Annotated in this window: 45 protein-coding genes and 3 pseudogenes (2 of these 48 running past the window's edge); 27 read left to right on the top strand and 21 right to left on the bottom strand. The window is 71.8% G+C overall.

The annotated features are described in order from the left end of the window. A protein-coding gene (locus AF335_RS01220) for a helix-turn-helix transcriptional regulator (RefSeq protein WP_102916379.1) crosses the window boundary here: on the top strand, window positions 1–112 show its 3' portion. The gene continues 854 nt to the left of window position 1, outside the view; 112 of the gene's 966 nt are visible here — the last part of the coding sequence; its start codon lies off the left edge, out of view; the stop codon is at window positions 110–112. 219 nt (window positions 113–331) lie between these two features. On the opposite strand, the gene AF335_RS01225 is transcribed toward AF335_RS01220, so the two are convergent. Continuing rightward, window positions 332–1,264: an SDR family oxidoreductase gene (locus AF335_RS01225; protein ID WP_244926877.1), complete on the bottom strand. Its 933-nt coding sequence runs from the start codon at window positions 1,262–1,264 to the stop codon at window positions 332–334. A gap of 184 nt (window positions 1,265–1,448) precedes the next feature. Here AF335_RS01225 and AF335_RS01230 point away from each other — a divergent pair, with 184 nt between their 5' ends. From AF335_RS01230 to AF335_RS01240, 3 genes are all read left to right on the top strand, one after another. Continuing rightward, window positions 1,449–1,967 carry a DUF4240 domain-containing protein gene (locus AF335_RS01230; protein ID WP_102916381.1) on the top strand — a complete coding sequence of 173 codons (519 nt, stop codon included), beginning with the start codon at window positions 1,449–1,451 and terminating at the stop codon, window positions 1,965–1,967. A 276-nt stretch (window positions 1,968–2,243) separates the two neighbouring features. Beyond that, window positions 2,244–3,143: a TIGR01777 family oxidoreductase gene (locus tag AF335_RS01235; RefSeq protein ID WP_102916382.1), complete on the top strand. Its 900-nt coding sequence runs from the start codon at window positions 2,244–2,246 to the stop codon at window positions 3,141–3,143. A gap of 172 nt (window positions 3,144–3,315) precedes the next feature. After that, on the top strand, window positions 3,316–4,647 hold the full coding sequence (locus tag AF335_RS01240; protein ID WP_102916383.1) for an NAD(P)/FAD-dependent oxidoreductase: 1,332 nt from the start codon (window positions 3,316–3,318) through the stop codon (window positions 4,645–4,647). 268 nt (window positions 4,648–4,915) lie between these two features. Here AF335_RS01240 and AF335_RS01245 read toward each other — a convergent pair whose 3' ends face one another. Next, a complete protein-coding gene (locus AF335_RS01245; protein ID WP_102916974.1) occupies window positions 4,916–6,367 on the bottom strand; it encodes an NsdA family TPR-like regulatory protein in 1,452 nt (483 codons plus the stop codon). 233 nt (window positions 6,368–6,600) lie between these two features. Between AF335_RS01245 and lipB the strand changes: the two genes are divergently transcribed. The 4 genes from lipB (at window position 6,601) to AF335_RS01265 (ending at window position 9,752) form a co-directional block, all read left to right on the top strand. Further along, complete coding sequence (gene lipB, locus AF335_RS01250) at window positions 6,601–7,383, top strand: lipoyl(octanoyl) transferase LipB (RefSeq protein WP_102916384.1); 783 nt, start codon at window positions 6,601–6,603, stop codon at window positions 7,381–7,383. 215 nt (window positions 7,384–7,598) lie between these two features. Next, window positions 7,599–8,564 (top strand): lipoyl synthase, encoded by a 966-nt coding sequence (lipA, locus tag AF335_RS01255; RefSeq protein WP_102916385.1) that lies wholly within the window; start codon window positions 7,599–7,601, stop codon window positions 8,562–8,564. Window positions 8,565–8,812: 248 nt separating this feature from the next. After that, on the top strand, window positions 8,813–9,061 hold the full coding sequence (locus tag AF335_RS01260) for an SCO2195 family GlnR-regulated protein (RefSeq protein WP_102916386.1): 249 nt from the start codon (window positions 8,813–8,815) through the stop codon (window positions 9,059–9,061). Between the two features lie 10 nt (window positions 9,062–9,071). After that, a complete protein-coding gene (locus tag AF335_RS01265; RefSeq protein ID WP_087928406.1) occupies window positions 9,072–9,752 on the top strand; it encodes a DUF4191 domain-containing protein in 681 nt (226 codons plus the stop codon). Between the two features lie 144 nt (window positions 9,753–9,896). Here the strand turns inward: AF335_RS01265 and AF335_RS01270 are convergent, their stop codons facing one another. Beyond that, window positions 9,897–10,367, bottom strand: coding sequence for an RDD family protein (locus tag AF335_RS01270; RefSeq protein ID WP_102916975.1), 471 nt, complete (start codon window positions 10,365–10,367; stop codon window positions 9,897–9,899). 245 nt (window positions 10,368–10,612) lie between these two features. On the opposite strand from AF335_RS01270, the gene glnA (AF335_RS01275) reads away from it, so the two are divergent. Further along, window positions 10,613–12,022 (top strand): type I glutamate--ammonia ligase, encoded by a 1,410-nt coding sequence (glnA, locus tag AF335_RS01275; protein ID WP_102916387.1) that lies wholly within the window; start codon window positions 10,613–10,615, stop codon window positions 12,020–12,022. 401 nt (window positions 12,023–12,423) lie between these two features. Here glnA (AF335_RS01275) and AF335_RS34325 read toward each other — a convergent pair whose 3' ends face one another. Then, window positions 12,424–12,591 carry a hypothetical protein gene (locus AF335_RS34325; protein WP_170127555.1) on the bottom strand — a complete coding sequence of 56 codons (168 nt, stop codon included), beginning with the start codon at window positions 12,589–12,591 and terminating at the stop codon, window positions 12,424–12,426. Window positions 12,592–13,103: 512 nt separating this feature from the next. On the opposite strand from AF335_RS34325, the gene AF335_RS01285 reads away from it, so the two are divergent. Continuing rightward, window positions 13,104–15,497, top strand: coding sequence for a tetratricopeptide repeat protein (locus AF335_RS01285; protein ID WP_483409765.1), 2,394 nt, complete (start codon window positions 13,104–13,106; stop codon window positions 15,495–15,497). Between the two features lie 81 nt (window positions 15,498–15,578). Here AF335_RS01285 and AF335_RS01290 read toward each other — a convergent pair whose 3' ends face one another. Continuing rightward, entirely contained in the window at window positions 15,579–16,109 is a 531-nt protein-coding gene (locus AF335_RS01290) for an NUDIX domain-containing protein (protein WP_102916390.1), read from the bottom strand. 1 nt (window position 16,110) lies between these two features. Next, the gene (locus AF335_RS01295; RefSeq protein WP_102916391.1) at window positions 16,111–17,466 is read right to left on the bottom strand and encodes an NsdA family TPR-like regulatory protein; all 1,356 of its coding nucleotides are present in this window, start codon (window positions 17,464–17,466) and stop codon (window positions 16,111–16,113) included. A 256-nt stretch (window positions 17,467–17,722) separates the two neighbouring features. Between AF335_RS01295 and AF335_RS01300 the strand changes: the two genes are divergently transcribed. From AF335_RS01300 to AF335_RS36360, 3 genes are read left to right on the top strand one after another with little or no spacing between them, the layout of a single operon-like run. Next, window positions 17,723–17,908, top strand: a complete 186-nt coding sequence (locus AF335_RS01300; RefSeq protein ID WP_102916392.1) for a hypothetical protein — start codon at window positions 17,723–17,725, stop codon at window positions 17,906–17,908. 1 nt (window position 17,909) lies between these two features. Beyond that, window positions 17,910–19,076: a hypothetical protein gene (locus AF335_RS35295; RefSeq protein ID WP_228773053.1), complete on the top strand. Its 1,167-nt coding sequence runs from the start codon at window positions 17,910–17,912 to the stop codon at window positions 19,074–19,076. Beyond that, the gene (locus AF335_RS36360) at window positions 19,073–21,112 is read left to right on the top strand and encodes a lactate/malate family dehydrogenase (RefSeq protein ID WP_311775571.1); all 2,040 of its coding nucleotides are present in this window, start codon (window positions 19,073–19,075) and stop codon (window positions 21,110–21,112) included. The genes AF335_RS35295 and AF335_RS36360 overlap by 4 nt, the downstream gene beginning before the upstream one ends. Window positions 21,113–21,167: 55 nt before the next feature. On the opposite strand, the pseudogene AF335_RS35305 reads toward AF335_RS36360, so the two are convergent. The 4 genes and pseudogenes from AF335_RS35305 to AF335_RS01330 all read right to left on the bottom strand — a co-directional run. Further along, window positions 21,168–21,645, bottom strand: a pseudogene (locus AF335_RS35305) (relaxase/mobilization nuclease domain-containing protein); the annotation flags it as partial. Between the two features lie 31 nt (window positions 21,646–21,676). Next, window positions 21,677–22,369, bottom strand: a complete 693-nt coding sequence (locus AF335_RS01320; RefSeq protein WP_102916393.1) for an ABC transporter ATP-binding protein — start codon at window positions 22,367–22,369, stop codon at window positions 21,677–21,679. Beyond that, a complete protein-coding gene (locus tag AF335_RS01325) occupies window positions 22,366–22,890 on the bottom strand; it encodes a PadR family transcriptional regulator (RefSeq protein WP_102916394.1) in 525 nt (174 codons plus the stop codon). Before AF335_RS01325 ends, AF335_RS01320 begins: the two co-directional genes overlap by 4 nt. Before the next feature lie 154 nt (window positions 22,891–23,044). Beyond that, window positions 23,045–23,671 carry an HAD family hydrolase gene (locus AF335_RS01330; protein WP_102916395.1) on the bottom strand — a complete coding sequence of 209 codons (627 nt, stop codon included), beginning with the start codon at window positions 23,669–23,671 and terminating at the stop codon, window positions 23,045–23,047. A gap of 291 nt (window positions 23,672–23,962) precedes the next feature. Here AF335_RS01330 and sph point away from each other — a divergent pair, with 291 nt between their 5' ends. The 9 genes and pseudogenes from sph to AF335_RS01375 all read left to right on the top strand — a co-directional run bounded on the left by sph (window position 23,963) and on the right by AF335_RS01375 (window position 36,200). Further along, on the top strand, window positions 23,963–24,958 hold the full coding sequence (gene sph, locus AF335_RS01335; RefSeq protein ID WP_102916396.1) for a sphingomyelin phosphodiesterase: 996 nt from the start codon (window positions 23,963–23,965) through the stop codon (window positions 24,956–24,958). A 371-nt stretch (window positions 24,959–25,329) separates the two neighbouring features. After that, window positions 25,330–25,899 (top strand): winged helix-turn-helix domain-containing protein, encoded by a 570-nt coding sequence (locus AF335_RS01340; RefSeq protein WP_102916397.1) that lies wholly within the window; start codon window positions 25,330–25,332, stop codon window positions 25,897–25,899. Between the two features lie 170 nt (window positions 25,900–26,069). Continuing rightward, window positions 26,070–27,346, top strand: a pseudogene (locus tag AF335_RS01345) (sensor histidine kinase). A 252-nt stretch (window positions 27,347–27,598) separates the two neighbouring features. Then, on the top strand, window positions 27,599–28,255 hold the full coding sequence (locus tag AF335_RS01350; RefSeq protein ID WP_102916398.1) for a LuxR C-terminal-related transcriptional regulator: 657 nt from the start codon (window positions 27,599–27,601) through the stop codon (window positions 28,253–28,255). A 141-nt stretch (window positions 28,256–28,396) separates the two neighbouring features. Continuing rightward, the gene (locus AF335_RS01355) at window positions 28,397–31,582 is read left to right on the top strand and encodes an alpha-N-acetylglucosaminidase (protein WP_102916399.1); all 3,186 of its coding nucleotides are present in this window, start codon (window positions 28,397–28,399) and stop codon (window positions 31,580–31,582) included. Between the two features lie 280 nt (window positions 31,583–31,862). Next, window positions 31,863–32,468, top strand: coding sequence for a rhomboid-like protein (locus AF335_RS01360; RefSeq protein ID WP_102916977.1), 606 nt, complete (start codon window positions 31,863–31,865; stop codon window positions 32,466–32,468). Window positions 32,469–32,550: 82 nt separating this feature from the next. Then, entirely contained in the window at window positions 32,551–33,348 is a 798-nt protein-coding gene (locus AF335_RS01365; protein ID WP_102916400.1) for a tyrosine-protein phosphatase, read from the top strand. Between the two features lie 75 nt (window positions 33,349–33,423). After that, window positions 33,424–35,364 carry a hypothetical protein gene (locus tag AF335_RS01370; RefSeq protein WP_102916401.1) on the top strand — a complete coding sequence of 647 codons (1,941 nt, stop codon included), beginning with the start codon at window positions 33,424–33,426 and terminating at the stop codon, window positions 35,362–35,364. A 137-nt stretch (window positions 35,365–35,501) separates the two neighbouring features. Beyond that, window positions 35,502–36,200, top strand: coding sequence for a TetR/AcrR family transcriptional regulator (locus tag AF335_RS01375; RefSeq protein ID WP_102916978.1), 699 nt, complete (start codon window positions 35,502–35,504; stop codon window positions 36,198–36,200). Between the two features lie 123 nt (window positions 36,201–36,323). Here AF335_RS01375 and pulA read toward each other — a convergent pair whose 3' ends face one another. Beyond that, entirely contained in the window at window positions 36,324–38,963 is a 2,640-nt protein-coding gene (pulA, locus tag AF335_RS01380; protein ID WP_376697801.1) for a pullulanase-type alpha-1,6-glucosidase, read from the bottom strand. A gap of 276 nt (window positions 38,964–39,239) precedes the next feature. Continuing rightward, on the bottom strand, window positions 39,240–39,692 hold the full coding sequence (locus tag AF335_RS01385; RefSeq protein WP_102916403.1) for a hypothetical protein: 453 nt from the start codon (window positions 39,690–39,692) through the stop codon (window positions 39,240–39,242). 243 nt (window positions 39,693–39,935) lie between these two features. Between AF335_RS01385 and AF335_RS01390 the strand changes: the two genes are divergently transcribed. Together AF335_RS01390 and AF335_RS01395 are read left to right on the top strand one after the other, a co-directional pair. Then, on the top strand, window positions 39,936–40,145 hold the full coding sequence (locus AF335_RS01390) for a DUF397 domain-containing protein (RefSeq protein WP_102916404.1): 210 nt from the start codon (window positions 39,936–39,938) through the stop codon (window positions 40,143–40,145). Window positions 40,146–40,519: 374 nt separating this feature from the next. Next, window positions 40,520–43,615, top strand: coding sequence for a bifunctional [glutamine synthetase] adenylyltransferase/[glutamine synthetase]-adenylyl-L-tyrosine phosphorylase (locus AF335_RS01395; RefSeq protein ID WP_102916405.1), 3,096 nt, complete (start codon window positions 40,520–40,522; stop codon window positions 43,613–43,615). Window positions 43,616–43,668: 53 nt separating this feature from the next. Here the strand turns inward: AF335_RS01395 and AF335_RS01400 are convergent, their stop codons facing one another. From AF335_RS01400 to AF335_RS01425, 6 genes are all read right to left on the bottom strand, one after another. Continuing rightward, a complete protein-coding gene (locus AF335_RS01400) occupies window positions 43,669–44,532 on the bottom strand; it encodes a phosphatase PAP2 family protein (protein ID WP_102916406.1) in 864 nt (287 codons plus the stop codon). A 36-nt stretch (window positions 44,533–44,568) separates the two neighbouring features. Beyond that, entirely contained in the window at window positions 44,569–45,603 is a 1,035-nt protein-coding gene (locus tag AF335_RS01405; protein WP_184743217.1) for a LacI family DNA-binding transcriptional regulator, read from the bottom strand. 25 nt (window positions 45,604–45,628) lie between these two features. Further along, the gene (locus tag AF335_RS01410; RefSeq protein WP_102916408.1) at window positions 45,629–47,266 is read right to left on the bottom strand and encodes a glycoside hydrolase family 13 protein; all 1,638 of its coding nucleotides are present in this window, start codon (window positions 47,264–47,266) and stop codon (window positions 45,629–45,631) included. Window positions 47,267–47,365: 99 nt separating this feature from the next. Then, window positions 47,366–48,235, bottom strand: a complete 870-nt coding sequence (locus AF335_RS01415; protein ID WP_102916409.1) for a sugar ABC transporter permease — start codon at window positions 48,233–48,235, stop codon at window positions 47,366–47,368. Next, window positions 48,232–49,206, bottom strand: coding sequence for a carbohydrate ABC transporter permease (locus AF335_RS01420; RefSeq protein ID WP_102916410.1), 975 nt, complete (start codon window positions 49,204–49,206; stop codon window positions 48,232–48,234). Before AF335_RS01420 ends, AF335_RS01415 begins: the two co-directional genes overlap by 4 nt. Before the next feature lie 129 nt (window positions 49,207–49,335). Further along, complete coding sequence (locus AF335_RS01425; protein WP_102916411.1) at window positions 49,336–50,634, bottom strand: extracellular solute-binding protein; 1,299 nt, start codon at window positions 50,632–50,634, stop codon at window positions 49,336–49,338. Window positions 50,635–50,941: 307 nt separating this feature from the next. Here AF335_RS01425 and AF335_RS01430 point away from each other — a divergent pair. Then, a pseudogene (locus AF335_RS01430) lies at window positions 50,942–52,321 on the top strand (alpha-amylase); the annotation flags it as partial. Between the two features lie 69 nt (window positions 52,322–52,390). Here the strand turns inward: AF335_RS01430 and glnA (AF335_RS01435) are convergent. The 3 genes from glnA (AF335_RS01435) to gadC all read right to left on the bottom strand — a co-directional run bounded on the left by glnA (AF335_RS01435) (window position 52,391) and on the right by gadC (window position 56,394). Further along, window positions 52,391–53,752: a type I glutamate--ammonia ligase gene (gene glnA / locus AF335_RS01435; RefSeq protein WP_087928381.1), complete on the bottom strand. Its 1,362-nt coding sequence runs from the start codon at window positions 53,750–53,752 to the stop codon at window positions 52,391–52,393. 125 nt (window positions 53,753–53,877) lie between these two features. Further along, window positions 53,878–54,750, bottom strand: coding sequence for an alpha/beta fold hydrolase (locus AF335_RS01440; RefSeq protein ID WP_102916980.1), 873 nt, complete (start codon window positions 54,748–54,750; stop codon window positions 53,878–53,880). A 159-nt stretch (window positions 54,751–54,909) separates the two neighbouring features. After that, entirely contained in the window at window positions 54,910–56,394 is a 1,485-nt protein-coding gene (gene gadC, locus AF335_RS01445; protein ID WP_102916412.1) for a glutamate/gamma-aminobutyrate antiporter GadC, read from the bottom strand. A gap of 154 nt (window positions 56,395–56,548) precedes the next feature. Here gadC and AF335_RS01450 point away from each other — a divergent pair, with 154 nt between their 5' ends. Then, window positions 56,549–57,367 carry a hypothetical protein gene (locus tag AF335_RS01450; protein ID WP_102916413.1) on the top strand — a complete coding sequence of 273 codons (819 nt, stop codon included), beginning with the start codon at window positions 56,549–56,551 and terminating at the stop codon, window positions 57,365–57,367. 112 nt (window positions 57,368–57,479) lie between these two features. Next, a protein-coding gene (locus AF335_RS01455) for a multicopper oxidase family protein (RefSeq protein WP_102916414.1) crosses the window boundary here: on the top strand, window positions 57,480–57,671 show its 5' portion. Its footprint extends 1,404 nt past the window's final position; 192 of the gene's 1,596 nt are visible here — the first part of the coding sequence; the start codon lies at window positions 57,480–57,482; its stop codon lies off the right edge, out of view.

Here is a 57,671-nt window from a genome sequence, read left to right on the forward strand (position 1 = left end):
GGCCTACGCCCAGCTGCTCGGCCTGGGCCCGGAGGGGGAGGTACTGGAGCCTCCGGAGCTGCGGGCGCGGTTCGCGTCGGCGGCGGCGCGGGGGGTGGAGCTGTACGGGTGAGGGTGCCGACGGGTGGGGGCCGCTGCGCGGGCTTTTCCCCAGCCCCGCCCCTTCCCGTAACCGGGGGCTTCGCCCCCGGGCCCCCTTTCCGCGCTCCGCGCGGTGTCCTCAAACGCCGGACGGGCTGATTTTCAGCCCGTCCGGCGCTTGAGGACAATTCGGGAAGGGGCGGGGTGGGGAAAAGCCCGCGCAGCGGCCCCGCCCGCCGCAGGGCCACCCCTAGCGATACGACTCCGCCGACGCCTTCCTCCCCCCGAACACCACGTCCGCGAAATACGCAAAACAATCCGGCCGCGACCCATCCACATCATCAAAGTCGTACACCTTCGCCAACTCCCCGCTCGACAGCGACCGCCCGCTCCACCGCCCCCGCTCCGGATCCGCGGCCAGATGCGCGACGCCCCGCCCGATGAGCCGCGGCGACTCGGCGATCGCGAAGTGCGGGCTCTTCTCGATCGCGTCCCGCCAGGTGTCCTCCGTGACGCCGAAGTGGTCGAGCATCTCCTCCGAGCGCAGGAAGCCGGGGGTGACCGACACGGCCGTGCCGCCGTACTCCGCCAGTTCCTCGGCGAGGCCGAAGGCCATCCGGATGGGGGCGTTCTTGGCCAGGTCGAAGAAGAGGTTGCCGCGGTAGGTCTTGTTGAACTCGGCGGTCCCGTCGGTCACCTCCACCACCAGTCCCCCGGGCCGCCGGATCAGCAGCGGGAGCGCGTAGTGGCTGGTGATCGCGTGTGTCTCGACGGAGAGCCGCAGCATCCTCAGCCCCTTGTCGAGGTCGACGTCCCACACCTTGGTGTCGAACTCGATCAGGTGATCACCGCCCCAGACGTCGTTGACGAGCACGTCGAGCCGCCCCTGCTCCCGGTCGATCCGCGCCACGAGCGCCTCGACCTGCTCGCGCTCCAGATGGTCGGTGGGCACCGCGATGCCGGTGCCGCCCGCCGCCGTGACCAGTTCGGCGGTCTCCTCGATGGTCTCGGGGCGGCCGACCTCGCTGCGCCGGGCGCGCGTGGTGCGACCGGTCACGTAGACCGTCGCCCCGGCGGCGCCGAGCTCCACGGCCATGGCCCGGCCCGCGCCCCGGGTCGCCCCGGCGACCAGCGCCACCTTTCCTGCCAGCTTCCCCGCGTACGCGCTTGCGGTGGTGTCCACGCCGGTGCCCTCGTTCCCTCGGTCGTCCGTCCTTCGGTGCACGGCCGACACTGCCACCGATACCCGACATCCGCTGTCCGGATTTACGGCGGATCCCTTTCCGGCGACGCGCCGGTAACAAGACGGCGGCATCCGGTCCGCTCCGCGTGCGGGGGCAGGTGGGAGGCACGATGCTGGTGGCGTGATGGACGAGACGGAGTTCTGGGACCTCGTCGACGGTGCGCGCGAGGCCGCCGAAGGCGACGCCGAGGACCAGGCCGACCTGCTGGTCGAGGCGCTGATGCAGCTCGACCCGGAGCGCGTGGTGGACTTCGCCCGGCATTTCGAGGCGCGCTACAACCGCGCGTACCTCTGGGACCTGTGGGGTGCCGCCGCCGTGCTGCTCAACGGCGCGAGCGACGACGCCTTCGACTTCTTCCGCTGCTGGCTGATCGGCCAGGGCCGTGAGGTCTTCGAGGGCGCGGTCCACGACCCCGACCAGCTGGCCGAGCTCCTGGAGGACTTCGACGACGAGGTCGACGGGGACGGCGAGGACCTGGGCTTCGCGGCGGACGAGGCGTACGAGCAGCTGACGGGCGCGGAGACACCGGACCTGGGCCTGCCGAACCCACCGCCGGAGCCGCTGGGCACACTGCTGGACCTGGAGGATGAGGCGGTGCTCGCGGAGCGGTTTCCACGGCTGTGGGAGCGGTTCGGTGGGTAGGGGGTAATTTCCCCGCCCCGCCCCTTCCCGAATGTCCTCAAGCGCCGGACGGGCTTGATTTCGCCCGGTTCCGGGCAACCAATCAGCCCGTCTGGGGGCACCTCCCAGCGGTAGCTGGGGGAGTTTGAGGACCGGGGTCCGGGGCGGAGCCCCCCCCCGCGCGGCGGAGCCGCACATCGGATGCTGCGGGAAGGGGCGGGGTGGGGAAAAGGCCCCGCGCAGCGGCACCCGCACCCGCACCCACCCCGCCCCAAACCCACCCACGACAGGACCCCCATGCGAATCGCCCTCACCGGCTCCACCGGCCTCATCGGCACCGCCCTCACCCGCGACCTCGAAAAGGACGGCCACGACATCGTCCGCCTCGTCCGCCGGCCACCCCGCGCCCCCGGCGAGGTCGCCTGGGATCCCAGGAGGCAGTGGGTCGACACCGCCGGTCTCGCCGGCTGCGAGGCGGTGGTCCACCTCGCCGGCGCGGGCGTGGGCGACCACCGCTGGACCACCACGTACAAGAAGGAGATCCGCGACAGCCGCGTCCTCGGCACCGCCGCCCTCGCCGAGGCGCTGGCCTCGCTCGACACCCCGCCCAGGGTCCTGGTGAGCGGCAGCGCGGTCGGGATCTACGGCGAGACCGGGGACCGGGTGACCGACGAGGGCGCCCCGCCGGGCACGGGGTTCCTCGCGGACGTCTGCCAGGAGTGGGAGGAGGCCGCCGCGCCCGCCGCCGAGGCGGGCGTACGGACCGTCTTCGCGCGCACCGGGCTGGTCGTCGCCCGGAGCGGCGGCGCCTGGGGCAAACTCTTCCCGCTCTTCCGGGCCGGCCTCGGCGGGCGCATCGGGGGCGGACGGCAGTACTGGAGCTTCATCGCGCTGCACGACCACGTCGCGGCGCTGCGCCATCTGCTGGCGACCGAGGACCTGACGGGCCCCGTCAATCTGACGGCCCCGCATCCGGTCACCAACCGTGAGGTCACCCGGACCATGGGGCGCGTGCTGCACCGGCCGACGCTCTTCACCGTGCCCGCGCCGGCGCTCACCCTGGCGCTCGGCGAGATGGCCTCGGACCTGCTGCGCAGTCAGCGCGTGGTGCCCCGGCGGCTGCTGGACTCCGGATTCTCGTTCGCGTACCCGCGCGTCGAGAGCGCCGTACGGGCGGCGCTGACGGACACGCGGTGAACACGGACCGGCCATGGCACCGGGTGACGTGCTACCGCCGTGCGACCGCGCTCTGTCCGTGCGCGACTGTTGTTGACCGAATTTCTCTCTACGGTCGAGGCAATTCGCGCATTGCCGCTGCCCGTTGAGGGCATCAGGCCCCAGAGCGAGCGGACCGACCCCGGGAGGGCACGTGCTCAGCAGCGCACGCGAGACCGCACACGACGCCGACGTCGTCATCGTGGGGGCCGGTCTCGCCGGCCTCTCCGCGGCTCACCGGCTCACCACCGCGGGGGTGACGGTCACCGTCCTGGAGGCCGCCCCGTACGTGGGGGGCCGGATGACCACCGACCGGGTCGACGGCTTCCGGCTGGATCGCACGGCCCAGCTGCTCAACACCGCCTTCCCCGAGCTCCTGCGCACCCCGGGGCTCAACGGACTCACCCTGCGCCCCTTCAGCCCCGGCGTCCTGGTCCACTCCGACGGGCGCAACCAGCGCACGGGGGAGCCGCGCGGCGGCAAGCGGGCCTTCACCACCGCCAGGGCCTTCGCCACGGCCGCCCGCGCCTCCCGGAACGGCGGCCTCGACCAGGCGCGCCTGGGGGCCGCCCTGGCCCGGCTGGCGGCCCTGCCCGCGCACCGGGTGCTCGCCCGGCCCGACCGGGCCACCGCCGACACCCTGGCCGGGCGCGGCCTGCCGGCCCGTACGGTCGAGGGCTTCCTGCGCCCCCTGCTGGCCTCGCTGCTGTGCGACCCTGACCTCACCACGTCCAGCCGCTGCGCCGACATGGTGCTGCGCGGCTACGCCCGGGGCCGGCTGTGCCTGCCCGAGGGCGGTGCCGACACGGTGCCGGAGCTGCTGGCGGCGCTGCTGCCGCCCGGCACGGTACGGACCGGGGTGCACGCCAAGACCGCCTGCACCACCTCCGTGGGCACCGCCGGGCACGGCGAGATCCGCTGCCGCTCGGTCGTCGTGGCCACGGGCGCGCGGGCCGCCGCCGAGCTGATCCCCGGCCTCCGGCTGCCGGGCTTCCACCCGGTGACGGTGCTGCACCACACGGCGGACGAGCCGCCGCTGCGGGACGCCTCGCTGATCATCGCCGCGGGCCGGCACGGGCCGGTGGCGCACACCATGGTCGCCAGTGAGGTGGACCCCTCACGGGCGCCCGACGGGCGGCCGCTGATCACCTCCACGGTGCTCGGCGCGGCGGCCGGCCTCCCGACGTCCCAGCTGGACCGTGCCGCGCGCGCCCAGCTGGCCCGGGTCTACGGCACGTCGACCACCGGCTGGCGGCTGCTCTCCGCCCACCACGACCCGGACGCGGTCCCGGCCATGCCGGCCCCGCACGACGTACGGCGCCCGGTGCGCCTGCTGTCCGGCCTCTACGTGTGCGGTGACCACCGCGACACCAGCACGGTGCAGGGCGCGCTCTTCTCGGGCCGCCGGGCGGCCCTGGCGGTCCTGCGCGACCTGGGCGTCCGCAGCCCCCACCCGACGGAGTCGGAGGAACTCCAGGCGGCGTAGGACACCGGCCCGGCCGGGGCCGGGCGCACTGCGCGCACGCGCCGGGCGGGCCGGAGGACCGGCCTGCCCGGCGCCTGGGAGCCGGGGACGGCGCCCACCCGCCCGTACGCGCCGCCGTCCGGGGTGTGGGCCGCCGCCGAGCCGGCCCGGCGAAGCCCGATGCGGTTCGGCGGCGCCCCGAAGGGGCGCGGGGAACCGCGCGACCGGCCACGGCGCACCCGCGGATGACTCACCGGAGTTCCGGCGGAGCGCTTAGAGCGCGGAGCGCTCAGAGCAGCGCCACCTTCTCCCGGTAGGCCCGGACCGCCGCCGCGTCCCGGTACGGTTCCAGCCGCCGCTCGAAGTCCCGGATGTACTCCAGGGCCCGGACCGACCGCATCTCCGCCGCCTGCGCCGCCGCCTCCGCGCCGAGCGCGCACGCCTGCTCCAGCTCGCCGAGCCCCAGCCGGGCCGTGGCCAGGACCACCCGGCAGAAGAGCCGGCTGCGGGCGTACGCCTGGCTGCGCAGCTGGAGGGAGCGCTCCGCGTGCTGCGCCGCGGCCCGGTACTGCTGGAGGTCGCGGTGGCAGTGCCCGAACTCGTCCGCCAGCTGGGCCTCGTCGAAGAACCTGGCCCAGTACGGCACGTCGTCGCCCGGCCGGGAGACCTCCAGGGCCCGCTCCGCCCGCGCGAGCGACGCCGAGCAGGCCCGTACCTCGCCCAGCACGCCGTGGCCGCGCGCCTCCACCGCGTGGAGCAGCGACTGCACCACGGACGGGGCGCTCGCCCCGACGCCCTGCTGGGCGACCCGGGCCAGCTGCACCGCCTCCCGGCCGTGGCCGAGGTAGACCGCCTGCCGGCTCATGGTGACCAGCACATAGCTGCCGTAGGCGCGGTCGCCCGCCGCCTGGGCCAGCCGCAGCGCCTGGACGAAATAGCGCTGCGCCAGACCGTGGGCGGCGATGTCGTACGAGGTCCACCCGGCGAGCCGGGTGAGGTCGGCCACGGCGGCGAACAGCCGCCGTCCCGTGGACTCGCCGTAGGTGCCGCGCAGCATCGGCTCGGCCTCGTGCTCCAGATAGCGCACGAGGGCCTGCCGGGCGTGGCCGCCGCCGTAGGCGTGGTCGAGGGTGCGGAACAGCTCCCCCACCGAGCGCAGGGCCGCGATGTCGCCCATCGAGACCCGGCCGCCGGGCCCGCGCTCGGTGTGCCGCTGACGCGGCGGGTGACCCCGGCCCTGGGCGGGCACCCGGACGCCGCCCTCCGCGAGGGCCTGCGGCGGCGCGCCGCGGGCCACCCGCTCGTCGGCCCGGCCGATCAGCCAGTCCCGGCTGGGCACCACCAGCCCGGCCGGGGTGAAGGCGATCTTCCGGAGCTCGGTGTGGCTGCCGGAGTCCTTGCGCCACAGGCCGCTGACGATGTCAATGGCCTCCTCGGGGGACGCGGCGAATTCCAGCCCGGCGTACACCGGCGCGCACGCGTCGAGCCCGAGGTCCTGCGCGGACAGCCGTCTGCCGAGCCGCCGGGTGAAGACCTCGGCGATGAGCGCCGGGGTCGTGCCGCGCGGTTGCTGGCCGCGCAGCCAGCGGGTGACGGACGTCTTGTCGTAACGCAGGTCGAGGCCGTGCTCAAGCCCTAACTGATCGACTCGCCGAGCCAGCCCTGCGTTGGAGAAGCCCGCCTCCGCGATGAGCGCGGCTAGCTGACGGTTGGGGATGCGCTGCGGGGGTCGTTCCGTCATCAGCCTGCCGGTCTCCCTGATCGCGTTCTGGAACGGCGTGAACTTAGCGGCCGCCATACGCCCTGATCGCTACCTTCGCCCCGCATTCATCCGATCGTGTGAGGACAGATCAAATAGGCATGGCCGGCGGTCCGGCGGGACCGGCCGCCTTCGGGGGTGCCGGCGGCCCGCCGTACAGTGGCAGGGCAAGGCCGCGAGGCCGCGAGTGTGAATAGGTTCGAAGAGGGGCTGCCGTGAGTGAGCTGCGCTTTGTCCACCTGGGCTTCGGGACGGACGCCGTCGAGTATCAGGAGGCATGGCAGGAGCAGCGCCGGGTCCACGCGGCCCGTTTCGCGGACGAGGTCCAGGACACCTGTCTGCTGCTGGAGCACCCGGCGGTCTACACAGCCGGACGGCGCACGGAGGCCAGCGAGCGCCCCCTGGACGGCACCCCCGTCATCGACGTGGACCGGGGCGGGAAGATCACCTGGCACGGCCCCGGTCAGCTGGTCGGCTATCCGATCCTGAAGCTGCCGCGCCCGGTCGATGTGATCGCGCACGTCCGGCGGCTGGAGGAGGCCCTGATCCTCGCCTGCGCGGACTTCGGCCTGGAGACCACCCGGGTCGAGGGGCGCAGCGGGGTGTGGGTGCTGGGCGACCCCGTCGAGGAGCGCCCCGCGGTCGGCGGTCTGTCACTGGACTTCGACCCCCGGCTGGCGGACGAGGAGTTCGACCCCCGGCTCAACGGTCCGGAGTACGCGCCGTCCAACGCCGGGCAGCGCGGCGAGGACCGCAAGCTGGCGGCGATCGGCATCCGGATCGCCAAGGGCGTCACGATGCACGGCTTCTCGCTGAACTGCGACCCGGACAACACCTGGTTCGACCGGATCGTCCCGTGCGGGATCCGCGACGCGGGCGTGACCTCGCTCTCGAACGAGCTGGGGCGGCGGGTGAGCGTGGCCGAGGTGCTGCCGGTGGTGGAGAAGCGGCTGCGGGAGATCCTGGAGTCGGCGGAGCCGCTGCCGAGAGCCGTGTAGGCCGCTGCCGAGGCCCGTGCGGCGGGCGGCCGGGCGCGGGTTCGCGGCCGGGGCCCGCGGCCTTCACGGCCCGGCAGCACGGTGGGGTCTCGCCCGGGGGAATGACCTTCCCCCGCCGCGGGTTGCCCCATCCGTAACCTTCGCACGTAAACGCGTACGAATTAACGGGCGTACCCTGGTGTTCGCCGAGGAATCGAAGTCATAGGGAGCCGGACGTGTCCGCTGTCGCACCCGACGGACGCAAGATGCTGCGTTTGGAGGTCCGCAACGCCCAGACCCCCATCGAGCGCAAGCCCGAGTGGATCAAGACCCGGGCGAAGATGGGTCCCGAGTACACCGAGCTCCAGGGCCTGGTGAAGCGGGAGGGCCTGCACACCGTCTGTCAGGAGGCGGGCTGCCCCAACATCTACGAGTGCTGGGAGGACCGGGAGGCGACGTTCCTCATCGGTGGCGACCAGTGCACCCGGCGCTGTGACTTCTGCCAGATCGACACCGGCAAGCCGCAGGCGCTGGACCGCGACGAGCCGCGCCGCGTGGGCGAGTCCGTCGTCACGATGGACCTGAACTACGCCACGATCACCGGCGTCGCGCGCGACGACCTGGAGGACGGCGGCGCCTGGCTGTACGCGGAGACCGTGCGCCAGATCCACCAGCAGACCGCCGGCCGGGAGAGCGGCCGCACCAAGGTCGAGCTGCTGGCCCCCGACTTCAACGCGGTCCCGGAGCTGCTGCAGGAAGTCTTCGACTCCCGCCCCGAGGTCTTCGCGCACAACGTGGAGACCGTGCCCCGGATCTTCCGGCGCATCCGCCCCGGCTTCCGCTACGAGCGCTCGCTGGAGGTGATCACCAAGGCCCGCGAGGCCGGGCTGATCACCAAGTCCAACCTGATCCTCGGCATGGGCGAGGAGCGCGCGGAGGTCAGCGAGGCCCTGCGCGACCTGCACGAGGCCGGCTGCGAGCTGATCACGATCACGCAGTACCTGCGCCCGTCGCCGCGGCACCACCCGGTCGAGCGCTGGGTGAAGCCGCAGGAGTTCGTGGAGCTCAAGCAGGAGGCGGACGAGATCGGCTACGCCGGCGTCATGTCCGGCCCGCTGGTCCGCTCCTCGTACCGCGCGGGACGGCTGTACCAGCAGGCCATGGAGCGTCGCGGCGCGGCGGCGGCGAACCAGGCGGTCTGACCCCCCGGTCCCACCCGCCCCGGCCGGCACTGTCCGGTTCTCGCGGAGGAATTCGACGCGGCCGGTACCCCCACGACATCGTGGTGGGTACCGGCCGCGTCAACGTTTCATAGGTGTTTGACCAACAGGTCATCCATTGGTAACACCCTTCGGTGACGATGGGTGTACGCACCGCATCAGCGCACCACCGCACCACCAGCCCCCCGCTGCCCTGTCACCACTTCCTTCCGCTCCGAGGAGACCACGACATGCAGCCCGCGCCGGTACGAGCCTCGTCCGCTCCGCCCACCGCCTTGCCCGCCACGCTCTCCGTACGCCCCCCGTCCGTCGGGGGTGCCCTGCGCGCGCTGGAGGGGCTGCTGATGCGTGGTGGCCAGCGCACCGCCCGCCGGAACGCCTGGACCGCGGTACTGGAGGACCGCCGCCGGGCCAAGGACCGCCGCGAGGCGCAGCACCTCCTGGAGGCCGTGGCGGCCCCTGGTCCGCAAGCGACGTAAACTTCGCCGTATGGCGAGGAAGGAAACATCCGAGAACCCCGGGCGACTGAAGCAGATCGCCCTGACCTACAAGATGACCAAGAAGGTCGACTCGAAGGTCGGTCTTGTCGTCGCGGCTGTGGGAATCGTCACCTTCGGTGTCCTCCTCGCGATCGGCTTCTGGATCGATCACCCGATCTACCTGGGCATCCTTGGCTTCCTGCTGGCCTTCCTCGCGATGGCGATCGTCTTCGGACGCCGCGCCGAGCACGCCGCCTTCGGGCAGCTGGAGGGCCAGCCGGGCGCCGCCGCCGCGGTCCTGGAGAACGTGGGCCGTGGCTGGACGACGACCCCGGCGGTGGCGATGAACCGCAGCCAGGACGTGGTGCACCGGGCCGTCGGCAAGGCCGGCATCGTGCTCGTCGCGGAGGGCAACCCCAACCGGGTCAAGAGCCTGCTCGCGGCCGAGAAGAAGCGCATGGCGCGGATCGTCGCGGACGTGCCGGTGCACGACATCGTCGTGGGCGAGGCCGAGGGCCAGGTCCCGATCAAGAAGCTGCGTACGACGCTGCTCAAGCTGCCCCGGGTCCTGCCGGGCGCGCAGGTGACGATCGTCAACGACCGGCTGCGCGCACTGGGCGACCTGATGAGCAACATGCCGATCCCGAAGGGCCCGATGCCGAAGGGCATGCGGATGCCGAAGGGCCGCTGAGGCTCGCGGAACGGGCGAGGCACGAGATCGAGGCACGAATGAGGCGGGGCGGAACCGGATCGGTTCCGCCCCGCCTCGTTGCGTGTGCGCCTTTCGGAGGCCCGGCTGTCGGGCCCGGCCATCGGACCCCGGTATCGGCCCCGGTTATCGGATCCGCACCTGCACGGCGCGGGTGAGGCGGTCGTGGAGGCCGCGGCTGTCGCGGTCCCAGATGACCGCCGGGATGACGGCGACCAGGAGCACGCTGCGCAGCAGGACACGGGGGAAGGTGAGCCGGCCGCCCGCCTCGCCGACGACCCGCAGCCCGAGCAGCCGCTTTCCGGGAGTGCAGCCGACCGTACCCACGGTGATCACACTGAGTACGAAAAAGATCAGCAGCGCCCAGTTTCCGGTCTGCTGGGGTTTCCCGTCCGACAGAAGGGCGTAGGCGATGAGCATGCACAGTGCCCAGTCGATGAAGATCGCGCCGAATCGCCGGCCGAGGGGCGCGACCGAGCCCGGCCCGCTCTCCGGCAGCCCGAGGCGCTCGCCCCGGTAACCGAAGTCGACGCCCATCTCCTCGGCGGCCGCGCGCGGCCCGGAGAGCCATGAGCCGATTGCTTGCCTGTTGTCCACCCGTCCACGGTACTGCGACCGCATACGTTCCCTTCCGGCCGGGTCCGCACATTCGGCGTTTCGGATCGGTCCCGACCCGGATCCGGGCATCGGTCCGGTTAACCTCGGCGAAACGAATGGGTCATGCTTGAGAAATCCCGTCTCTCTAGGGTCGGCGTCAGCGCGCCACACTGCATATGAACCCGCATATGGACTGCGCCACCGAAACAACCCCGACCGCGCACGGCCGGGCTAGGAGGAGTTGGATGTTCCAGAACGGCGACGACGCCAAGAAGTTCATCAAGGACGAGGACGTCAAGTTCGTCGATGTCCGCTTCTGCGACCTGCCTGGCGTGATGCAGCACTTCACGATCCCGGCGGCGGCGTTCGACCCGGCCGAGGAGCTCGCGTTCGACGGTTCGTCGATCCGCGGCTTCCAGGCCATCCACGAGTCCGACATGGCCCTGCGCGCCGATGTGAGCACCGCCCGGGTGGACCCTTTCCGCCGGGACAAGACGCTCAACATCAATTTCTTCATCCACGACCCGATCACGGGCGAGCAGTACAGCCGTGACCCGCGCAACATCGCGAAGAAGGCCGAGGCGTACCTCGCCTCCACCGGCATCGCGGACACCGCGTACTTCGGCCCCGAGGCCGAGTTCTACGTCTTCGACAACGTCCGCTTCAACACCGCGGCGAACGAGTCCTTCTACCACATCGACTCCGAGGCCGGCGCCTGGAACACCGGTGCGGTGGAGAACAACCGCGGTTACAAGGTCCGCTACAAGGGCGGTTACTTCCCGGCCCCGCCGGTCGACCACTTCGCCGACCTGCGCGCGGAGATCTCCCTGGAGCTGGACGCGGCCGGCCTCCAGGTCGAGCGCCAGCACCACGAGGTCGGCACGGCCGGCCAGGCGGAGATCAACTACAAGTTCAACACGCTGCTCGCCGCGGCCGACGACCTGATGCTGTTCAAGTACATCGTCAAGAACGTCGCCTGGCGCAACGGCAAGACCGCGACCTTCATGCCGAAGCCGATCTTCGGCGACAACGGCTCGGGCATGCACGTCCACCAGTCGCTGTGGAGCAACGGCGAGCCCCTCTTCTACGACGAGCAGGGCTACGCGGGCCTCTCGGACACCGCCCGCTACTACATCGGCGGCATCCTCAAGCACGCCCCGTCGCTGCTGGCCTTCACCAACCCGACGGTGAACTCCTACCACCGCCTGGTCCCCGGCTTCGAGGCCCCGGTCAACCTGGTCTACTCCCAGCGCAACCGCTCCGCCGCGATGCGCATCCCGATCACGGGCTCCAACCCGAAGGCGAAGCGCGTCGAGTTCCGCGCCCCGGACCCGTCCTCGAACCCGTACCTCGCCTTCTCGGCCCTCCTCCTGGCCGGCCTCGACGGCGTGAAGAACAAGATCGAGCCCGCCGAGCCGATCGACAAGGACCTCTACGAGCTCGCCCCCGACGAGCACGCGAGCGTCCCCCAGGTCCCGACCTCCCTCCCGGCCGTCCTCGAGGCCCTCGAGGCCGACAACGAGTACCTCCAGGCCGGCGGCGTCTTCACGTCCGACCTGATCGAGACCTGGATCGACTACAAGCGCACGCAGGAGATCGCCCCGATCCAGCTGCGCCCGCACCCGCACGAGTTCGAGATGTACTTCGACATCTAAGAGCTGGCGCCTGGCGACCTGGGCGTACGTCTGAAAACCAGCTGTGACCTGCGGAAACTCTTCTCGTGAGTTCTCGTGGGTCACAGCTGTTTTCCGCCCCCTTGTACACCGCGTGTGCACCGGCCGGCTGCCTGACCGAACGTCCCGCTCAGTGTCATGGGCCGACACCGGATCAACCGGCCGGGCTGCCGTGAGCGGGCGAGGCACGGCCACTCGGCACGCAAGTTGCATGCCAGCGTTCAAGGGATGTGCCCCCCATCAGGACGGCTCCTCTGGGAGGATGGGCGTCGTTTACAAGTAGCGGATCACATGGGGGCTACGTGGAACCGATATCAACCAGCGTTCTGTTGGCTCTCGCTGGCGGCGCCGGCGGCGAGGTCGGCCGAGAGATGTTCACCCGACTAGTCGCCCTCGTACGACGCCCGTTCCGGTCCTCTGAGGAAGCCGACGTCGTCATCACAGGTGAGGCCGAGCTCGAAGCCCTCCGTCAGTCCCCTGCCGACCCGCAGCTCGCTCAGGCGCTGGTTGCTGCCCTCGCCGAGCGTGCCGCACGCGATGCTGATTTCCATAGCCGGCTACATGCCTGGGAGAAGCAGGCCCGACAAGCGTGCACCGATCCGAGCGATGTCAGCAACAGCATCAGCGGTGGCACGCAACATGGCCCGGTCGTCCAAGGTCGGGACATGTACAGCTTCTCCTTCTCCTCATCAGCTGCGCAGACGGATCAACGCGAGGGATGAGTAGTTTGGAGCGCAAGCCACACACGCCCGACAATACTGTGACCAATGTAGTTTCTGACGGGCTGTTCCTCAATGCGGTTATTCAGGGACGCGATATTACCGTCCACCTACCACGCGAGATCAGTCCGGCTTTAGCAGGGCTACCTCCCTGCTCCCCGTCCTTTTCTGGACGCGAGGAGCAGCTGCACGAGTTGACGCGCGGCTTGGCGCCGGACCGAAGGGCACTCCCACAACTCATTCTGGGGCTCCCCGGAGTCGGAAAGACCGAAATTGCGCTGCAAGTAGCCACTCGCGCACAGCGCGATCTGGGATGGTTTACTGGCGGCGTACTGTTTACAGACATGCAAGGGTACGACGAAACCCGACACGTCACCGCTGAGCAATCCTTATCGAGCCTCCTTAGAGCTCTAGCTATTCCTCCCGAGCACATCCCCTACGGGCTGGAAGAGAGGTCGAGACTATTCCGCACCACGCTAGCAGCATATGCAAAACGTGGATGCCGAATACTTCTAGTGGTCGACAATGCGTCGTCAGCTGATCAGGTACAGCCACTACTCCCAAGTGATGCGGTTAATTCGATTCTGATCACCTCACGCGATAATCTAGACCTCAGCGCTCGCCGACACAGCCTTGAGATCTTATCGACAACAGCATCGATCAGCCTCCTACAAAATGTTCTCACGCACACAAATGGCGTCGAGGATGTTCGAGTGAAGGAGGACCTCGGCTCTGCGGAGGAAATCGCTGACCTCTGTGGCAACCTCCCGATAGCCCTGCAGATCTGCGGCGCGCTCCTGGCTGATTTCCCCAGCCGATCACTGGCCTCGATGAAGCAAGCCCTTTCTCAGGCCCACACACGGCTCGGAATCCTTGAGCGCGGCACAAGATCGGTCACGGCCGCATTTGATATTTCCTATCGGAGGCTCACCAAAGATCAGGCCCGCCTCTTCCGTCTAATACCAATCAATCCTGGGGCAGACATTTCGAGCAGTGCTGCGGCTCAGCTGGCCGGGATCGAAGAGTCAGCTGCTGATCGATTGCTTGAAGATCTAGCGAGGATGCACCTAGTCGAACCGGGAGATACCTGGGGCAGGTGGCGGCTCCACAACTTGATTCGCCTATATGCCGACAGTCTAAGTAGAGAGTGTCACGTTGACGACCGACGTGACCTCGCATTTGGACGACTCTTGGATTATTATGTCCACGGTGCGCACGCCGCATCCTCGCATCTGACGCCTAATCTCACTCCTTCTCGCTGGTTCATGGGCCAGAGAGATGCACTGAGATGGCTTGACTCGGAGCGCTCCAACCTGATCCTAGCGGTGGGGCTAGCCATAAAGACTGGAGAATACGAGGCATCGTGCGTACTCGCAAATGAACTTGCCACCTATCTGCAGCAATTCCATCACGCTGACGACTTCCTCGCGGTATCCTACGCGGCCACGAAAGCCGCCAACATGTCCGGGAATAAGACTCTGGAAGATCAAGCGATTAGTAATACCAAAAAGGCGTTGACGCAACTCAAATCACTCGAAGACGCTATTAAAGGCTTCACCACCGCGTCATCGATATTCAGCGAATCCAACGACCTGCAGTACGAGGCATCTACGCTAAGCTCAGTCGGCCACGCAATGAGCTTGACCGGCAACTTCGAGGAAGCGATTACCCACCTTACCACTTCAGCTGAACTGTACCGCAAATTACGGCAACCAGGCCTAGAAGGACTAGCGCTCGCCAGCCTCGGAGAGGTCTTGGCTTCAGCCGGAAAGCCAGGAAAAGCAGTTGATGCATACTGCGATTCCTTGGAACTGCTCCAGCAAGCGGGTGACCTCCACGGCGTGGGTTTAGTTCTTGGGAACCTCGGCCTCACTCGACAACAAATGGACCAACCAACCGAGGCTCTTCGGGCATTCAAGTCAGCCCTCGCAATATTTCAAGAGAGTGGCTCCAGAGCCGAAGAAGGAAAAGTCCTAAATAGCCTTGGCCTGACGCTCCAGACCCTAGGAGAATCCCGCGATGCCATTGACTGCCATTCACGCGCAATCTCAATCGCACGTGACGTGCGAGACCACGACCTAGAAGGTTCCGCTCTAGTAGACCTAGGCATCTATCTCCGATCAATTTCCCGGCTTGCGGAAGCAGCGGATGCGTTCGCTGATGCCGCCCGGGCTTTCGCTAATGTGGGCGACAACCAACGTAAAGCAAGTGCCTTGCAAGCCGAAGGTGTCACCTTTACTTACTTGGGGCGCTATCAGGAGGCCGTGGACGCTTACTCGAAGGCTGAGTACGCCTTCCGGATAATTGGCGACGGCGCCGGAGAAGGGATGTCACTCGCCAACCGCGGTGCCGCGCTTCGGTCGTGGGGACGCTTAAGGGAATCCATTGAGGTATTGACGGCTGCGGTCGATGTCTTGAGCCAGGCGGGCGGCAAAACACTTGCGTCCCCAGCCACCCTGCAGCTTGGTGGATCCCTGGCAGCTGCAGGCCGTAGCGCAGAGGCAGTGCAGGTATTCGCACGAGCCGCTGAGGAGTTTGCGAGAGCTGGGGATATGTTGGAGGAAGCCAAGGCCCTGCTGGCCCGCGGGATAGCCCTCCGCAGCTTGGGGCGTTTCAGTGAAGCTGCTACAGACCTCACCCACGCCATTGCAGTATTCCGTGAAGAGGGTGATAGGGAGCGTGCAACTATGGCGCGCCTGCATCTCGACGAAATTCACAAGGGGTTCTCTACCCCTTGATAGGAGAGAACGCGCCCCTGGCGTGGGTACGACCGTGAGCAGTGACCGTCCTTGACACCACTCTCGATCCAACGGTCACTATCACCAGCCGTCGAGCGATACTTCCGGGCCGCCTCCAAAGTAACGGTGGAGAGCGCTGGCGGTGGTGCCCACGAACTCCTCGGGGATAGTGTCCGCGTCGACCCAGCGGACCTGAGCGTGCTTGCGAGGTTCGCGGTTTTCGGGTTCGCCGATCCATTCGTGTGCGGTGAAGACGACGGTGAGGAAGCCGTTGGGGGCTTCAACGCCCCAGGCGCCATGGATGATGTGGGCGACCTTCAGCGCCTCGGGCTTCACGGTCAGACCGGTCTCCTCATGTAGCTCGCGGATAGCCGTCTCGGTAATCGGTTCGCCGGGCTCGCTCTTGCCGACCGGGAGGTCCCACAGGCCCTGGGCGAACTTGGCGTTCTCGCTGCGCTGGAGGAGGACCACGCGGTTGGTGGCCTTGTCGTGGACGATGACGGCGGCGACCAGCAGGGTCATGGATTCCAGCGCGGGCTTGAGCGCCTTGGGCTGGTCATCGGTTGTCGGCTGAGCCACGGGGGTCCCTTCGTCGGCCGGGTTGGTGGGCATGTTAGGCGAGCGCCTCCCGGGCGCGGCGGGCGAGTTCGGCGGCGCCGGGCACTTTGCGCCGTTGGTACACCGCCAGGGTTGATCGGATGGAGGTGATCGCCTTGCGGGTGCGGTCGGAAGTCATGCCCTCCATCAGCGTGAGGGCCTGGTTCCAAGCGGAGACGGCCTCATCGGCGCGGGCCTGGGCGGCGAGGCTGTCGCCGAGGTCGGCGTAGGTGAGGGCGTGGACGCGCTTGTATTTCTCGGGGTCCCAGCGGACGAGCGCGTCGCGGTGTTGCTGTTCGGTGCCGACGTGATCGGCGAGGTCGGTGAGCGTACGGGCCGTGTGGCTGGCGACGGTGCCGGCGGCCGGCCCGCTGACGAGGGAGAAGCTGGGCTGGGGGCAGTCGTCGCGGAGCAGGGCGTCCTCGGCTGCGAGCAGGGCGCGGGCCGCTGCGGGCCGCTCGTCGACTGCGGCGAAGGCGCGGGCGTGGGTGATGTGGAGCAGTGCCTCGGTCTGGCCGTCGACGTGGCCGAGGCCGCGGCTGAGGGCTCCTTCGACGAGGTCGACGCAGTGGTGGGGCTGCTTGAGGCTGAGGGCCTGGTGGGCGAGGGCGCGCATCATCCAGGCGGCGTGGCCGTGCGGGTCGGCTTCGCAGGCGAGCCGGTAGCCGACCTGGTAGTAGCGCTGGGCGGCGCCTTCCTGGCCGAGGTCGTGGTGCTTCCAGCCCGCGAGGTAGGCCAGCTCGGCGACGGCGCCGAAGGCGGCGCGGCGTAAGGCGTCGGAGGGGAAGCGGGCGCGGAGCATGGGGGCGGCGGTGTCGGCAAGGTAGGCGGTGACGGTGGTGAGCCCGTGGCCACCGCCCAGGCGTTCGTCGGCCGCGCTGAACGCGGCGGTGATCTGGTGGACCACCTCGACGTCCTCCGCCCCGACCAGGGACCTACCGGTGCGTGCGCGAAGCATGCGGGCTGCGGCCTCGTGGTCGTAGGCCAGGGGCATCGCCACCCCCGCGGTGGTGAAGGCGGCCACGGCCAGGAAGCGGCGTCGCTCGACGTCGGCGCGGCCGAGGTCGGTCGCCGTGACGACGGGATCGGGGTCGTCGGGGACAGTGGCTTCGGGGTCGCGCAGGCCGATCTCGGTGAGGGTGATGGTGCGGCCGACCCTGCGTGAGAGGGCTTCCGCCAGGTAGTGGCCGGTCTGACCAGTGGGCTGCCGGGTGCCGTTCACCCAGTGGGAGATCGCCGACTTGTTGGTTTGGATGATCTCGCCGTTCTCCGCGGCGATCCGGCGCACGCCCTTGGCCAGTGCTTCGTACGTGCAACCGATCGTGTCGATGACCTCGCGCAGACGGATATTGGGTCTGCTGGTCGCCGCCATGACCTCCTCCGTCCTGGGGCTGTAAACCGCGTATACCGCTTGGCCTCGCCTTCACCGTACCCACTGTGCGTGACGGCCGGTTCACTTAATCGCAGCCGCCCGGAACTGCCCGAACGCATCCTGGCTCTCCCCTTGGTCCGGCAGCTCCCTGCCCGACTGACTGGCGGCCTCTGAAGCCGTAGCGGGCCCCGGCGCCCACCAGTTGTCTCCTCGCCGTGCCGGCGGCCCGCTGCATCCATTCCCGAAGGAGACGACGGTGACGTACAAGTCCCGTACGACCAGCGACAGGAAGCCCCGTGGCAACTGGCTGGGCGTGACACTCGGCTGGATCTGGGCTCTCGGCACGCTCGCGGCGGACAGCAGCCTGGCCGCCATCGTGGGCCATGACCTGACCCACCGTGTGGATGGTGGCGTGGCGGTGTCGCGGCCGGAGGGCCACTGAGATGGCAGGAGCATCGAGCGCCGCCCCGGCGGCCGCGGACGTCTTCGCCTACGCGGACCGGCAGATCGAGCAGGCGGCGGCCAGGCTGTGGCCGGGGGCCGTGGTGCGGCTCGGGGTGCACACGCCGAGCGTGACGGCCTACGTCCGTCGAGTTCAGGTGGATGAGCGGGCCCTGTTCGCCAAGGTCTCGCTGCTGGGCCTGTCGCTGGTGTCGGTGCTGCGAGGTACGGCCGGGGACTGGCCGCAGGTCCGGGCCGCCCAGGCGGCCTACCAGGGCTCGCCGGGCACTCTGCTGGAGCGGGAAGCCCGGGGGCTGGACATCCTGCGCGAGGAGGCCGGAGTACTGGCCTGCCGCGTCGCCGGGCTCCAGAGCGGGGTGCTGTTCACCGAGCCAGTGACGGGCCCGACGCTGGCCGACCTGCTGGCCAAGGAACCCCACCGCAGCGGTGAGCTGATGACCCGCGTCCTGGTGGAGCTGACGGGTCTCCAACGGCCCGCGGTCGCCAGGTCCGTGGACGAGGTGGCGATCGTCGAACGGGGCATTGGCCCGACCTTCCACCGCAAGTTCAACGGCATCAGCGGCCCGACCTACCTGCGTAAAGCGGGGCAGACGGGTGAAGTGCTGGCGGGCGTGGTGGGCAGACTGCGACGGCTGCGACCGGTTCCGGCGGCCGGACGGCGGCCGGTGCTCTACGGCGACCTCAAGCCGGACCACGCGGTCTTCTCCGGTGGCCCCGAGAGCCGTCCAGTCTTCCTCGACCCGGGCCTTGCCTGCGGCCGGCCCCAGACGGATGCGGCGAAGCTGGTCTCGCGGACGGTGCTGAACCTGGTCGCCTCCCCTCCGGACCGGGCAGCGGCCAAAGCGGTTGTTGGCGGCATCGAGGTCTTCGCCGACGCGATGACCGCCGACCTCGGGCCCGACGAGCGAGCCGCATGGATCAAGCACCTGGTGGTGTTGTGGCTGATGGACACCACCAACATCCTCAGCACCTACCTGACCTGCCCGGCCGACCTGCCCTTGCCCGAGCACGCCGTCAAAATCACCCAACAGGCGATGTCGGTGTGCACCCTGCTCGACCGCACCACCGTGAACCTGCTCGCCGGGACGGACCCGCGGGCGGTGTGGCGGCTCGCCCTGGCCGACGTGGCGAAGGCGGCCGACCGGTGACGCCGCCGCCGGTCGGCGCGGTCGGGGTGATCGGTGCCGGGGCCGTCGGCCAGAGCGTGGCCATGCTGCTGGCGGCCGGCGGCTGGTGCGAGTCCGTCCGCGTCGTCTCCCGCACCGGGCTCTCGGCCCAGGCCCTGGTGACCGATCTGGAGGACATGTGCCAGGTCACCGCCTCCTCCGTCCGGGCGGTCCACGTCACCGACGCCGGACAGCTCGCCTCCTGCGAAGCGGTGGTCGTCTGCCCACGGGGCGATTTCATCAACACTGCCCACACCGACATCCGCATGGCCGGCCTGAACCCCAACGCCCCCGTCATCGCCGGCCTCGCGCGGAAGCTGGCCCATTACCAGGGACTCGTGGTCATGGTGACCAACCCCGTCGACGTCCTCACCCGCCTGTTCGCCGAGGTCTCCGGCTGCCCCCGCGTGTACGGGGTCGGCTCGAACACCGACACCGCCCGCTACCGCCTCACTCTTGCCCGCCTCCTGGACGTGTCCCCACAAACCGTGGACGGTCACGTGATCGGCGAGCACGGCGACCGGGCCGTGGTGTGCGCGTCGGCCACCCATGTCGGCGGCCTGCCCGTGCCGGTGCCCTTGCGGCAGGTCCGCGACGAGCTGACCGACCGTCCTCGACGGATCAACGCAGGACTGGGCCGTACCCGCTGCGGTCCAGCCGGGGCGGTGATCGCTGCCCTCCGCGCGGGCCTGGGCCTGGACGACGCGGTGACGGAGCTGTGCGTCAACCACGAGGGGAGGTGGAGGGGAATTCCGTTGCGCTTCATCGCCGGGACCCCGACCGTGTGCCTCCCCCGACTGGACGCCGCCGAGGCCCGTCAGCTGATAGCCGCCGACGCCAAGCTCCGTGATGCCTACGAGCCCCTGGCCCGCCTGTACGTCCCCGCGCAACCCTGGCAGAAGGAGAAAACCGCAGTGCCTCAGACCGCTGTCCGTATCGCCACGGCCGCCCAGGCCGCGACCGTCACCAGCAACAGCCCGGTGGTCACAGACTGGGCCCTTCGCTACTTCGGCCCCTGGTGGAATGCCATCAGCACCGCCCCGGACGCCGACGCAGCAGTGATCGCTGACGTGAGCTCCAACCGGGTCACCGAGATCGCCCAGCGCGTGGGCGACCACTCCCACGAGGGGACCGTCTACGCGAACTCGCGCATGCTCGTCGACCGGGACAACGACGGCACCGTGGTCGCCTCCCAGCCCGACGACAAGCTCGTCTACCAGGCCGAGCCCGGCGGGCCCCTGCGGATCTACGGGTGCGAAGACGTTCCTGTCGCCCTGGCCGCCGCACGGCTCGCTCGCGAGGTCGTCCGCGGGCAACTCCTGGCGGACGGCTGGTCGATCCTGCACGCCTCCGCCGTCGTCCGTGACGGGCAGACCGTGCTGACCCTGGGCGACAAGGGCGCCGGGAAGACCACCACCGCCCTTCTCCTGGCCCGTGCCGGCTGGCATCTGCTGGCCAACGACCGCGTCTTCATCCGCCGCGAGGACGACCGGCTGCGGGTTCTGCCCTGGCCCTCGGCCGCCGCCATTGGCCTGGGGCTCTTGGACGCCCTCGACTGGTACGAGACCGTCCGCGAACGTCTCCGCAACGGCGAACAGCTCCACCCCACCCAGCACCAGAAAGTCACCGACGCCCTCCACTCCGGCAGCCGCACACCCCTGTGGAACGAGTTCGGCAAGGAGCTCAAGCCCCAGTTCTTCCCCGACCAGCTTCACTCCTGGCTCGGCCTGACCCTGGCCACCGAAGGGCACGCCACCTGCGTCCTCTTCCCCCGAATCACTCCGGATGCCGAGCTTGCTCTTCTCGACGAGAATCGCGCCGTGGCAGCCGGCGACTTCTTCACCGCGGACACGGAGGACCGCTACCCCGACATCTTCGGCCTCCTCCCTGCCGACCTCCCTGGAGTTGAGCCTCTGCTCGAACGTCTCGGCGAGCTTCCCTGGCACTCCCTGGCCTTCGGACACGACGTGAAGGCGAACACCGACCTCCTCAAGCGGGTCACAGAGCCGACCGCCTGAACCAGCGGACATCGGTGGTGGAGGTACCGCACGGTATCTCCACCACCGATGTCCGTTATCGATGTCGCCCGCGGCCGTCGGACCTTGTGCCCACCGTTGCGGCCGTAGACCGCGGCGGCACGGTGAACATGGGCGGTATGCCGCTGACAGGGCTTCGCTTACGTGCTGCTGACTGCGTCTGTTCGGCTGAGTGGTGATGCGCCAGTTGAGCACTTCGGCAGGACGCTCGGCAGTGTCGAGCTCTCGGGGCGGGCGCCGACTTCGCTCAGGAGGTGGCGGAGGTTGTGGCCAGCTGTCTCGGCGCGGGCCAAGGTGGTGGTGAGGGCGACCCACGCCGGGCCGGCGAGGACGCGGTCGGCGTGGTCGGGGAGGGCCACGCGAAGGTCCTGCTCGAAACGGTTGGCGATTGTGGCGCGTGGAGTGCGGTGGGCGAGATCCGCCAGGACGGGTTTGGCGGCTTGCTGGTAGCCCGCCTGGAGGTGGCGGAAGGCTTCCTCGGCTGCTGCCGCCTGCTGCGCGTGCCCGCATTGCTGAGGGTGGCGCCGGGGGCCCGGTGTTTTCCCGTTACGGCCGGCCCACGCCCGCCATGTCGCGCGCGCGGCCGTCGCGGACGATGACCTCGCGGTCGGAGTAGGCGGCGACGCGGGCCTCGTGGGTGACGAGGACGACGGCGGCGTGGGTGTCCCGGGCCGCGGCGGTGAGGAGTTCCATCACGCGTTCGCCGTTGAGGGAGTCCAGGGCGCCGGTCGGTTCGTCGGCGAAGACGACGCGTGGGGTGGTGACGAGGGCGCGGGCGACGGCGACGCGCTGGCCCTGGCCGCCGGAGACCTCGGCGGGGCGCTTGTCGCGGGCGTCGGCCACCTCCAGGCGCTCCAGCCACTCCATGGCCCGCGCCTCGGCCTTCTTCCGTTTCAGGCCGGCCAGGCGCAGCGGCAGGGCGGTGTTCTCGACGCAGGTCAGCTCGGGGACGAGGCGGCCGAACTGGAAGACGAAGCCGAACTCCCCCCGGCGCAGCGCGCTGCGCTCGGCGTCGGACATCGCCAGCAGGTCACGGCCGTCGTAGGTGACCGAGCCGGCGTCGGGGCGCACGATGCCGGCCAGGCAGTGCAGCAGCGTCGACTTGCCGGAGCCGGAGGGGCCCATGACGGCGACGACCTCGCCGGGGTGGACGGAGAACTCCGCGCCGTCGAGGGCGGTCGTCGGCCCGTACGCCTTGCGCAGGCCGGTGGCGGCGAGGAGGGAGCCGGCCGGGGTCATGGGCGCACCGTCTTCCCGAGCTGGTCGAGGCGGGCGGCCGTGAGTTCCAGCCAGCGCAGATCCGCTTCGAGGTGGAAGAGGGCGTGGTCGCAGATGAGCTGGTCGGCGAGGTCGCCGGAGCGCTTGCGCTCGGTGAGGCCGCGCATCAGCCGCAGGTGCTCGGAGCGCTGGGCGTCCAGCAGCCCGGCCGCGTCGCGGCCCGTGAGCAGGGCGAGGACGACCTTGGTGTAGAGGGTCGACTGGAGGTACGGCTCGGGCTTCTCGGGCTGGACCAGCCACCGTTCGACGTCCGTGATCCCGGCGTCGGTGATGGCGTAGCGCTTACGGTCCGGGCCTTCGCCCTGCTCGATGCCCTCGACCTCGACCAGGCCGTTCTTCAGCAGTCGCGACATGGTCGAGTAGACCTGCCCGTAGTGCAGCGGGCGGTCCTGGCCGAAGCGGGCGTCGAAGGCGCGCTTGAGGTCGTAGCCGTGGCGCGGGCCGGTCTCCAGGAGGCCGAGCAGGGTGTGTCCGATTGACATGCGGGCAGTCTACAGAGGGGGTATACACGGGATGTATAGGTGAGCGGGCACCGAGGGCCTCGCCACCCTCCCTCAGCCGAGGGGCCTCGCCGCCTTCCACTCAGCCGAGGGACCTCGCCGTCCTCCGCTCAGCCGAGCGGCACGCCGCCTCCCCTCAGCCGAGCGGCATCCCGAAGATCTCCTCCAGCCCCGCGACCGTCTCCGCCGGCGTCGTGTCCAGGAGTGCCGTCATGCCCAGGGCCCGGGCCGGGTCCAGGTTGCGGGGGGAGTCATCGACGAACACACAGGTCTCCGCCGGGAGTTCCAGGAGCTCCAGGGCCGTCCCGTAGAGCGCGGGGTCGGGTTTGCGGACGCCGTGCAGGTCGGAGAGGACCACCGCGTCGAAGCGGATCTCCAGGTCGTAGCCCCGGTACGGGTCGTGGGGCGTGCGGCCGGTGCTGTTGGAGAGGAGGGCCGTCCTGACGCCCGCGCGGCGGGCGGCGTCGACGGCGGCCAGGAGCGCGGGCTCGGGGCGGAGACCGGCCAGGACGCGGCCGAGCAGGCCCGTGGCGTCGACGCCGAGCAGGGGCGCCGTGCAGGTGTTCCACTCGGTCTGGGTGATGCGGCCGAGCTCCAGGTCCGCGTAGAGCGCGCGCCCCGCGGGGTCCTTCGTGACGACGTTCGTGAAGGCGTCGGGCGCCAGCCCCTCGCGCCGGCAGAACGCCTCGGTGGCCTCGCCGACCGGGGTCGTGAGCACCCCGCCGAAATCCACCAGCAGGCCCTGGGGCCGGGTGCGGGACATGGACGCCTCCTGCGGGACCCTGTGAAAAGACGACGGGCCGGGATCTCTTCCGCCGCCTTCGGTGAATGATGCGGCAGAGCGCCGCACCTCCTCCCCGCATTTCCGAATTACCCATGGTTACAAACCGAAGTCGACCGCCTCCGTAGGGCAATTGATCACCTGAAAGCTATACGGACGTAACCGCGGCTGATTTGATGTGGACGGCTCTTTTCCCCATCCGAATCATCCGGACCATCCGAATCAGGGGTCACCCCCGCATCAGGGCTGCCCCCGTCCCCACAGGGAGATGCAGTGCCGATCGTCCAGCGCGCCGGAATCGCCTCCGCGCTCACCGCCGCCCTCGCGGCAGTCACCCTCACCGCCGTCGCACCTCAGCCGGCGCGGGCGGCGACAGCGTCCGGCGCCGCCGTACCGGAGTTGAAGGTGCTCACGTACAACACCTTCCTCATGAGCAAGAATCTCTACCCGAATTGGGGCCAGGACCACCGCGCCAAGGAGATACCGGCCGCCGGATTCTTCCGTGGCAACGATGTCGTCGTTCTCCAGGAGGCGTTCGACAACGAGGCGTCGGACGCGCTGAAGGCCGGCGCCGCCGGGCAGTACCCGCACCAGACGCCGGTCGTGGGCCGGAGCAAGGACGGCTGGGACGCCACGAGCGGGAATTACTCCACCACCACGCCGGAGGACGGCGGCGTGACGATCCTCAGCAAGTGGCCGATCGTCCGCAAGGAGCAGGTGATCTTCGCGGACGCGTGCGGCTCGGACTGGTGGTCCAACAAGGGCTTCGCCTATGTGGTGCTGGACGTCAACGGCACCAAGGTCCATCTGGTCGGCACGCACACGCAGTCCACCGACAGCGGCTGCAAGGCGGGCGAGGCGGTGGCGGACCGCGCCAAGCAGTTCCGGCAGATCGGCGCCTTCCTCGACGCCAAGAAGATCCCGGCGGGCGAGCAGGTCATGCTGGCGGGCGACCTGAACGTGGACTCCCACAGTGCCGAGTACCCCTCGATGCTCGCCAACGCCGGCCTGGAGCCCGCGAGCACCCGCGACGGGCACCCGTACTCCTTCGACACCAAGGAGAACTCCATCGCCGCCTACCGCTACCCGACGGACGGCCGCGAGGACCTCGACTACGTCCTCCACCGCAAGGGCCACGCCCGCCCCGCGACCTGGCGGAACACCGTGGTCAAGGAGGAGTCCGCGCCCTGGACCGTGTCCAGCTGGGGCAAGGACTACACGTACACCGACCTCTCGGACCACTACCCGGTGACCGCCGGTAAGAGCTGATCAACAGCGCGGGCGCTTACGGTGGGCGGGCGCGGAGCCCGCCCACCGGACGCCCGGACCGCACCCCGCCGAGCACCAAGGTTCCGTATCGAGGCACCGGCCGACTCTGCTGTTCCGTCCCAGGTCATGCTTCAATAGGCGCATGGCCAGCTACCAGAACACCGCGACGGGTCGCACCGACCTTGAGCCCTTCTGGCCTTCCCGTCAGCATGACGACTTCGACCGAGTGTGTTGCCGCGCGACTTCCGCGCAGGCCCACTCCCCCCGCTGACCCCACGTCGAAGTCAGCCGCCGGTCACCGCACCCGGCCAACGGCCCCGCGCAACGCACGTCCATTCGACGGTCCCTCGCGCGAAAGAGCTGAGCTCTCCATGACGAACCTCCGCACCCTGACCGTGCCCGCCCCGGCCCCCCAGGAGGCGCCGGCCGGTTCCCCCGCTCCGCACCCCGCCCACCGCCACCGACTCCGCGCCGTGGCCCCGGACGAGGTGCCGCCCGTCGCCGAGCTGCTGCACTCCGGCGCCGCGACATGGCTGCCCGCGCCGCAGCACACGGTCCCGACGCTGCCGGGCCAGCCGCCGATGATCGGCTATCTGGTGCTCGTACCGGCCGAGCAGCCGGCCCCCGAGCCCGCCGCCACCGAGGGGGACGCCCTGGTGAGCATCGACCCCGAGCAGCGCACCGCCCGGGTCGCGGGCCGGCTGCTGGACCTGACGTACCTGGAGTTCGAGCTCCTCGCGCACCTGGTCGCGCACCCCAACCGGGTGCACACCCGCGACCAGCTCGTACAGACCGTCTGGGGCTACGGTCACGTGGGCGACGGCCGCACCGTGGACGTCCATGTGGCCCGGCTCCGCCGCAAGATGGGCGCCGAGTACCGCGCCTCGATCGTCACCGTCCGGCGGGTCGGGTACAAGTACGCGCCGCCGATCGCCTACTGACCGATCCGGCGCGCCGGGAACAAACGCCGAGGTCAGCGAGGGTGTGGGGGGTGTACCCAGGTACACCACGCGCCGGGTGGTGCCCCCCGTGACCGGCCGGACGTGATCACGCAGACTGTTCCCGGGGCCCGAGGGACGGGCGCCGGGAACGGGCGCGAGGAGAACACCGGATGAAGGTCCGCGACGCACTGCTGGCGGGCGCGAGGGGACTCTGGCTCGCGATCTTCGGGTTGGTGATGTCGATCCTGCTCTTCGTCCTCACCGTGCTCTCGATCTGCCTCGTCGTACTGGGCGTCGGCCTGGTCACCACCCCGCTCGCCGTCAAGGCCCTGCGGGCCTACGCCGATATGCGCCGCGGCCAGGCGGAGGACTGGGCGGGCGTACGGATACCCACGCCGTACGGGCCCGCCCGCCCGGCCCCGCGCGCCGGGATCGTCGGCCGGGTGGAACAGTGCGTGGCCCTGCTGAAGGACAAGGCCACCTGGCGCGACCTCCAGTGGCTGCTCGTGGACATGACCCTCGGCACGGTGCTCGCCCTGCTGCCCGCCGTCCTGCTCGTCTACGCGATCTGGGGCCCGGTGCTGGCCCTCGGCGTCTGGAAGCCGATCGTCCGGGCGGACGGAACGTTCTGGTTCACCTTCGTCCCGGTCACCGATCAGTTCACCGCGAACCTCGCGGCCGCCACCGGACTCGGCTTCGGCGTCGTCGGCCTCTTCGTGAACCGGCTCCTGATGCGCGGCCACGCCCTGCTGAACCGGCAGTTGCTCCGGCCCACCCGCGAGCGGGAGCTCACGCTCCGCGTCGACCGGCTGACCGAGTCCCGGCACGACGCGGTGGACAGCTCGGCCGCGGAGCTGCGCCGCATCGAGCGGGACCTGCACGACGGCGCCCAGGCCCGGCTGGTGGCGATGGGCATGAGCCTGGGCACCATCGAGGCACTGATCGAGAAGGACCCGGCGCAGGCCAAGCGGCTGCTGGCCGCGGCCCGCGCCGACTCCGCGGAGGCCCTCACCGAGCTGCGCGACCTGGTGCGCGGCATCCACCCGCCCGTCCTCGCCGAGCGCGGCCTGGGCGACGCCGTACGGGCCCTGGCGCTGCGGATGCCGCTGCCGGTCGAGGTGGACGTGGAGCTGGCCGGCCGGGCGGAGGCGCCGGTGGAGTCGGCGGCGTACTTCGCGGTCAGCGAGGTCCTCACCAACGCCGCCAAGCACTCGGGCGCCCGGCGGGTCTGGGTCGACATGCACCACGCCGACGGCACGCTGCGGATCGCCGTGACCGACAACGGCCGCGGGGCGCGGGGCGGCCGGGGGCGGGGGCGGCCGGGGGCGGTACGGGGCTGCTCGGGATCGAGCGGCGGCTCGGGGCGTTCGACGGGGTGCTGGGTGTGAGCAGTCCGGTGGGTGGGCCGACGATGGTGACGATGGAGATTCCCTGCGTGCTGGGGTGACGGGTGGGGTGCCGCCGCTGCGCGGGGCTTTTTCCCCACCCCGCCCCTTCCCGTAACCGAGGGCAAGCCCCCGGGCCCCCTTCCGCGCTCCGCGCGGTGTCCTCAATCGCCGGACGGGCTGAAATCAGCCCGTCCGGCGATTGAGGGCATTCAGGAAGGGGCGCCCGCGCAGCGGCACCCCCTCCCCCATCCGCGACCATAGGGGACCCGGCCCCGCCCACCCGGCGGGCCACCTCCCGAAATGGAGTCCCCGTGCGCGTAGTCCTCGCCGAAGACCTGTTCCTGCTGCGGGACGGCCTGGTCCGGTTGCTGGAGGCGTACGACTTCGAGATCGCCGCGGCCGTGGAGAGCGGCCCCGAGCTGACCCGGGCACTGGCGGAGCTCAAGCCCGACGTGGCGGTCGTGGACGTACGCCTGCCCCCGTCGTTCACGGACGAGGGGCTCCAGTGCGCGCTCGCGGCCCGGCGCGAGACGCCCGGGCTGCCGGTCCTGGTGCTGTCCCAGCACGTGGAGCAGCTCTACGCGCGGGAGCTGCTCGCCGACGGCAGCGGCGGCGTGGGCTATCTGCTCAAGGACCGGGTCTTCGACGCGGACCAGTTCGTGGACGCCGTGCGGCGGGTGGCCGGGGGCGGCACCGCGATGGACCCGCAGGTCATCTCGCAGCTGCTGTCCCGGCGGGAGCGGGACCGGCCGATGGCCCGGCTCACCCCGCGCGAGCGCGAGGTGATGGAACTGATGGCACAGGGCAGGTCCAACGCGGCGATAGCCGACCGGCTCCAGGTGACCGAACGGGCCGTCGCCAAGCACACGTCGAACATCTTCGTGAAGCTGGGGCTGCCGGTGTCGGACGACGACAACCGGCGGGTGCTGGCGGTACTGGCCTATCTGGACCGGGGCGGGGAGGGGTGAGCGGGGCGCGGGGCGGGGCGGGTGGGGGAAAGAACCCCGGACGCACCCACCGCCCGCGCGCCCCATTGCTCCCCCCTGAGCCGCCGGTTAGCGTGCGCCTCGCACGCGTCCGTTGTCGCACACCGCACAGTGGGGAGCGCCATGACCGAGCCGTCGAACCCTCCCGGACCGTCGACCGGACCCTCGCCCGAGCCGCCGCCCGAATCCTCGCCCGAGCCCCCGGCCGGCCCGTCCAGACGCCTGCTCCTGGGTGCCGCCGGAGCCCTGGGCGCCGGGGCCGCCCTCGGCACCGCCGCCCCCGCCGGAGCCGCACCGCCCGACGGACGCGCCCCTTTCTCCACGGCCCCTGCCGCCGCCGCCCTCCGGCGGCTGCTCGGCGACCACGCGGCGCAGTTCCGGCTCACTCCCCTCACCGGTGGCCGGGAGCGCTTCGAGGTCGGGGGCGCGGCCGGCCGGATCGAGGTGGCGGGCACGAGCCCGGCGGTGCTGCTGACGGGCGTGCACTGGTACCTGAAGTACGGGTGCCGGGCCCATCTCACCTGGAACGCGCGACAGCTCGACCTGCCCCGCACCCTGCCCGCGCCGCCTCGCGGACTGAATCGTTCCACCGGGCTCCGGCACCGCTTCGCGCTCAACGACACCAACGACGGCTACACCTCCCCGTACGCCGACTGGGCCTACTGGGAACGGATGATCGACATCCTGGCCCTGCACGGCTGCAACGAGGTCCTGGTGATCGCCGGGCACGAGGCCGTCTACCACCGCCTCTGGCAGGGCTTCGGCTACTCCGAGGCCGAGTCCCGCGCCTGGCTACCCGCGCCCTCGCACCAGCCGTGGTGGCTGCTCCAGAACCTCAGCGGCTACGGCGGCCCCCTCACCCCCGACCTGATCTCGCGGCGGGCCGCGCTCGGCCGGCGCATCGCCGACCGGCTGCGGGAGCTGGGCATGGCCCCGGTCCTGCCCGGCTACTACGGGTCCGTACCGGACGGCTTCACCGCCCGGAACCCCGGCGCGGCGGTCGTCCCGCAGGGCATGTGGCACGGCTTCCGGCGCCCGGACTGGCTCGACCCGCGCACCGCGGCGTTCCCGCGCGTGGCCGCCGCCTACTACCGCCACCAGGCCGAACTCCTCGGCGAGGCCGCCCACTTCAAGATGGACCTGCTGCACGAGGGCGGCACGGCCGGCGGCGTCCCCGTCGCGGCCGCCGCCAAGGGCGTCGAGCGGGCGCTGCGCACCGCGCACCCGGACGCCACCTGGGTGATCCTCGGCTGGCAGGACAACCCGCTCCCCGAACTCCTGAACGCCGTCGACCGCAAGCGGATGCTGATCGTCGACGGGATCTCGGAGCGGTTCAAGGGCATCACCGACCGGGAGAAGGACTGGGGCGGCACCCCGTACGCGTTCGGCACGATCCCGAACTTCGGCGGGCGGACGACGATCGGCGCCAAGACGCACCTGTGGACCGAGAAGTTCTTCGCCTGGCGCGACAAGCCGGACAGCGCCCTCGTCGGCACCGCCTACATGCCGGAGGCCGCCGACCGCGACCCCGCGGCCTTCGAGTTCTTCTCCGAGCTGGCCTGGCAGGACCGGGCGCCCGACCGCGCCGGGTGGTTCGGCGCGTACGCCGCCTTCCGCTACGGGCGCGAGGACCCGGCCGCGCGGGGCGCCTGGACCGCGCTGTGCGAGACCGCCTACCGGCAGGAGGCGCCCGAGCGCAGCGACCCGCACGACAGCCTGTTCGCCGCCCGCCCGGACCTCGCCGCCGACCGCGCGGGCGAGTACGCGCCGAGCGCCCTGTCCTACGACCCGGCCCGCTTCGACGCCGCGCTGGCCGGGCTGCTGGCCGCGGGCGCGCCGCTGCGCGCCACCGACACGTACCGCTTCGACCTGGTCGACGTCGCCCGGCAGGCGCTCGCGCACCGCAGCAGGCAGCTGCTGCCCGAGCTGCGGAGCGCGTACGAGCGCAAGGACCTGGCCGCGTTCCGCACGCTCGCGGCGCTGTGGCTGAGGCTGATGCGGCTGGCCGACGACATCGCGGGGACGCACCGGGAGTTCCTGGTCGGCCCGTGGAACGCGGCGGCGCGGGCGTGGGCGACCGGGACCGCGCAGGCCACGGAGCTGGAGCGCACGGCCAGGATACTGATCACCGTGTGGGGCGGGCGGGCGACGTCCGACGACGGGAAGCTGCACGACTACGCGAACCGCGACTGGCACGGCCTGATGGGCGACTTCTACATGCCGCGCTGGCGGCGCTGGCTGGAGGCGCTGGAGGACGCGCTGCGGGAGGGCCGGGCGCCGAGACCCGTGGACTGGTACACGGTGGAGGAGCCGTGGACCCGGGAGACCAAGGAGTATCCGCTGCGGCCGGTGGGCGACGCCCACCGCACGGCGCTGCGGGTGCGGGACGCCCTCGCCACCGCCCCGTACCAGGGCGCGCTGTCGGCCTCGGCGCTGCCCACGGCCGTCGCGCCGGGCGGCACCACGACCGTCACCGTCTCCCTCGCCAACGTCAACGGGCTGCGGGGCACCGGCCGCGTCGACCTCGCCCTCGCGGGCCTCACCGCCACCCCGCAGGGCGCGACCTCGCTGCCCCGGCTGGCCCCGGGCGCCACCGGCTCGGCCCGCTGGCGGGTCACCGCGCCGGCGGCGCCGCTGGAGCGCCCGCTGCAACGGCTGCCGTACGAGGTGAGCGCCGTCTACGGGCCGCAGGGCGAGGACCGGGTGCGGTCGGTGCGGAGCGGCACCCTGTTCCTGGCCGGGCCGCTGGGGTCCGGCTGGCACACGGCGACGGACAACGCCGCCGTCTTCGGCCGGCTGGGCGAGGACCGGTTCGCGATCGACGGCGCGGGCGAGGACCTGTGGAAGGGCACCGAGCAGTTCGGCACCGTCTACCGCGCGGGGGCGCTGGCGGTCCGGGCGGTGGCGTCGGTCCGGGTGGACGCCCAGACGGACACGGGGAGCTGGGCACGGTCCGGGATCATCGTCCGCAACGGCCTCGCGGGGCGCTCGCCGGGCGCCGTGAACCTGGCCGTGACGCCGGGGCAGGGCGTGGTCGTGTCGTACGACTCCAACGGCGACGGCACGTTCGACGCCTACCGCCGCATCACCGGCATCAAGGCCCCCGTCCACCTCAGGCTGACCCGGGCCGGCACGGACCTGTACCGGGCGGAGTGCTCCACGGACGAGGGCGCGACATGGCGGCCGGTCGCGGAGGTACGGGTCCCGGGCACGGCGGCGCGGCAGGACGTGGGCATGTTCCTGACCGCAGGCAACGACGGCAGCGGCGAGCGGGGCACGGCGGAGTTCAGCGGGTGGCGATTGACGTGACGGGTCCGGTTCGGTCCGGGCCTGTCGGGAGGGCCGCGGGCCCGAGGCAGGCGGGCCGGCCGCTTGCGGGTCCGGGCCGGCGGACCGGGGCCCGGCGGGGCTCGCCGGCCGGAGGGCCGTAGGCCGGGCCGGCGGACCGGGAGCCAGAGCCCGGGTGCCGTGGGACCGGGTGCCGTGGGACCGGGCCCGGCGCCCGCGGCGCCCGGCCCGGCACGCCGGGTCCGAGGGTCCGGGCGCCCAGGGGATTGAGACCGCCCCCGGTTCGGACGATCATGGCGGGATGACCCCACGGCTCGTCCGGCTCGCCCCCGCCTACGTCGGGACCGTCCTCGCCGGCTCGTACGCGACGCACCGGCTGCTGCCGCCCGCGGCGCGCGAGCGTCTGCTGCGGCGCTGCTCGACCAACGCCGACAACCTCGACGGCGGGCGCTGGGACACCCTCGCGACCAGCGCCCTGCTCACCGAGGGGCCGGTGGAACTCCCCTACGCGCTGTTGCTCCTGGCCGTCCTCGGCTACGCCGAGTACGCGTACGGGGCATGGTGGGCGGCCGGTGCCTTCGTCTGCGGGCACGTGGGCGCGTCCCTGCTGGTGTACGCGGGGCTGCGCGCCGTCCGCGCCGGGTCGCGGACCCGGTCCGCGACCGACGTCGGGCCGAGCTACGGCTATCAGGCGGTGCTGGGCGCCCTGGGCGCGTCCCTGCCGAGGGGCGCCGCCCGCACCGGCGCGTGCGCCGCCCTCCTCGCGCTCGGCGCGCGCCCTCTGCTCCGGGGGCGGCGGCCCACCTTCACCGACGTGGGGCACCTGGCGGCGCTGGGGCTGGGCATGGGCATGAGCCTGGGGATCTCCCTGGGACCATGGAGGGCACGGGGAGCCCGGGCGGCGTAGGGGACCCGGAAAGGGGTACGGGCGCGCCCTCCGCTACCGTTCGGCACAATAACGGTAGAAATCCGACAAGGGAGACGCGCTCATGCCGCAGTTCGACGCCTCGACGATCATCAATCTCCGCGACCTCGGCGGCATCGCGCTGACCGGCAACTCCGCCGTCCGCCCCGGCCTGCTGCTCCGCTCCGGCCAGCTCGACCGCCTCGACCCGGCGCTCGATCCCGGCGTCGCCGCCCTCGGCATCCATACCGTGGTCGACCTGCGCACCGAGCACGAGCGGCGCGAGCGCCCCGACCAGGTGCCCGAGGGCGCCCGGCTGATCGTCGCGGACGTGATGGCCGACGGCGTGGCCGCGGCCGGCGGCGACCGGGTGCCCGCCCGGCTGGACTCGGTGCTCGGCAATCCGGCCGTCGCCGAGGAGCACCTCGGCAACGGCAAGGCGGAGAAGCTGATCTCCGACGTCTACCGCGCCTTCGTCACCTCCGAGCCCGCCTGCTCCGCCTACCGCCTGCTGTTCTCGGCGCTCGCCGAACCCGACTGCGGCCCGCTGCTCTTCCACTGCACCGCAGGCAAGGACCGCACGGGCTGGGCCGCCACCGTGGCCCTGCTGCTGCTCGGCGCGGACGAGGCCACGGTCATGGAGGAGTACCTCTCCGTGAACCCCGCCGTGCGCGCCGCCTTCGCGCCCCTCATCGACCGCTTCACGGAGGCGGGCGGCGACCCGGAGATCGCGGACGCCGTCCTCGGCGTGCGCCCCGCCTACCTGACGGCGGCGCTGGAGCAGATGCACCGGTCGCACGGCGGGGTGGAGTCCTACGTCCGCGACGCCCTCGGCATCCCCGACGAGGCGATCGACCGCGTGCGCGCCCGCTGCGTGGCATAGCGGGGGCGCGAGCCGCAGGAAGTGCGCCCCCGCGGGGGTGAGGTGACCATCTCACCATTCACTCGTTCTACGGACGTGGAGCAGCAAGCGACAGCCCCCCGGCCCATTCCGCCCGTCGATGTCGAGCAGGCAGAGGCCGCGCTCATCGAGCACTACCCGCGCCTCGTACGGCTCGGGTATCTCGTACTGCCGCCGGCGCTGGGCCGCAACCGCCGCGTCCTGACGGCGCACGCCCTCGCCCAGCGGGCCCTGCCCCGCAACCGGGTGGGCACCACGGAGCTCGCCGGGCTGAACGTCCCCGCGCCGCGCGGCGCCGACGGCTCGCCCGCCGACCCCGGCTACGCCTATGTACGGTTGCGCGTGCTGCGCTCCGCGCTGGAGGCGGGCCGGCCGCGCGAGCGCTGGCAGCTGCCGAAGCCGGGCCGGCTGCCGCCGCTGCTGCCCCAGGTGTGGGGGCTGCGGCTGTTCCCGCGCTCGGGCGGCGCCGACGAACTCGCCCTGGACCAGGCGCTCGCCACCCTTTCCGGGCCCGGCCGGGCCGCGTATGTGCTGCGCGCCCTGGAGCTGCCCTCCGACCGCGACATCCGGCAGGTCCTGGCGGCGGCCGGGGTCGAGGACGCGGCCGCGGCGCTCGCCGAGGCGGACGGGCTCCGCGCCCCGGCCGGCAGCCGGGACGCCTCGCTGCTGGAGTCGATGGAGTTCGACCCCTGTTCGCTCCAGGCCCGGCCGACGGACCTGATGCGCCGCCGCCAGCACACCCGGGCCGCGCTCGCCGCCCTCGCGGCGGCCGTGGTGTGCGGGACCCTGCTGGGCCTGCCGGGCGACGGCGGCCCGGACGGCGCCGCCGCCCCGCCGTACTCCCGGAACGCCTCGGCCGAGCGGGCCCTCGACCCGGCGAAGCTCACGAAGGCCGCCCCGGGCGCCTGGAAGCGGGCGGACCGCGCCGGCTTCGCCGTCTGGCCCGCGCGCGGCGGCCGGGTCACGGACCGGGAGCTGCTGCGCCGGGCGCTGGCCGTCTGGGCCCGGCCCGGCCCCGCCGTCCGGGTGACGGCCACGCCCGGTACGCAGACCGGCCCGGCCGCCGGCCCGCCCCAGCTGCTGTACGCGGGCGAGGTCGGCCAGGCGGCGGTCGTGGTGCTGTACGACGGCCTGCGCGTGGTGCGCTACGCCGAGTCCAAGGACGGTGACGGCAGCGGCGCCGCGGCCCTGGACTTCGCCCGCGCGGACGGCGCCGACGGCGCGGGCGCCACGGCGGTCGTGGTGGGCCGCGCCGACAGCAACGTCCGCTATCTGACGGCCCCTTGGGTGAACGAGGTGGGGGTGCGCGACCTGCTCAAGCCGCAGGCGGCCGCCCAGCCCCTGCGCCTCGCCGACGACGGCGTGACCGACCCGACGCTCAGCCCGGCCTCGGCGAGCGACTGCGGCGGCTGGCCCGCGCTCCAGATGGGCGGCCATCTGGTGACCGACCTCGGCGAACTGACCCCGGCCCTGCTGACCGCGGGCACCCCCACCGGCCCGCACGACGTCAACAGCGCCACGGCGCGCGCCGGTTGGGCGCACACCGCCTGTCAGCTGCAGACGGCCCGCTCGCAGGGCGTCCGCTCGGTCAACGCCTGGCCGTTCGCCACGCAGCCGCTGCCCGGTGGCACCGGCAGCGCCGAGTGGGTCTGCACCCGCGCCGAGACCTGGCGGGGGGCGGGCAGCCGGGTGCTGGCGACGTTCCAGGTGCCGGGCGCCCGGCCGGGCGCCCCGAGCTCGACCGTGGCCCGCGCCGAGGACACCCCGGTCTGCGGCGCCCGTGACCCGCACATCCTGACGGGCGTCCTGTGGAAGTCACCGCACGGCACCTGGTACGCCCTGGCGGCGGGCGGCGGCGGAGTGCAGTCGATCGCGGCGACCGGCGGGGTGAAGGGCTCGGCACCGGGCGCGCTCCTCGCCGTCCCGGCCCAGCCGGGCGTACGGACGGAGCTGAGCGCGCGGCTCGCGGACGGCCGGAAGCTGACGGCGCTGCGCTGAGCCCCCCGGCGGACCGGGCGGACTCCGGCCCGGCTCCGCCCGGTCTCCGCACAGGCCCCGCCCAGCCCCGAACAGGCGGCCGGGCGGGGCCGATCCGTGCGCTGAACCCTCCCCTGGCTGCCATTAGTATGACCGTCATGAGGAACGGGGTCCGCCGCAGGATGGGTGTCGAGCAGCGTCGCGAGCAGTTGATCGCGGTCGCCCTCGATCTGTTCGGCCACCGGCGCCCCGACGACGTCTCCATCGACGAGATAGCAGCGGCGGCCGGGATATCCCGGCCGCTCGTCTATCACTACTTCCCCGGCAAGCAGAGCCTCTACGAGGCCGCGCTGTGCCGCGCCGCCGAGGAGCTGTCCGGGCTGTTCGACGAGCCCCGGGAAGGCCCGCTGGGCGAGCGGCTGTTGCGGGTGATGCGGCGGTTCTTCGACTTCGTGGAGGCGCACGGCACCGGCTTCGCCGCCCTGATGCGCGGCGGCCCGGTGGCGGGCTCCGGCCACGCCTGCGCCGTGGTCGACGGCGTGCGCCGGGCGGCGTACGACGAGATGCTCGCCCACCTCGCGGTGCGCTCCCCCGTGCCCCGCCTGGAGCTGGCCATCCGCTCCTGGATCTCCCTGGCGGAGACGACGGCGCTGCTCTGGCTGGACGGCCGCCGCATCCCCCGGGAGGAGCTGGAACTCCAGCTCGTCCACGCCTTCGCGGCGCTGACGGCGGTGAGCGCGGCGTACGACGAGGGGATGGCCGGGACGCTGCGGCGGAGCCTGGCGGACGAACCGGCGGACGGGCCGCTGGCGGACCTGGTCCTGCGCCTGGGGCGGCTCGCGCCTCAGCCGTCCTGACCGGGGGGTGCCGCTGCGCGGGGCTTTGTCCCCTACCCGCCCCTTCCCGCAACCGGGGGCAAGCCCCCGGGCCCCCTTTTTCGCGCTCCGCGCGGTGTCCTCAAACGCCGGACGGGCTGAAAATCAGCCCGCCCTGAACACCGCCACCGTCCGCCCCGGCACCGAGAACACCCCGCTCCCCACGTCGTACGCCGCCCCCTTCACCACCGGATCCGCGCCACCCGCCTGCACCGGGTGCAACCCGTATCGCACCCCGGCCAGTTCCGCGATCCGTTCACTCCGCCACCCGGTCGTCGCGTTGAACACCACCACCAGATCACCGAGCCGCATGGTGACCACGCCCGGCGTCTCGTCCCGCCCGGACAGCGGGAACGACAGGGCCGCCTGCACATCCGCCGCCGTGGTCTGGTGGAACGCCTTCTCCGTCGTACGGATCCGGAGCAGGTCCCGGTAGGCCGCCGAGGCCGCCGTGACCGGGCCGCAGCCGGGGCGGAGCGCCGGGTCGGCCAGGAGGGGGCGGGCGTAGGGCCACTTGGCGGCGTTGTCGGCGGCCGGCGGCAGACCGCGGCCGAAGCCGTTGCCGTCCCGGCAGTCCCAGTGGATCGCGTTGAACCAGTCGCCGCTGTCGTAGGAGTTGCGGTCCAGGGACTTGGAGCGCAGCAGGTCCGTACCGGCCTGGGAGAGGGACGGGCCCTGCGAGAGCGCCGTGGTCGCCAGCGCGAGGACCTGTGCCCTGGCCCGGTCGGCGGGGGCGGTGCCCCGGGGCAGTTTGAAGGCGAGGGCGTCGTAGAGGCTCTCGTTGTCGTGGGCGTCGGCGTAGGCCAGGGCGTCGCCGGGCGCGTCGGCGTAGCCCGCGGGCGAGCCGTTGTAGTCGACGTCGGCGCCGCGGACGGCGCGGCCGGACGTGTCGGTGAAGCGGTATCCGGCGAGACTGCCGCTCAGGCCGACCTTGACGAGGTCCTGCGCGTGCAGCAGCCGGGCCCGCTGCTCGGCCGGGGAGCCGTTCGCGGGCGAGTCGTTGGGGTCGGTGAAGAGCCCGGAGGCGAAGCCCTGGACGCGCGGGTCCTCGTCGAAGGGCCCGCCGCCGCGCACGGCGTCCCGGGCCCGGTCGGAGAAGGTGGCGATGCCGGTGCCGGCCATGTTCCGCTGCGTGGCCTGGACGAACCGGGCGTCGTTCGCGGCCTCCCCGAAGTTCCAGCCCTCGCCGTAGAGGATCACGGCCTTGCCGTCCACGCCGTCCTTCGCCGGGGTGAGGGCGTCGAGGGCCCGGCGGACGGCCAGGATGTTCGCCTTGGGGTGGTGGCCCATGAGGTCGAAGCGGAAGCCGTCGACCTTGTACTCCTTCGCCCAGGTGACCACGGAGTCCACGACGAGCTTGCCCATCATGGCGTGCTCGGGGGCGGTGCCCGCGCAGCAGGTGGAGCCGGCCACGGCGCCGTCGTCGAGGAGGCGGTGGTAGTAGCCGGGCACGATGCGGTCGAGGACGGACTTCTCGCTCTGCCCGGAGGCGGCGGTGTGGTTGTAGACGACGTCCATGACGGTCCGCAGCCCGTCGTCGGCCAGGCCCTGGACCATCCGCCGGAACTCCAGGGTGCGGCGCGGCCCGTCGGGGTCGGAGGCGTACGAGCCCTCGGGGACGGTGTAGTGGAGCGGGTCGTAGCCCCAGTTGTAGGCGTCGCGGGCGGCCGTCCTCCGCACACACTCCTGCTGGCGCTCGGAGTCGGCGGGGAGGGCGACGAGGTCGCAGTCCGGCCGGGCCTGTTCCGCGCGCTTCTCCGGGGCGGTCGCGAAGTCGAAGGCGGGGAGGAGATGGACGTAGGAGGTGCCCGCGCGGGCCAGTTCCCGCAGGTGGCGGGTGCCGGCCGAGGAGGGCTCGGCGAAGGCGAGGTACTCGCCGGGGTGCTTCGCGGTGCGGTCGGCGACGGAGAAGTCGCGGATGTGCAGCTCCTGGATCGCCGCGTCGCGCAGCGGTACGGGGGCGGGCTTGCGCAGCCGCCGCCAGCCGGGCGGGGCGAGGGCCGGGTCGGCGAGGTCGGTGACCAGGCTGCGGGCGGAGTCGGCGGTCAGGGCGGTGGAGTAGGGGTCGGTGACGAGGTTGGTGACGGTCTTCCCGGCGGCCGGCGCCCGGACGGTGACGGCGTAGCGGTAGGGCTTGCCGGCCCAGTCGCGAGAGCCTTCGGCGCTCCACACGCCGCTGGCGTCGTCGCGGCGCATGGGGAGGGTCCGGCCGTCGAGCTCCAGGGCCACGCGGCTCGCGGTGGGCGCCCAGACGGAGAGGGTGGGCCTGCCGCCCCGGAACACGGGCCCGAGCTTCGCCCCGGCGGCGGCCGTCGCGTAGAGGTCGTCGAGGACGCCGGGTATCTGCACACCGGTCGCGACCCCGTCCGTCTCGGCGACGAGCCGCCCGGTGAGGGCGGTGCGTTCGCGCCCCCGGGCGTCGACGCGGTAGGCGTCGTAACCGGCCGCGAGGTGGGGGTACTTGGCCCGCTGGGCCGGGGTGAGACCGCCGGGGAGCCGGGTCAGGTCCAGGGTGCCGTTCGCTCTGCGGCCGGCGTCGTAGCTGAGGCGGTGGGGGCGGGTGGGGTCGCCGAGGTTCTTGGGCCAGGCGAGGGTGGAGCGGTCGATCCATTGGACGCGGGCGTCGGTGGGGTTTCGGGTGGCCGCTTGGGCGGGGGCGGGGTACGCGGGTATCAGGAGGGCGAGTGCGGCCGAGAGGGTGGCGGCGGCTCTGGCGGAGAGGCGCATGGGATGACTCCTTCGGATATGTGCAGGTGGAGCGAGTTGGCCGCTGCGCAGGGCCTTCCCCCCCCCAGCCTCACCTCTTCCCGATGCTCGCGACGGGGTGTTCCGGGAAAGAGCCGAGAGAGCCCCGCCCGGAGCAGGGCCGGACGGGGCAGGGCAGTGGTCGCGCACCTTGGTCACGGCGGTCGGTCGTGGGGACTCGCCCGGTACGGAGACAGAGGGTGCAGGCAGCGGCGACAAGGGGAAGGCCAGGGGGCCGCTCACGCCGTATGCGGCGGCCTGACCGGCCGTGTCGGCCTACCCCACCGGGACCTCCTGACGGATCGATGCCCGGCTGTCCAGCACCTTGCGGGCCTGCTCCATCAGATCCGGAGAGTCGAGCGAGAACCGACCCGTAAACAGGTGATTGTGGCCGTACAGGGTCTCTTTGGGAATGCCTCGCCCGTCGACTTCCAGCGTCCATGCAGCCTCAGGAAGGTCCAGCGTGCCCGGCTTCGGCACGGAACGGGAACTCCACCCCGTGCACAGAACCCGGTCGACGCTCGCGGTGGCCGAGCTGCCTACGGCGTGTCTGGCCGCAATGTCCATGAGGTAGACGTCGGGGACCTCAGGGATGGGGAGGTACCCGACGATGGCCGTGTCACCGAACTGTCCCGTCGCCGCGTAAGCCACCACTCCATAAGTGTCGGGCCACAGATGCAACAGGGGAAACACCGTAACGCGCCCAACTCCGTTCATGATCTTGGCCATTGCTTCTCCTTCATCACATCGGACGGCCCCGCCCAAGTCTGGCGGAGCGAGGCCGTCCAACCCGTCAGCCACGGGACCGAGCGGGGCTAGTCGCTGTTGTCGCTGCAGCCCGGAGGGGCGAACGACCGAGGAGCCTCCCCAGATCACCGCTGCCGAGCGCGCCTATGCTCTGTTGACATCGGTGGCCTTGTCACATGAAGCGTCCTCCGAGCTGATTGCCCTGCACCTGGAGGAGTTAGGCCCATGACCCGCGCAAATGCGCTCCCCTCGGCCTGGCGACGGAGTAGCCACAGCACGAATGGCGGCAACTGCGTGGAGGTAGGAACGGGCCTGGTGGGCGTGATTCCCGTCCGAGACGGTAAGCGCCGGGAAGACCCGGCGCTTACCGTCTCGGCGGCGGCTTGGTCGGCATTCGTCACTGCGATACGGAGCGGCGGCCTCTGCGCCGCCTGACGGGCACCCCGCCACGCCTCGCCTCCCGCCCGGCGACCAGAGGCCCCTCGTGGCTTCTCCGGGCCGATCGCCTCGTCCGCCCGAAAGGGCAGCCCCCCTACGAAGAGGCTCAATAGGAGCCGCCTCCACAACCGGGCCGGTCGCCGCCCCTCTCCCTCCCCACCACAGGGGAAAAACTCTTCCTGACCGCTCTGACCTGCGTCAACGCCACCATGGGGCGATCACTCCAGAACCATGCCCCCGAAGTGTCGGGGCTCCCCTCATCCGGAGCGCCCCCGGAGGCCCGGGCTATCATCCTGATCAGGATCGGCACGGGCCGCCACGGCCATCGGCGGAACCTCTCGGGGCCGGTACCGCGGACGAGAGGGTTGTCGATGACAATGCCACAGGGGCGCCGCAGCAGCTCGTACACCCGGCTGCTGCGCCACGGCTTCACCGACACCGCGGCCGCCGAGCGGCTGCTGGAGACCCCCGAGCTCGCGCCCGTGCGGGCGGATCCGGTCCTCCTCGACGCCTTCGGCGGGACAGCCGACCCGGACCTCGCGCTGCGCGGCCTCGTCCGCCTCGTGGAGGCGCTGGGCGGCGCCGACCGGCAGACGTTCCTGGACACCCTGGTCGCCGCCAAACCGCTGCGCGACCGGCTGCTCGGCGTCCTCGGCGCCTCCGAGGCGCTCGGCGACCACCTGGCCCGCCACCCCGGCGACTGGTACGCGCTGGTCGCCTACGAGCCGGCCGATCTGCACCCCGCCGTACCGGAGTTCGAGCGGGCGCTCGCCGAGGGGCTGCGCGGCGACCGGGCCGCCGGGCTCACGCCCGCCGACGCGCTGCGCGCCGCCTACCGCCGCTGCCTGCTGACCATCGCCGCCCGTGACGTCTGCGGCACCACCGACGTCGCCCAGACCGCCGCCGAGCTCGCCGACCTGGCGACCGCGACCCTCCGCGCCGCCCTGGCGATCGCCGCCGAGGAGCAGCCGGACGACGCCGCTCGCTGCCGCCTCGCCGTCATCGGCATGGGCAAGTGCGGCGGCGAGGAGCTCAATTACGTCTCGGACGTCGACGTCGTCTTCGTCGCCGAGCCGCGCGACGGCGCGCCGGAGGCCGACGCCGTGCGGGCCGCGACCCGGCTCGCCTCCCGGATGATGCGGGTCTGCTCCGACGTCACCCCCGAGGGCACGATCTGGCCCGTCGACGCCAACCTCCGCCCCGAGGGGCGCAACGGCCCCCTCGTGCGCACCCTCTCCAGCCACCTCGCCTACTACCAACGCTGGGCGAAGACCTGGGAGTTCCAGGCCCTCCTCAAGGCCCGCCCGGTCGCCGGCGACCTCGCGCTCGGCCAGGACTACGTGGCCGCCGTCTCCCCGCTGGTGTGGCAGGCCGCCGAGCGGGAGAACTTCGTCGCCGACGTCCAGCAGATGCGCCGCCGCGTCGTCGCGTCCATCCCCGCCACCCAGGTCGAGCGCGAACTCAAGCTCGGCCCCGGCGGGCTCCGCGACGTCGAATTCGCCGTCCAGCTCCTCCAGTTGGTGCACGGCCGCAGCGACGCCACGCTGCGCGGCGCCGGCACCCTCGACGCCCTGACCGCGCTCGCCGCCGGCGGCTACGTGGGCCGCTCCGACGCCGCCGCCCTCGACGCCGCCTACCGCTTCCTGCGCACCCTGGAGCACCACATCCAGCTCCACCGGCTGCGCCGCACCCACCTGATGCCGGAGGCCGAGGCCGACCGGCGCCGGCTGGGCCGCTCGCTGGCCCGCGTCTTCCAGTGGCCGGCCGGCACCGAGCCCGTCGACGGGCTCGGCAAGGAGTGGAAGCGGCACGCCCGTGAGGTGCGGCGGCTGCACGAGAAGCTCTTCTACCGGCCCCTGCTCGACGCCGTCGCCCAGCTGGAGCCCGGCGAGATCCGGCTCAGCGCCAAGGCGGCCGGCCAGCGCCTGGAGGCCCTCGGCTACGCCGACCCCGCCGCCGCCCTGCGCCATCTGGAGGCGCTCGCCTCCGGGGTCTCCCGCAAGGCGGCCATCCAGCGCACCCTGCTGCCCGTCCTGCTCGGCTGGTTCGCCGACTCCGCCGACCCCGACGCCGGGCTGCTCAACTTCCACAAGGTCTCCGACGCCCTCGGCAGAACCCCCTGGTACCTCCGGCTGCTGCGCGACGAGGGCGCCGCCGCCGAGAACCTCGCCCGGGTGCTCTCCGCCGGCCGGCTCGCCCCCGACCTGCTGCTGCGCGCCCCCGAGGCCGTCGCCCTGCTCGGCGACCCCGAGGGGCTGCGCCCGCGCGGCCGGGAGGCCCTGGAGCAGGAGGTGCTGGCCGCGGTGGGCCGCGCCGAGGACGCCGAGGCAGGCATCGTCGCCGTGCGCGGGGTGCGCCGCCGCGAGCTGTTCCGTACCGCCGCCGCCGACATCATCGGTGCCTACGGGCGCACCGGCCCCGAACCCTCCTGGCGGCACAACGGCACCACCCCGGCCGGCAACAGCACCCACGGCACCGCCGCCGGGCCCAGCGACACCCACCTCCGCGTCGACACCGTCGGCGACGCCGTCTCCGACCTCAACGCGGCCGCCGTGGCGGGCGCGCTGCGCGCCGCCGTCCGCGCCGAGTGGGGCGACACCCTCCCCACCCGCTTCGCCGTCATCGGCATGGGCCGCTTCGGCGGCCACGAGCAGGGCTACGGCTCCGACGCCGACGTCCTCTTCGTCCACGAACCCCGCGAGGGCATCCCCGAGGAGGAGGCGGCCAAGGCGGCGTTCGCCGTCGCCACCGAGATGCGCCGGCTGCTGCAACTGCCCACCACCGACCCGCCACTGCTCATCGACGCCGACCTGCGCCCCGAGGGCAAGTCCGGGCCGATCGTGCGCAGCCTCGCCTCCTACGCCGCCTACTACCGGCGCTGGTCGCTGGTGTGGGAGAGCCAGGCGCTGCTGCGCGCCAAGCCGGTCGCGGGCGACGAGGACCTCGGCCGCCGCTTCATGGAGCTGGTCGATCCGCTGCGCTACCCGGCCGAGGGCCTGGGCGAGGACGCCGTCCGGGAGATCCGGCGGCTCAAGGCCCGGATGGAGAGCGAGCGGCTGCCGCGCGGCGCGGACCCGACGACCCACACCAAGCTGGGCCGCGGCGGGCTGTCCGACGTCGAGTGGACCGTACAGCTGCTCCAGCTGCGGCACGGCTGGGCCGAGCCCGGCCTGCGCACCACCCGCACCCGCGAGGCCCTGCGCGCCGCCCGCGCCGCCGAGCTGCTGAGCACCGAGGAGGCGGCCATACTGGACGATGCGTGGGTGCTGGCGACCAGCGTCCGCAACGCGGTCATGCTCGTGCGCGGCCGGTCCGGCGACACCTTCCCGACCGAGAGCCGGGAGCTGGCGGCGGTGGGCCGGTACCTCGGGTACGAACCGGGGCACGTGGGGGAGATGCTGGACGACTACCGCCGGACGACGCGGCGCGCCCGCGCGGTGGTGGAGGAGCTGTTCTACGGGGCATGACCCCGGGCCCCTCCCCCGGCGGGTCCCCTCCCGGTGGGGAGGGGGGAACCGCCCTATCCCGCCCGCTGCACGGCCACGTGCCGCGCCAACCGGTGCGGGAACGCCCGGAACCAGGCGAACGACAGCCCGAACCCGAACGCGAGGCACAGCAGCCCGCCCACCGCGTCCAGCCAGAAGTGGTTCGCCGTCGCCACGATCACGACCAGCGTCGCCACCGGATACAGCGCCCCCAGGACCTTCACCCACACCGGCCGGGCCAGCAGGGCGATGGTGACGCCGCACCACGTGGACCAGCCGATGTGCATCGACGGCATCGCCGCGTACTGGTTGGAGACGTTGGCGAGGTTGCCCGAGGCCATCGAACCCCAGGTGTGGTGCACCAGGACGGTGTCCACGAAGTCCACGCCGTTCATCAGCCGGGGCGGGGCCAGCGGGAAGAGGTAATAGCCGAGCAGGGCGACGCCCGTGGTCGCGAAGAGGGCCAGCCGGGCCGCGGCGTACCGCCCGGGATGCCAGCGGTAGAGCCACACCAGCACACCGATGGTGAGGACGAAGTGCAGGGTGGCGTAGTAGTAGTTCATCCCCACGATCAGCCACGTCACCGAATTGACGGCGTGGTTGACGGTGTCCTCCACGGCGATGTGGAGGGTGTTCTCCACGCGCCAGATCCAGTCGGCGTTGCGCAACGCCGCGGCCCGCTGCTCGGGCACGGCGTTGCGCACGAGGGAGTACGTCCAGTAACTCGCCGCGATCAGCAGCACCTCGAACCACAGCCGTGGCCGGCGCGGTGAGCGCGGCGTCCACAGGCGTGGTTTTCGCTGGGCGGCACCCTCGGGCGACAGCCGCTCCGCTCGCTCCTCGGTGGGTGGCGGGGCGGCCGTCCGGCCTTCCAGTGTCCTTACTGTCGCTTCACCCATAGAGAAACAGTCTGCCAGAAACGCGCGGAGGCCAGATCATCCCCAAGTCTGGTCTTGGGCCGGAGCCGAAGCCGTTGAACCACGAACCACCAATTCGGGCAGGAACACGAATTCGCTGTGCGGCGCGGGGGTCCCGCCGATCTCCTCCAGCAGCGCCCGGACGGCCGCCTGGCCCATGGCCGGGACCGGCTGCCGGATGGTGGTCAGCGGCGGGTCCGTGAAGGCGATGAGCGGGGAGTCGTCGAAGCCCACCACGGAGACGTCCCGGGGCACCTCCAGGCCGTGCTGGCGGGCCGCCCGCACCACGCCGAGGGCCATCATGTCGCTCGCGCACACGACGGCCGTGGCGCCCCGCGCGAGGAGCGCGGCCGCCGCCGCCTGGCCGCCCTCCAGGCTGAACAGCGAGTGCTCGATCAGCTCCTCGGCGTCGCCCGGCCCGACGCCCAGCTCGTCCTGCATCGCGCGCAGGAAACCCTCGATCTTCCGCTGTACCGGTACATACCGCTTGGGGCCCAGCGCCAGCCCGATCCGCCGGTGCCCCAGTGCGGCCAGATGGGTGACGGCCAGCCGGACCGCCGCCCGGTCGTCGGGCGAGACGAACGGCGCCCGCACCTTCGGCGAGAAGCCGTTGATCAGCACGAACGGCACGCCCTGGGCGCGCAGCCGCTCGTACCGCTGCATATCGGCGGAGGTGTCCGCGTGCAACCCGGAGACGAAGATGATGCCGGCGACGCCCCGGTCGACGAGCATCTCCGTCAGCTCGTCCTCCGTGGAGCCGCCCGGCGTCTGGGTCGCCAGCACCGGGGTGTACCCCTGGCGGGTCAGGGCCTGCCCGATGACCTGGGCGAACGCCGGGAAGATGGGGTTGTCCAGCTCCGGCGTGATCAGCCCCACCAGGCCCTCGCTGCGCTGCCGCAGCCGTACGGGCCGCTCGTAGCCCAGCACGTCGAGCGCGGCCAGCACGGACTGGCGGGTGGAGGCGGCCACCCCCGGCTTCCCATTGAGGACGCGACTGACGGTTGCTTCGCTGACACCCGCCTGGGCTGCGATATCGGCTAGCCGGGCGGTCACAGGACTGGACCTTACCGGTCGCATCTCAGACTGCCCACCAGACACAGGAATCGGCGGGCAGCCGGACCGTGCCGCCGGAGAACTCCAGGGCCCGGGTGGCGAGCACCGGGCGCCCCGGAACCGGCATCTCCACCTCCTTGTCCAGGGTGTTGAGCGTGCACACGAAACCGGGCCGGGACAGCGCCAGCACGCCCTCGGGCCCGGCCAGCCAGCTCATCCCGCCGTCGCCCAGGCCCGGCAGCTCCCGACGCAGCGTCAGCGCCGAGCGGTACAGCTCCAGGGTCGAGCGCGGGTCGCCGGACTGCGCCGCCACCGACAGCTCGGCCCACTCGGCCGGCTGCGGCAGCCAGCTGCCGCCCGGCCCGAAGCCGTACGGGGCCGTCTCGCCCGACCACGGCAGCGGCACCCGGCAGCCGTCCCGGGTGCCGTCCTGGCCGTCCCCCCGGAAGAACGCCGGGTCCTGGCGCACCTCGTCCGGCAGGTCCACGACCTCCGGCAGGCCCAGCTCCTCGCCCTGGTAGACATAGGCCGAGCCGGGCAGCGCCAGCATCAGCAGCGCCGCCGCCCGCGCCCGCGCGAGGCCCCGCTCACCACCGCCGTAGCGGGTGGTGTGCCGCACGACGTCGTGGTTGGACAGCACCCAGGTGGTCGGGGCGCCCACCGACCGGGTCGCCTCCAGTGACGCGTCGATCACCGTGCGCATCTCCGCCGCGTCCCACGCGCAGGTCAGGAACTGGAAGTTGAACGCCTGGTGCAGCTCGTCCGGGCGCACGTACAGCGCCAGCCGCTCCGAGGTCGGCGCCCACGCCTCGGCCACCCCGATCCGCTCGCCGTCGTAGGAGTCCAGCAGCTGCCGCCAGGCGCGGTGGATCTCGTGCACCCCGTCCTGGTCGAAGAACGGCAGCACCTGCGCGCCGATCAGCTTCGCCTGCTCCTTGCGGCCGATGTCCGGCAGCCCGGGGGCCTTGACCATGCCGTGCGCCACGTCGATCCGGAAGCCGTCCACGCCCAGGTCCAGCCAGAACCGCAGCACCGAGTCGAACTCCTCCCGCACCTGGGGGTTCTCCCAGTTGAGGTCGGGCTGCTCGGGGGCGAAGAGGTGGAGGTACCACTCGCCCGGGGCGCCGTCGGGGCCGGCCGTACGGGTCCACGCCGGGCCGCCGAACACGGACTCCCAGTCGTTGGGCGGCAGTTCCCCGGCGGCGCCCCGGCCCGGCCGGAAGTGGTAGCGCGCGCGGGCCGTCCCCCCCGGGCGGTCCGCGAGCGCGGCCCGGAACCACGCGTGCTGCTCGGAGGTGTGGTTGGGCACGATGTCGACGATGACCCGCAGCCCCAGCCGGTGCGCCTCCCGGACCAGGTCGTCGGCGTCCGACAGGTCCCCGAACAGCGGGTCCACGGCACGGTAGTCCGCCACGTCGTAACCGCCGTCCGCCTGCGGCGAGGCGTAGAACGGCGTCAGCCACACGGCGTCCACACCCAGCCCGGCCAGGTGCGGCAACCGCTCGCGGATCCCTCGCAGGTCGCCGATGCCGTCGCCGTCGCTGTCGGCGAAGGAGCGCACGTACACCTGATAGATGACGGCGCTGCGCCACCAGCCCTCCGCCTGCGGCGAGGAGGGGGCGGCGCCCTGGCTGCGGACGGAGGGCGCGAGGTCCTGGGTCATGTACGTCCTATTCGATGGAGGGACGGGCGGGATGCGGTGCGGGCGGTGCGAACGGGGCGCGGCGGGGCCGTACGGGTCAACGACGGCGGGCGGACAAGGTCAGCCCTTGGTGCCGCCCGCGGTCAGCCCGGCGACCAGGTGCCGCTGGGCCAGGAAGAACACGGCGCCGGCCGGGACGGCGATCAGCACGGCGGCGGCCGTCATCAGGCCCCACTCGGCCTTCTGCTGGCCGACGAAGGTCTGCAGGCCGACCGCCAGGGTGTAGTGCTCCTCGCTGCTCATGAACTGGCTGGCGAAGGCGACTTCGCCCCAGGCGGTGATGAAGGAGTAGAAGCCGGTCACGGCCAGCCCGGGCCGGGCGAGCGGCAGGATCAGCCGCCAGAAGGTGCCGAAGGGGCTCAGCCCGTCCACCCGCCCCGCCTCGTCGATCTCGGCGGGAATGGTGTCGAAGTACCCCTTGAGCATCCAGGCGCAGAACGGCACGGAGACCGAGCAGTAGGTCACGATCAGACCGATGTAGGAGTCCAGGAGTTCGAGTTCACCCAAAATGTTGTACAACGGCACGATCAGCACCGCCATCGGGAACATCTGAACGACCAGGAAGGTCCACATCAGCGAGCGGTGGCCGGGGAAGCGCATCCGGGAGACGGCGTAGCCCGCGGTCGCGGCGACGAACACCCCGAGCACGGTGGCGCCCAGGGACACGATCACGGAGTTCCCGAACCAGGTCAGGAACTTCGTCTCGCCCAGGATGTGGGTGTAGTTGGACAGCTCGAAGCCGACGAACCGGGTGGGCTCCTGCCAGCCGTCGCGCCCGCGCAGCGAGACGAAGACGATGAAGAGCACCGGGAAGACGGCGATCAGGCTCGCGACCGCGAGCGTGGTGTGCAGCGCGACGGACGCGCCGCGCGACCGCTCGCCGCGGGCCTTCGCGGGGCGGGTGGTGCCGAGGGGGCTCTTCGGGCTCATCGGGTGGCCTCCTGGCGGGCGAGCATCCGGCGGTGGAAGACGGCGAAGACCAGCAACAGGGAGAGGATGAGGATGCCGTAGGTGGCCGAGCCCGCGTAGTCACGCACGCCCTGGAAGGCGAGACGGTAGGCGTAGGTCACCAGGATCTCGCTCTCGGAGCTCGCGCCCTGCCCGATCAGCAGGTAGATCACCTGGAACATGTTGAACGTCCAGATGACGCCCAGCAGGATCACCGTGCCGCTCACCGGCCGCAGCCCCGGCAGGGTCACGTGCCGGAAGCGCTGCCACGGCGTCGCGCCGTCCATCTCCGCGGCCTCGTGCAGCTCCCGGGGTATCGCCTGGAGCCCGCCGAGGATCGCCACCATCATGAACGGCACGCCCAGCCACACGTTGACGGCCACCGCCGACACCTTTTGCAGGGTGCTGTCGCCCAGCCAGTCGACGGGGTCGAGGCCCAGGGTGTTCAGGAAGGCGTTGAAGATGCCGTACTTCTCGTTGAACATCAGCCGCCAGGAGAAGGTGGCGACGAACGCGGGCACCGCCCACGGCAGGATCAGCAGCACCCGGTAGAGCGCCCGGAACCGCAGCGGCCGGTTGAGCAGCAGCGCGAGCCCGAGGCCGATCGTGTAGTGCAGCAGCACACAGCTCGCGGTCCAGACGACGGTCCAGCCGAGCCGTGAGTAGAAGTGGCCCTCCTGCCCGGAGAGCACCTTCCAGTAGTTGTCCAGACCGACCGACTTGTACGTCGCCGCGATGTGGTTGACGCCGATGGTGCGGCCGACGTTCGCCTCGTTGGCGTCGGTGAAGGACAGATAGACGCCCCGGCCCAGCGGATAGCCGACGAGCACGGCCAGGACCACGACCACCGGCAGCACCATGGCCCAGGCGTACCAGTGGGTGTCGAAGGAGCGCTTGAGCCGGGCGAGCGGGCCGGGCGGCGGGCTGCCGGTCCCGGATACGGCGGTGGTCATGGTGGGCGGCTTTCGTCCAGGGGAGCCAGGGAGGGTGTCGCCGGACGGACCGGGCGCGCGCCCGTCCGGCGGGGGAGGACCGGGGACCCGGGGCGGGCCCGGGGCGGTCGTGGCGGGGAGGGACCCCGCCTACTCGACCGAGTAGTCCTTCAGCAGCGCCGACTTCCACGCCTTGGCCGTGGCGTCCAGCCCCTCCTTCGGCTCCTCCTTCAGCGTGAGGATCTTCGTGTAGTGCTGGAGCCAGTCGGTGAACAGGTCGCCGCCCTGCGGGATCGGCGGCCGCGGGTGCGCCTTCGACAGGGCTCCGTAGTACGCGCTGCGCACCGGGTCGGCGAGGACGGCCTGGGAGTAGGCGGACTTACGGGTCGGCAGTACGCCGATCTCCTTCGAGACGGCCTCCTGCTGGGCGGCCTCGGTCATGAACCGGGTGAAGAGGTACGAGGCGTCGAAGTTCTTGGACCCGGCGTAGACGACGAGGTTGTGGCCGCCGACCGGGGCGCCCGCGGTGCCCGTGGAGCCCGCCGGGACGGCCGCGATGCCCAGGTTCTCCTTGGCCTTGTACGCGTCGCCGCCGAAGATCTCCTTGGTCGCCCACGGCCCGTCGATGAGCATCGCGAGCTTGCCGTTCTTGAAGTCGGTCTTGAGGGCGTTGTAGCCGTCGGTGCCCGCCGGCTTGGGCGCGGCGCCGGACTTCACCAGGTCGACCGCGGTCTCGATGCCCTTGAGCGAGGCGGCGTCGGCGATGGTGATCTTCTTCTGCGCGGCGTCCACCATGTCGCTCTTCTCGCCGTAGAGGAACGGCAGCGAGTAGTAGCTGTCGGGGCTGAGGCCGATGCCGGCGGCGCCCGTCTTGTCCTTGATCTTCTCGGCGGCCTCCTTGACCGCCTTCCAGTCGGCCGGGGGCTTGTCGATGCCCGCCTTCGCGAACAGCTCCTTGTTGTAGAGCAGTCCGAGGGTGTCGGTGACCTGCGGGACGCCGTACGTCTTGCCCTGGTACGCGGCGTTCTTCAGGGGGCCTTCGAGGAAGTCGGAGGTCTTGTCGAGCGCCGGTGTGCCGGTCAGGTCCTTGAGGTAGCCGAGCTGGGCGAAGCCGGGGGTCCAGCCGACGTCCGAACGCAGCACGTCGGGGGCGCCCTTGCCGGTGGAGGCCGCGGTCTTGAACTTCTGCTGCGCCTGGTCGAAGGGCACGTTGACGTACTCGACCTCGATCTTCGGGTACTTCGCCCCGAAGGCCGCGACCAGCTTCTTGAACGCGGGCGCCTCGTTGGTGGCGTCCGAGGTGTCCCACCAGGTGACCTTGCCGCTGACGCCGCCCGGGTCGTTCGCCGCCTTGGAGCCGTCGCCGCCGTCCCCGCCGTCGCCGCCGCACGCGGTCGCGGTGAGGGCCAGCACGCCGACGAGGGCGGCGACCGATATGCCTCTTCGCATATGGATCTCCTCTTCAAAGAGGCCGACCTGTCGCGGGCGGCCCGAGCTGTGGAGGAAGCTAACAGGCTGAAATCTCTTGCGAAAGAGTTTGCAAGGAGGGAATCGCGAGATTTCCGGGTTGTAACCGGACCGTGTCCCAAGGGTTGACCAGGGCGGAGGGGGCTCGTACGGTCTCGTCCGGCAAGTACTTGCCGCCGTGCGGGCAATCTTGCAGAAAGAACCTTCATGGGCCTTGAGGGCATTGCGCGTTGCCGTAGAGGCCGCCAACCCCCCAGGAGACCCCATGGCTTCCCTCGGCATGCCCGGAATCGCCCGAAGAACCCTGGCGGCCGCCGTCGCCTTCGTGGCGGGCGCGGTGCTCGCGGCCCCCGAGGCGCGGGCCGTGCCCGCCGGGGCCCCCGGCCCGGGGGACGTCACCGCCGTCCTCTTCGAGTGGAAGTACGACTCCGTCGCCAAGGAGTGCGCGGAGACCCTGGGCCCGGCGGGCTACGGGCTCGTCCAGGTCTCCCCGCCCCAGGAGCACATACAGGGCCCGCAGTGGTGGACCTCGTACCAGCCCGTCGGCTACCGGATCGCCGGCCGGCTCGGCGACCGGGCCGCCTTCGCGAACATGGTCCGCGCCTGTCACACGGCCGGGGTGAAGGTCGTCGCCGACGTCGTGATCAACCACATGTCGGCCGGCTCCGGCACCGGCACCGGTGGCTCCGCGTACACCAAGTACGACTACCCCGGCACGTACCAGCGCCAGGACATGGACGACTGCACGGCCGAGATCACCGACTACCGCGACCGCTGGAACGTCCAGCACTGCGAACTCGTCGGCCTCGCGGACCTCGACACCGGCGAGGAGTACGTCCGGGGCCGCATCGCCCGGTACCTCGACGACCTGCTCGCCCTCGGCGTCGACGGCTTCCGCGTCGACGCCGCCAAACACATCCCCACCGAGGACCTCGCCGCGATCAAGGCCCGGACCGCACGGCCCGGCGTCCTGTGGAAGCAGGAGACCATCTTCGGCGCCGGCGAGGCCGTCCAGCCGGACGAGTACCTCCGCAACGGTGCCGTCCAGGAATTCCGCTACGCCCGCGACCTCAAGCGGGTGTTCCTCGGCGAACGCCTCGCCTACCTCAAGAACTACGGCGAGGGCTGGGGCTACCTCCCGTCCGGCCAGGCGTCCGTCTTCGTCGACAACCACGACACCGAGCGCGGCGGCGACACCCTCACCTACAAGGACGGCTCCGCCTACACGCTCGCCGGCGTCTTCATGCTCGCCTGGCCCTACGGCTCCCCGGACGTCCACTCCGGCTACGAGTTCACCGACCGCGACGCGGGCCCGCCGAACGGCGGCGCGGTGACCGCGTGTTGGCGGGACGGCTGGAAGTGCCGGCACAAGTGGCCGGAGATCCGGAGCATGGTCGCCTTCCGCAACGCCGTGCGGGGGACGGCGGTCGGCGACTGGTGGGACAACGGCTACCAGGCGATCGCCTTCGGGCGGGGCGACAAGGGCTATGTGGTCGTCAACCACGAGTCCTTCGCGCTGGGCCGCACGTTCCAGACGTCGCTGCCGGGTGGGGAGTACTGCGATGTGCAGAGCGGGCGGCGGGTGTCGGTGGGGGCGGACGGGCGCTTCACGGCGACGGTGGCTCCGGGGGCGGCGCTGGCGCTGCATGCGGGTGCGCGTACCTGCGGCTGATTCCCCTACCCGCCCCTTCCCGGAACCGGGGGCCGACGCCCCCGGTCACGGAAGTGGAAAGGGCCCCTACAGCACCGGCAGCATCTTCCGCAGCTCGAACGCCGTCACCTCGGAGCGGTACTCCTCCCACTCCTGCTTCTTGTTCCGCAGGAAGAAGTCGAAGACGTGCTCCCCCAGCGTCTCCGCCACCAGCTCGCTCCGCTCCATGAGCTCGATCGCCTCGCCCAGGTTCTGCGGCAGCGGCTCGATGCCCATGGCCCGCCGCTCCGCGTCGGACAGCGCCCATACGTCGTCGTCGGCGCCGGCCGGGAGCTCGTAGCCCTCCTCGATGCCCTTGAGGCCGGCGGCGAGCAGCACCGCGTAGGTCAGGTAGGGGTTGGCGCCGGAGTCGATGGAGCGGACCTCGACCCGGGCGGAGCCGGTCTTGCCGGGCTTGTACATCGGGACGCGGATGAGCGCGGAGCGGTTGTTGTGGCCCCAGCAGATGTACGAGGGGGCCTCGCCGCCCGCGCCGGCGCTGCGGGCGGAGCCGCCCCAGATGCGCTTGTAGGAGTTGACCCACTGGTTGGTCACGGCCGAGATCTCGGCGGCGTGCTTGAGCAGGCCCGCGATGAACGACCGGCCGACCTTGGAGAGCTGGTACTCGGCGCCGGACTCGTAGAAGGCGTTCCGGTCGCCCTCGAAGAGGGAGAGGTGGGTGTGCATCCCGGAGCCGGGGTACTCGGAGAACGGCTTGGGCATGAAGGTGGCCTGCACGCCCTGCTCCAGGGCGACCTGCTTCATCACCAGGCGGAAGGTCATGATGTTGTCCGCCGTGGACAGCGCGTCGGCGTAGCGGAGGTCGATCTCCTGCTGGCCGGGGGCGCCCTCGTGGTGGCTGAACTCGACCGAGATGCCCATGGATTCGAGCATGGTGATGGCCTGGCGGCGGAAGTCCATGCCCACGTTCTGCGGGGTGTGGTCGAAGTAGCCGGAGGAGTCGGCGGGCACCGGGCGGGTGCCGTCGACCGGCTTGTCCTTGAGCAGGAAGAACTCGATCTCGGGGTGGGTGTAGAAGGTGAAGCCGAGGTCGGAGGTCTTGGCCAGGATGCGCTTGAGGACGTAGCGCGGGTCGGCGTAGGAGGGCGAGCCGTCCGGCATCAGGATGTCGCAGAACATCCGGGCGGTGCCGGGGGCCTCCGCACGCCAGGGCAGGATCTGGAAGGTGCCCGGGTCCGGCTTGGCGATCATGTCGGACTCGTACACCCGGGCGAAGCCCTCGATGGCGGAGCCGTCGAAGCCGATACCCTCATCGAACGCCTGTTCGAGCTCGGCGGGGGCGACGGCGACGGACTTCAGATAGCCGAGGACATCGGTGAACCACAGCCGAACGAACCGGATGTCGCGCTCTTCGAGCGTGCGGAGCACGAACTCCTGCTGCTTATCCATATCTACCTATCCTTGCAGGTCGGACGGCTCGTACCAGCGACTGTGGGCGGTTGCCGGGCCTTGAGTATCGCGGTCCCGGGTTACCGCGGGGTTTCCGGCGGAACCCCTTCACGGGTGCATCGTACTTATGCCCGGATAGGCGGCGTGGCCAGCACCGCCGCCGCGATCGCCTGCGGGCGGTCGTACATCAGCAGGTGCCCGGCCGGTGCCACGGCCTCGAAGCGCCCGTCGAGACGGTCGGCGAGGGCGCGCTGCCGCTCCAGCCAGCGGCGCTCCAGCGTGGAGCCGGTGCCGGGCGAGGCGGCGAGGACGCTCACCGGGACCGGCGGCATCGGGTGGTGTTCGCGCAGGTCCAGCAGTTCGGCGGCGACGTCGCGGTAACGGGCGTTCTCCATGAGCAGGGCGCGCATCACCCGCCCGGTGCCGTAGGTGCGGCGCAGCAGGTCGGCGGGGGCCGGGTCCTGGCGGCTCACGGAGGAGGCGCGGACGGCCAGCCGGCGCAGGGACGGGCCGAGGGCGCGGGGCAGGCCGGTGGCGGCGAGCACCAGGCCGCGGGCGTGCGCCGCGGTGGTGCGCAGCTCGCGCGCGGGGGCGGGCCGGGGCGCCTCCTCCACACTGCCGTCGACGAGCACGATGCCCGCCGTGCGCCCCGGGTGCAGCCGGGCGAACGCCTCGGCGTGGAATCCGGCGAGGGAGTGACCCACGACCGTGACCGGGTCGCTCACCCCGAGGGCGTCGAGGACGCCCGCTATCCGGGCGGCCTCCCCCGCGGCGGTGGGCGGCTCCAGGGCCGGCGCGCTGAAGCCCAGGCCGGGGCGGTCGAAGCGGACGACGGTGCGGTACGGCGTGAGCAGCGGCACCACCGGCTCCCAGTCGAACCAGCCCATGCCGAGGCCCGCGCTCAGCACACAGACCGGGCCCGCGCCCTCGCACACGACGTGCAGCGGTACGCCGCCCACGCGCAGCATGTGCCCGGGTGGTCGGGTCTCTTCGGCCATGCTCTCCACACCGTCCCCCTCAGTGGTCCGTCGGTCGCCGCCGCGCCCGGACGGGCGACGGTAGCGGAAGGGGGACCCTTGCTGCCTGACCGGCCGGAGCGCGACGAGACGACCGTACCGGCGCGGGTCGGGGGCGTGTGCCACACCCCCGGCCGGTCCTCATGGGCGGGGCCGGTCCTCCGCCGGGGCCGTTCGGTGCTCCGGCGCCACCCAGTGCGGCTTGCGGAACTTCAGCAGGGCGATCGGCGCGAGGAAGCCGATGACCAGCAGGCCGCCGCCCACGGTCAGCAGATAGCGCCAGAGCGGGCCGCCGCCGAACTGCTCCGGCGGTACGAAGCCGATGCACATGGCGGCCAGCGAGGCGGCGAAGCCGGCGCCCGCGACGAGCCGGACGGCCGGCACCCGGAAGCCGCGCGGCCGGTCGGGCTGGGTGGTGCGCAGCCGGACGACGGCGGCGAACATCAGCAGATAGACGACCAGATAGATCTGGGTGGTGATCACCGAGAAGATCCAGTACGCGCTGGAGACGTCCGGCAGGAAGGCGTAGAGGAGCGCGATGAGCGTGGTGAGCGCGCCCTGGGCGACCATGATGTTGCGCGGCACGCCCCGGGCGTTCAGCTTCTGCAGGACCGGCGGCAGATAGCCCTCCTGCCGCGCCACCATCAGCAGCCCCTTGGAGGGGCCCGCCAGCCAGGCCAGCATGCCGCCGAGCGCGGCGGCGACGAGCAGCACGCCGACGACCTTGGTCAGCCAGCCCACGTGGAAGTGGTCGAAGAAGCCCTGGAACGCCTGCATCACCCCGGCGGTCAGGCTCAGGTCCTCGCCCGGCATCACCCAGCTGATGGCCAGCGCCGGCAGGATGAAGATCAGCAGGACGAGTCCGGTGGCCGCGAAGACCGAGCGCGGGAACTGCTTGCCCGGCTCGCGGAGCGAGGACACGTGCACGCCGTTCATCTCCATGCCCGCGTAGGACAGGAAGTTGTTGACGATCAGGACCAGGCTGGCCAGCCCGGTCCACGGCGGCAGCGCGTGGCCGGTGTCCATGGGCGCGGCGGAGGCGTTGCCCTGGCCGAGGAAGACCATGCCGAGGACGACGAGGACGACGCCCGGGATCAGGGTGCCGATCACCAGCCCGGCGCCGGCGAGCCCGGCGACCGCCTTCGTGCCGCGCGAGGAGATCAGCACGCCCGCCCAGTAGATGACGACGATGACGACGGCGACGTACACGCCGTTGTCGGCGAGCCTGGGGTCGACGACGTACGCGAAGGTGCTCGCCACATAGGCCAGCAGGCTCGGGTAGTAGGCGATCGTCATCGCGAACTGGCACCAGACGGCCAGGAAGCCCAGCGGCTTGGAGGACAGTCCCTCGCTCACCCAGCGGTAGACGCCCCCGGTCCAGCCGGAGGCCAGCTCGGCGGAGACGAGCGCGGTCGGCAGCAGGAAGACGACGGCCGGCACGAGGTAGAGGAAGACGGCGGCGAGGCCGTAGAGCGCCATGGACGGGGAAGGGCGCAGGTTCGCGACGGACGCGGTGGTCATCATCGCGAGGGTCACCCAGGAGATGAACTGCGTCTGAGTGGCGCCCGGCAGGGCGGGGCCCGTGGCGAGGGGACGTTCGTCCCTCACCTGTTCCGTGATGGTCATGGGAGGGGGAGCGTCCTTCGGGCCGAGCGTTCGAGCTGTTTTCCTCCCAATGATCCCACCCCTGGACGCCTGGAGAGGAATACCCCGAGGGGGTAGGGTGCGGGAGGAACCGACATTGCCGGAGAGGCGGGGCGACGTGCGAGGACGGCGGAGGGTGGCCGCGTGGTGCGGCCGTCTGCTGCTGTTCGCGGCGCTCCTGCTGGGCATCGTGACGATGCACACGCTCGGTCATCCGGCGAGCGGGGCCGGCGCGGAGGCCGGCGGTATGCACGGGGCCGCGGCGGAGGCCGGTCCCGGCGGCGGCCCGCACACGACGACGGGCCGGCACCCGGCCCCGGCCGCCGACCGTCCCGGCGATCACGCGGGTACGTTCGGGGCGGGGTTCGGGGCCGAGCCTGCGCGGCCGGTGGGCGGGGCTGCTTCGCTTTACGCCCCGTCCACCGGCCGCTCCGGCCCGCCCCCTCCCGTGTCCGCAGCGGCCGCTCATCCAGCCGCGCCGGTGACCACCCTCCCGGCCGTGCCGCCGGTCGCCCTCGCCCGTCCGACCGTTCCGGGCCACCACTCGGCCGTTCCCGGCGACCGCCCGGACCGGACGACGGACGCGGCGGCGCGGATGGACGAGCAGGCCGGGCAGGCCGCGGCGGTGGCGAAGCTCTCGGCGGTGGCCGAGGGCCGGGGCCCCGGGCGGAGCGCCGGGAACGGGAAGGTGGTGCGGACAGGAGAACAGTCCGCCCGCACGCACGGCGGCGCCCACGCCTCCGACCCCGCCCACCACACCGGCATGGACCCCATGTCCGTCTGCCTGGCCGTGCTCGGCGCCGCCCTCCTGACCCTGCTCCTCACCACGGCCGCGCTCCGCCGCCGCCGCACCGTCCTCCCCGTCACCGCCCGCGCCCTGCTGCGCGCCCTGTGGCCCGTACCTCCCCCGCCACGGCACAAGGCCCTCGCCCGGTTGTCGGTGCTGCGCGTATAGCGACGCGCGCCCGCCGTCCGCCCGTACACCCCGTACGCGCGCACGGCGGTACGCGATCGCTCCCGTCCGTACGCGGACATCCGCACACCTGAACACCACGAGGTGCACTTCCATGCGCACGACTTCCCGCCGCGCCGTCCTCGGCGCGGGACTCGCCGTCGTCGGCGGCGGCCTGCTCACCGCCTGCTCCGAGGGCGCCCGGACCTCCGGCGACGCCAAGGCCACCGGACCGGCCGCCGACTACGTCTCCCCGGACGGCGCGGAGGTGGCCGCCGCCGAGGCGAAGCGCGGCACCGGCCCCGTC

The organism is Streptomyces eurocidicus, from assembly GCF_002891295.1.
Classification (GTDB): Bacteria; Actinomycetota; Actinomycetes; order Streptomycetales; family Streptomycetaceae; genus Streptomyces; species Streptomyces eurocidicus.

Coding starts and splice junctions, on each gene's coding strand:
- AF335_RS01230 (WP_102916381.1), top strand. CDS start 1,449: ATGGACGAGACGGAGTTCTGGGACCTCGTCGACGGTGCGCGCGAGGCC.
- AF335_RS01235 (WP_102916382.1), top strand. CDS start 2,244: ATGCGAATCGCCCTCACCGGCTCCACCGGCCTCATCGGCACCGCCCTC.
- AF335_RS01245 (WP_102916974.1), bottom strand. CDS start 6,367: ATGACGGAACGACCCCCGCAGCGCATCCCCAACCGTCAGCTAGCCGCG.
- AF335_RS01260 (WP_102916386.1), top strand. CDS start 8,813: ATGCAGCCCGCGCCGGTACGAGCCTCGTCCGCTCCGCCCACCGCCTTG.
- AF335_RS01265 (WP_087928406.1), top strand. CDS start 9,072: ATGGCGAGGAAGGAAACATCCGAGAACCCCGGGCGACTGAAGCAGATC.
- glnA (WP_102916387.1), top strand. CDS start 10,613: ATGTTCCAGAACGGCGACGACGCCAAGAAGTTCATCAAGGACGAGGAC.
- AF335_RS34325 (WP_170127555.1), bottom strand. CDS start 12,591: ATGGAAATCAGCATCGCGTGCGGCACGCTCGGCGAGGGCAGCAACCAG.
- AF335_RS01285 (WP_483409765.1), top strand. CDS start 13,104: ATGCAAGGGTACGACGAAACCCGACACGTCACCGCTGAGCAATCCTTA.
- AF335_RS01290 (WP_102916390.1), bottom strand. CDS start 16,109: ATGCCCACCAACCCGGCCGACGAAGGGACCCCCGTGGCTCAGCCGACA.
- AF335_RS01295 (WP_102916391.1), bottom strand. CDS start 17,466: ATGGCGGCGACCAGCAGACCCAATATCCGTCTGCGCGAGGTCATCGAC.
- AF335_RS35295 (WP_228773053.1), top strand. CDS start 17,910: ATGGCAGGAGCATCGAGCGCCGCCCCGGCGGCCGCGGACGTCTTCGCC.
- AF335_RS01320 (WP_102916393.1), bottom strand. CDS start 22,369: ATGACCCCGGCCGGCTCCCTCCTCGCCGCCACCGGCCTGCGCAAGGCG.
- AF335_RS01325 (WP_102916394.1), bottom strand. CDS start 22,890: ATGTCAATCGGACACACCCTGCTCGGCCTCCTGGAGACCGGCCCGCGC.
- AF335_RS01330 (WP_102916395.1), bottom strand. CDS start 23,671: ATGTCCCGCACCCGGCCCCAGGGCCTGCTGGTGGATTTCGGCGGGGTG.
- AF335_RS01340 (WP_102916397.1), top strand. CDS start 25,330: ATGACGAACCTCCGCACCCTGACCGTGCCCGCCCCGGCCCCCCAGGAG.
- AF335_RS01355 (WP_102916399.1), top strand. CDS start 28,397: ATGACCGAGCCGTCGAACCCTCCCGGACCGTCGACCGGACCCTCGCCC.
- AF335_RS01360 (WP_102916977.1), top strand. CDS start 31,863: ATGACCCCACGGCTCGTCCGGCTCGCCCCCGCCTACGTCGGGACCGTC.
- AF335_RS01365 (WP_102916400.1), top strand. CDS start 32,551: ATGCCGCAGTTCGACGCCTCGACGATCATCAATCTCCGCGACCTCGGC.
- AF335_RS01375 (WP_102916978.1), top strand. CDS start 35,502: ATGAGGAACGGGGTCCGCCGCAGGATGGGTGTCGAGCAGCGTCGCGAG.
- AF335_RS01385 (WP_102916403.1), bottom strand. CDS start 39,692: ATGGCCAAGATCATGAACGGAGTTGGGCGCGTTACGGTGTTTCCCCTG.
- AF335_RS01390 (WP_102916404.1), top strand. CDS start 39,936: ATGACCCGCGCAAATGCGCTCCCCTCGGCCTGGCGACGGAGTAGCCAC.
- AF335_RS01395 (WP_102916405.1), top strand. CDS start 40,520: ATGACAATGCCACAGGGGCGCCGCAGCAGCTCGTACACCCGGCTGCTG.
- AF335_RS01400 (WP_102916406.1), bottom strand. CDS start 44,532: ATGGGTGAAGCGACAGTAAGGACACTGGAAGGCCGGACGGCCGCCCCG.
- AF335_RS01410 (WP_102916408.1), bottom strand. CDS start 47,266: ATGACCCAGGACCTCGCGCCCTCCGTCCGCAGCCAGGGCGCCGCCCCC.
- AF335_RS01415 (WP_102916409.1), bottom strand. CDS start 48,235: ATGAGCCCGAAGAGCCCCCTCGGCACCACCCGCCCCGCGAAGGCCCGC.
- AF335_RS01420 (WP_102916410.1), bottom strand. CDS start 49,206: ATGACCACCGCCGTATCCGGGACCGGCAGCCCGCCGCCCGGCCCGCTC.
- AF335_RS01425 (WP_102916411.1), bottom strand. CDS start 50,634: ATGCGAAGAGGCATATCGGTCGCCGCCCTCGTCGGCGTGCTGGCCCTC.
- glnA (WP_087928381.1), bottom strand. CDS start 53,752: ATGGATAAGCAGCAGGAGTTCGTGCTCCGCACGCTCGAAGAGCGCGAC.
- AF335_RS01440 (WP_102916980.1), bottom strand. CDS start 54,750: ATGGCCGAAGAGACCCGACCACCCGGGCACATGCTGCGCGTGGGCGGC.
- gadC (WP_102916412.1), bottom strand. CDS start 56,394: ATGACCATCACGGAACAGGTGAGGGACGAACGTCCCCTCGCCACGGGC.